The following is a 57,326-nucleotide window of genomic DNA, read 5'->3' as shown; positions in this document are numbered from 1 at the left end:
GTGCTCTCCGTCTTCCTGCGCCCCACCCGCACCGCGCGCACGCCCACGCCCACGTCCACGCCCGCGCCGGCCACCGACTCTCGTCCCGACAACACCGACTCCCGTCCCGACAACACCGAGACCTCCGAGCACTCGGAGCGCTCCGCCCTCCCCGAAAGGTCAACCAAGTGACGCTCTTGCACGGCATCAACGCTCCTACCGCCGCTGTCGCGGCGCTGCTGGCCGGCGTCGCCCTGGCCGGATGCACGGCCAAGGAGACCAAGTCCGCCGACACGGGCAGCAAGGCCCCCACCGAGATCACCGTCGATGCCTCCGACACCGAGTGCAAACTGTCCGGGACGCAGGCCACGACCGGGCCGAGCACCTTCGTGATCAGCAACAACGGCACGAAGGTGACAGAGTTCTACGTCTACGGCGAAGGCGAGCGGGTGATGGGTGAGGTGGAGAACATCTCACCGGGGCTGCAGCGCAAACTCATCGTCCAGCTTGCCGAACCGGGCACCTACCAGACCGCCTGCAAGCCAGGGATGATCGGGGACGGTATCCGCGGCGACTTCACCGTGACCGGCAACTCGGTTCCGGTGGACACCGAGGGCAAGTTCAAAGAAGCCGCTGACAGCTACAAGCGCTACGTAAACAGCCAGACCGATGCGCTGGTCCCGGCAACCGAGGCGTTCGTTGCTGCGATCAAGGCCGGCGACGTCGCCAAGGCCAAGTCGCTGTACCCAACCACGCGGACCTACTACGAGCGCATCGAACCGGTCGCCGAGTCCTTCCCCAACGATCTGGACCCCCGCATCGACCTGCGGGAGGCCGACCTGGAGCCCGGCCAGAAGTGGACCGGCTTCCACCGCCTGGAGAAAGACCTGTGGGTGAGCGGCTTGCAGCCCGACACCAACGCCGTCGCCGACCAGCTGGTGGCCGACGTCAAGGAACTCAACGACGGCGTCAAGGCGCCCGGCTGGACCATCGACTCGACCCAGATCGCCGGTGGCGCGCAGGGCCTGCTCGACGAGGTCGCCGCCAGCAAGATCAGCGGTGAAGAAGACATCTTCAGCCACACCGACCTCTGGGACTTCCAGGCCAACGTCGACGGTTCGCAGACCGCGGTGGCCTCCGTACGGCCGATTCTCGACGAGCGCAACGCCGATCTGGGCAAGCGTGTCGACAAGGGCTTCGCCGATGTCGAAACGCTGCTGGCCAAGTACCGCAACGGCGACGGCTTCGTGCTCTACGACACCGTCACCGAACCGCAGCGCCAAGAGTTGTCCCGCGCCATCGACGCGCTGGGCAAGGAGGTAAGCCAGGTGCAGGGTGTCATCGCTCCCCAGTAGCCCCGATACGGCAGCCGACATTCCAGAGCAGACACCGAAGTCCGGGCTCTCACGGCGCAAGCTGTTCGGCGCCGCCGGCGTCACCGCCGCAGTCGTCGGCGCGGCCGGCGCCGGGGCGCTGGCCGGGCGGGCCTCGGCCGCCGACCTCGCCACCGGCGGGCTGGACAAGCCGGTCCCGTTCCGCGGTGAACACCAGGCCGGCATCGTCACCCCGGCCCAGGACCGGATGCACTTCGCGACCTTCGACGTCACCACCGACTCCCGGGCCGACCTGGTCGCCATGCTCAAGGAATGGACCGGCATGGCCGAGCGGATGACCGCCGGCGAGGAGGCGGTCCACGACGGCGCCATCGGGCTCAATCCCTATGCGCCGCCGTCGGATACCGGTGAGGCGCTGGGGCTGCCGGCCTCGCAGCTGACGCTGACCATCGGTTTCGGCCCGTCGTTCTTCCGCAAGGACGGCAAGGACCGCTTCGGCATCGCGAGCCAGAAGCCGGCCCTGTTGGAGAACCTGCCGAAGTTCCCCAACGAGACGATGGACCCGGCACGCTGTGGCGGCGACATCGTGGTGCAGGCCTGCGCCAACGACCCGCAGGTCGCCGTGCACGCCATCCGCAACCTGGCCCGCGTCGGGTTCGGCACGGTGGCGGTTCGCTATTCCCAACTCGGCTTCGGCCGCACCTCGTCGACCACACGCGATCAGTCGACACCGCGAAACCTGTTCGGGTTCAAGGACGGAACCGCCAACATCAAGGCCGAGGACACCGACACCCTGCGCCAGCAGGTCTGGGTGGCCAAGGGCGACGGACCGGACTGGATGACCGGTGGCAGCTACATGGTCAGCCGCCGCATCCGGATGCGCATCGAAGCCTGGGACCGCACAACGCTTCTCGAGCAGGAGCGGGTGATCGGCAGGCAGAAGGGCAGCGGTGCACCCAACGGGCTCAAGCAGGAGTTCGAGGAGCTCAACTTCGACATCGTCGACGACAAGAACGAGCCGCTGATCGACCGCGACGCCCACGTGCGCCTGGCGTCGGCGCAGCACCTCGGCGGTATCCAGATCCTGCGCCGCGGCTACAACTTCACCGACGGCTCCGACGGCTTCGGGCACCTGGACGCCGGGCTCTTCTTCATCGCGTTCATGCGCAACCCGGCCACCCAGTTCATCCCGATGCAGATGGAGCTGGCGCGCCACGACGCGCTCAACGAGTACATCACCCACACCGGCAGTGCGATCTTCGCCGTGCCGCCGGGGCTGCGCGACGGCGACTACTGGGGTTCGACGCTGCTCGACTGAGCGTCGGGATTCGCGTCCTCGAGGGTGCCGTCCAGCTCGATGTCGAGGTCATCGGCCAGCGCGTCGACGTCGACCAACTCGTCGAGGTGTTCCAGGTCATCGTCGGTCACGACCTCGGGCACGTCCGGGATGTCGAGCAGCTCGTCGAGCGACATCGGCCAGTGCCGGCGCCACTCGTCGGCACTGACGGCACCCGGCGACGTCGCGGTGTCGAGTCCGGTGGGGGCGTCGCCGCGACTCGCCGCGATCGCGCGTTCGACCGCGCGCACGGTATCCATGAACTCCAGAACCGTTGTCCGTAAGTCATTTTCGGCGTCACAGTCGGCCGTCACCGTGACGGCTGTCATCGACGGCGGGATCAGGTCGGCCGGTAGCCCCGCGTTCTGGACACGGGCGATGACCTTCTGCGCCAACAACAGTGCGGGCGCGACCGTGGGGATGTCATCGACGCAGGACGCCCGCGCCGACTTCTCCAGGGCCTTGCGCTGTTCCCACTGGGCCAGCTGATCCTCCAGCGAAATGGACTCACCGGCCAGCACCGCGGGCACCCGGTTGCCCAGCTTGCGTACCAGCGCGTCGGCGACGTCGTCGATGGAAAATGCTTGCTCTGATGCCTCTTCGGCGATGCGCGCGTGGAACAGCACCTGCAACAGAACGTCGCCGAGTTCGTCGCGCAGCTCCTCGAGGTTGCCGCCGCGCACCGCGTCGAAGAGTTCGTAGGTCTCCTCCAACAGATACCGGCGCAGCGAATCGTGGGTCTGTTCGCTCTCCCACGGGCCGGCAGTGCGCAGCGTGTCCATCACGGCCACGGCGTCCACCAGACGTTCACCGCGCTGCGGCTGCGCCACCGCGATCAGTCGCTCCCCCGCGGCTAGCCGAGCGCGCACCTCGGGATGATCGCGATCCGAGGACAGCAGCACAGCGGCTTTCTCGCCGATGCGCGCAGGTCGGGCCGACGGCAGCGACCACGGCACCTTGACCGGCATCTCCTCGGTGTACTCCACGTCGCCGCCGAGTAGTTCGACCGCTTCGACCGGCACCAGGGACGGGCGGCGCGGATCGACCAGGATGACGGTCATCGCTACCCCTTCTGCGTGGCGGCCGGCGTGAAGGTCGTTATATCAAGCTCGCCCTGCGGGCGCCCGTCAAGCGCGAGAAGCAGATCGGCGACCATTTGCACCAACTCCAGGTCGCGGATGCGCGGGGCACCGATACCGCCCGACCGCGGAATGGGAACCTGGACCGTCGAGGTCGTCGCCCGGTAGTTCGCACCGGGATACACCCGCTTGAGGCGCAGCTGCGCCGAGTCGAGCAGCGTCAGAGGTGACAGCCGAAGCGTTGTCGGAGAACCGGTTCCGGTCGCGGCCAGCTCCGTCACGCCGTAGTGGCGGCACAGCTGCCGCAGCCGGGCCACGGCGACCAGGCGCTGGGCCGGCTCGGGCAGCGGCCCGTACCGGTCGGTGAGCTCTTCGATGACCGCGTTGACCGCGTCGTCGTCGGCGGCCGCGGCCAACCTGCGGTAGGCCTCCAGGCGCAGCCGGTCGCTGGCGATGTAGTCGGGCGGCAGGTGCGCGTCGACGGGCAGGTCGATCCGGACGTCCTTCGGTTCCTCGGCGGTCGTGACGGTCTGACCGTCGGCCGCGGCCCGGTAGGCCTCGACGGCCTCGCCCACCAGCCGCACATACAGGTCGAAGCCCACCCCGGCGACGTGACCGGACTGCTCGACCCCGAGCACATTGCCGGCACCGCGAATCTCCAAGTCCTTCAACGCAACTGCCATACCAGCGCCGAGTTCGTTGTTCTGCGCGATGGTGGCCAGCCGGTCGTAGGCGGTCTCGGTGAGCGGCATCTCCTTGGGGTAGAGAAAGTAGGCGTATCCGCGCTCGCGGCTGCGCCCGACCCGCCCACGCAGCTGATGCAGCTGGGACAGGCCGAAGGTGTCGGCCCGCTCCACGATCAGCGTGTTGGCATTCGAGATGTCCAGGCCGGTTTCCACGATCGTGGTGCACACCAGGATGTCGTAGTCGCGGTTCCAGAAGCCTTCGACGGTGCGCTCGAGTTGCTCCTCGGGCATCTGGCCGTGGGCGACCACCACCCGGGCCTCGGGGACCAGCTGGCGGATCCGGGCGGCGGCGGAGTCGATGCTGGCGACCCGGTTGTGGATGTAGAAGCCCTGCCCGTCGCGCAGCAACTCGCGGCGCAGCGCGGCGGCGACCTGCTTGTCGTCGTGCGGGCCGACATAGGTCAGCACCGGGTAGCGCTCCTCCGGCGGGGTCAGGATCGTCGACATCTCGCGGATGCCGGCCAGGCTCATCTCCAGGGTGCGCGGAATCGGGGTGGCGCTCATCGTCAGGACGTCGACGTGGCTACGCAGGGCCTTGATGTGCTCCTTGTGCTCGACGCCGAACCGCTGTTCCTCGTCGACGATCACCAGACCGAGGTCCTTCCAGCGGATCGCGGTCTGCAACAGCCGGTGAGTGCCGATCACGATGTCGACGCTGCCGTCGGCCATCCCCTCGACCACGGCCCGTGACTCGGCGGGGTCGGTGAACCGCGACAGGCCCTTGACGGTCACCGGGAAGCCGGTCATCCGCGCGGTGAAGGTCTGCAGGTGCTGGTCGGCCAGCAGCGTGGTGGGCACCAGCACGGCGACCTGCTTGCCGTCCTGCACCGCCTTGAACGCCGCCCGCACCGCGATCTCGGTCTTGCCGTAGCCGACGTCGCCGCAGATCACCCGGTCCATCGGCACCGGCTTCTCCATGTCGGCCTTGACCTCTTGGATGGCGGTGAGCTGGTCGATGGTCTCGGTGAACCCGAACGCGTCCTCCATCTCGGCCTGCCACGGCGTGTCCGGCCCGAACGCGTGCCCCGGGGCGGCCTGCCGCTTGGCGTAGAGCGCCACGAGCTCGCTGGCGATCTCGCGAACGGCCTTGCGCGCCTTGGTTTTCGTGTTGGTCCAGTCACTGCCGCCGAGGCGGCTCAGGCTGGGTTCCTGACCGCCGACGTAGCGGGACAGCTGGTCAAGAGAGTCCATTGGGACGAACAACTTGTCGGCGCCCTGGCCCCGCTTGCTCGACCCGTACTCCAACACCAGGTACTCGCGGCGCGCGCCACCCACGGTGCGCTCGACCATCTCCACGAACCGCCCGATGCCGTGCTGGTCGTGGACCACCAGATCACCGGCGCTCAGCGCCAGCGGGTCGACGGTGTTGCGGCGTTTGGCGGCCAGCCGCTTGCCCTCGGTGGCCGCGACCCGGTTGCCGGTCAGATCGGTCTCGGTGATGACGACCAGGTTGGCGCCCGGCACCACGATGCCGTCGTGCAGCGGACCCTTGAGCACACCCACCACACCGGTCTTCGGCGCCAGGCCGGGCTCCAGCATGGCCGCCGGGGTATCGCGCTCACCGAGCTGTTCGACGACGCGGTGCGCGGTGCCGGTACCGGGCGCAACCACCGCGGCGTAACCACCGGTCATGACGTGGGCGCGCAGCATCGCGAAGATCTCGTCGACATTGCCCTGCTGCCCCCGCGCGGACGGGGCGGCACGCACCTCGATCTCGACGGCGTTCTCGGCGGCCAGCTGGCTCAGCGTCCACCACGGCCTGTTGGCGGCCCGGGCCGCCTCCCGGACCTCGTCGAGGTCGCGGAATCCGGACCCGCCGAGTTGCTCGACGTCGATCGGGGCGTCACCGCCGATCGCGGCGACCGACCACGACGCCTCAAGGAATTCCCGCCCGGTTTTGATCAGGTCGGCCGCGCGGGTGCGCACCTTCTCGGGATCGCAGATCAGCAGCGGTGTGTCGGCCGGCAGGTGGTCGATCAGCAGCGCGAGCTCGTCGGGGCGCAGCACCGGCTGCAGCGCCTCCATCCCGTCGACCGGGATGCCCTCGGCGATCTTGACCAGCATCTCCCCGACGCTGCCGGTGATGTGGTTCTCGTCGGGGGGTCGCGTGGCGGTCAGCGTGGCGGCGCGGGCGCGGACCTCGTCGGTGAGCAGCAGCTCACGGCACGGCACCGCCACCACGGTGTCGACCTCGATCTCGGGGATCGAGCGCTGGTCGGCGACGGCGAACATCCGGATCTCGGTGATCTCGTCACCCCAGAACTCGACCCGGACGGGGTGCTCGGCGGTCGGCGGGAAGACGTCGAGAATGCCGCCGCGCACCGCGAACTCTCCGCGTTTGCCGACCATGTCGACGCGCGTGTAGGCCAGCTCCACCAGGCGGGCCACCAGCGCGTCGAAGGCGAGCTCCGCGCCGACGTGAAGTGTGACCGGCTCGATATCGGCCAGATCGGGGGCCATCGGCTGCAGCAGCGACCGTGCGGTGGTCACCACCACTCGCAACGGCGGGCCCAGGCGGGCGTCGTCGGGGTGGGCCAGGCGGTGCAGCACCATCAGCCGCGCACCGACGGTGTCCACCCCCGGCGAGAGCCGTTCGTGCGGCAGCGTCTCCCAGGACGGGAACATGGCCGCCGAGTCCCCGAAGACGCCCCGCAGTTCGGCGGTGAGGTCGTCGGCCTCGCGACCGGTCGCGGTCACCACGAGCAGCGGACCGCCACGGGCCAGGGCGCACGCGGCATACAGTTGCGCGCTGGCCGGCCCGACGACGGCGAGATTCGCAGGGCGCTCAGCGGCGCGCTGGGCGAGTTCGACGAAGGTCGGGGCGGTCAGCGCCAGGTCGACCAGCCCCGCGATCGGGGTCTGGACAGAATGGTGCCCCGGTACGGTCATGGTTACTCCATCCTATGCGTCGCCGCCGAAGACGTTGCGGCGGGCCGCGATTCGCCCTCCGCAAACGTCACACCACAGTGACGCGCGACACGCGGCGACACTGTGGTGCGATGCTCGGCGGGCGGTTACTCGCCCCCGAGCTGCGGGTCAGCCTCCAGATGGGTCAGCCCGTTCCACATCAGGTTGACCAGGTGGGCGGCTACCACTTCTTTGCGCGGCTCCCGGGTGTCCAGCCACCACTGCGCGGTCATCGAGACCGAGCCGACCAGCGCCTGGCCGTACAGCGGGGCCAGTTCGGGGTCCAGACCGCGGCGGGCGAAGTCGCCGGCCAGGATCGACGAGACCTGGCCGACGGCATCGTTGAGCAGGCTGGAGTAGGTCCCGGTGCTGATCGCCGCCGGGGAGTCGCGGATCAGGATGCGGAAACCGTCGGTGCGCTCCTCGACGTAGGTCAGCAGCGCCAGCGCGACCCGCTCGACCCGCACGCGGGACCGGTTGTTGGTCAGCGACGACGTGATGCCGTCGAGCAGCGCGGACATCTCGCGGTCGACGACCACCGCGTAGAGGCCCTCCTTGCCGCCGAAGTGCTCGTAGACCACCGGCTTGGAGACATTGGCGCGTTGGGCGATCTCCTCGATCGACGTTCCCTCGTAACCGCGCTCGGCGAACAGGGTGCGGGCGACGTCGATCAGCTGACGGCGGCGCTCGGTACCGGTCATCCGCGCGCGAGGGGCGCGCGGCTCCTTCTCCGGTGCTGCCACGTAGGAGAGCCTAAACCCCGGGTCGCTTCGCTCCCGCCCGCCGAGCCCAAACCCCGGGTCGCTTCGCTCCCGCCCGCCGAGCCCAAACCCCGGGTCGCTTCGCTCCCGCCCGCCGAGCCCAAACCCTTGCACTAGAGTCTCAGGCGGATATTTCGGCCAGTCCGTCGTGGTGTAATCGGCAGCACCTCTGATTTTGGTTCAGATAGTTCAGGTTCGAGTCCTGGCGACGGAGCTCTTGGAGACGCACGTGACCACACCGACCGAGACAGCCGTCCTCGTCATCGCGGCGGGAGCCGGCACCCGGATGCGCTCCGATACCCCCAAGGTCTTGCACACCCTCGGCGGGCGCAGCATGCTCGCACACGCCCTGCACGCCATCGCCACCGTCGCGCCACAACGCATCGTCGTCGTACTGGGTAAAGATCGGGAGCGCATCGAGCCCGTCGTCGGCGACCTCGCGGGGGAGTTGGGCCGGCCTATCGATGTCGCGATCCAGGATCAACAGCTGGGCACCGGCCACGCCGCCCTGTGCGGACTGTCCGGGCTGCCCGACGACTTCACCGGCACCGTCGTCGTGACCGCAGGCGACGTGCCCCTGCTCGATACCGCCACCCTGACCGAACTGATCGACAGCCACCGCGCCACCGGGTCGGCGGCCACCATCCTGACCACCACGGTGTCCCAACCCACCGGCTACGGCCGGATCCTGCGCACCCAGGACGGCCAGGTCATGGCCATCGTCGAAGAGGCCGACGCCACGGCGCAGCAGCGCGCGATCAGCGAGGTCAACGCCGGCGTCTATGCCTTCGACGTCGCCGCGCTGCGCTCGGCATTGGGCCGGCTGTCCAGCGACAACGCCCAGAACGAGCTGTACCTGACCGATGTCGTCGCGATCGTGCGACAAGACGGGCAGACGGTGCACGCCACCCACGTCGACGACGACGTTCTGGTCGCCGGCGTCAACGACCGGGTGCAACTCTCCGAGCTGGCCCGCGAGCTCAACCGCCGGGTGGTGGCTGCCCACCAGCGCAGCGGTGTCACCGTCGTGGACCCGATGACCACGTGGATCGACGTCGACGTCACCATCGGCCGCGACACCGTCGTGCGCCCCGGCACCCAGCTGCTCGGCGGCACCAGCATCGGGGCGCGCTGCGAAATCGGACCCGATACCACGCTGACCGACGTGACCGTCGGCGATGACGCCTGCGTGATCCGGACCCACGGCAGCAGTGCGACGGTCGGTGCCGGCGCGACCGTAGGTCCGTTCACCTACCTGCGACCCGGCACAGACCTGGGCGCACAAGCCAAGCTCGGGGCGTTCGTGGAGACCAAGAACGCCGTCATCGGCACCGGCACCAAGGTGCCGCACCTGACCTACGTCGGCGACGCCGACATCGGCGAATACAGCAACATCGGCGCCTCCAGCGTCTTCGTCAACTACGACGGCGAGAGCAAGAACCGCACCACCGTCGGCTCCCATGTGCGCACGGGGTCGGACACCATGTTCATCGCGCCGGTCACCGTCGGTGACGGCGCCTACACCGGGGCGGGCACCGTACTGCGCGAGGACGTGCCGCCCGGGGCGCTGGCCGTCTCGGCCGGACCCCAGCGCACCATCGAGGACTGGGTGGTGCGCAAGCGGCCGGGAAGCGCATCGGCGCAGGCAGCCATGCGGGCCAAGCAGGCCGCCGACGAGGACGCCGCAACCTGAGCGGACCGTGTTCGCGTCGCCAGTTGTTGCCTTTTTGGTAACCAGGGGACCTAGCACCGTACGATTGGCCCGTATCGATCCCCGACCGGCAAGGGCAGCACACAGTGGGCACGGACTGGACCGACAACCGCAAGAATCTGATGCTCTTCTCGGGGCGCGCGCACCCGGAGCTCGCTGAGCAGGTCGCCAAGGAGCTCGACGTTCAGGTCACGGCGCAGACCGCACGGGACTTCGCCAACGGCGAGATCTTCGTCCGCTTCGACGAATCGGTGCGCGGGTGCGATGCCTTCGTCCTGCAGTCCCATCCCGCCCCACTGAACAAGTGGCTGATGGAACAGCTGATCATGATCGACGCGCTCAAGCGCGGCAGCGCCAAGCGGATCACCGCGATCCTGCCGTTCTACCCCTACGCCCGCCAGGACAAGAAGCACCGCGGCCGCGAGCCGATCTCGGCGCGGTTGGTGGCCGACCTGTTCAAAACCGCAGGTGCAGACCGCATCGTGTCGGTTGATCTGCACACCGACCAGATCCAGGGCTTCTTCGACGGGCCGGTGGACCACATGCGTGCCCAGCCGCTGCTGACCGGCTACATCCGGGACAACTACAACTGCGAGAACGTCGTCGTCGTTTCGCCCGACTCCGGTCGGGTGCGGGTCGCCGAGAAATGGGCCGACGCCCTTGGCGGTACCCCCTTGGCGTTCATCCACAAGACCCGTGATCCGAAGGTGCCCAACCAGGTGGTGTCCAACCGCGTCGTCGGTGACGTGGCCGGCAAGACCTGCGTGCTGACCGACGACATGATCGACACCGGCGGGACGATCGCCGGCGCGGTCAAGCTGCTGCACAACGACGGCGCCAAGGACGTGATCATCGCCGCCACCCACGGGGTGCTGTCCGACCCCGCCCGTGAGCGGCTGGCCGATAGCGGAGCACGTGAGGTGATCGTCACCAACACGCTGCCGATCGACGAGTCCAAGCGGTTCCCGCAGCTGACGGTGTTGTCCATCGCTCCGCTGCTGGCCAGCACCATCCGCGCGGTTTTCGAAAATGGTTCGGTAACAGGCCTTTTCGACGGGGACGCGTAGGAGACTCGTTGTTCACCAACGCTGCCATCTATCACAACCCACGCTGCAGCACGTCCCGTAAGACCTTGGAATTGCTGCGCGACAACGGTTTCGAGCCGAAAGTTGTCGAATACCTCAAGACGCCGCCGTCGCGCGCGGAGATCGCCAAGCTTGTCGCGGACGCCGGTATCGACGTCCGCACAGCCGTGCGGAAGCGGGAATCTCTCTACGCCGACTTGAATCTCGCCGATGCGAGCGATGACGAGCTGCTCGACGCGATGGCGGCCAACCCGATCCTCATCGAGCGTCCCTTTGTGGTGACGGACAAGGGCACCCGGCTGGCCCGGCCGATCGACGCGGTGCACGACATTCTGTGAGAGCGCGGACGCTAGCCTTCGCCGTCGCGTTGACCACGACCGTCACGGGATGCGGGACGACGCCGCCGGATTACTCGTCTGTCTGGTCCACACCGGTGACCACGGCCGCGCCCACCACGTCGAGCACACCACAACCGATAGCCGAATATCTCTACGGCGTCGGCGTCACCGGTGAGCAGATCCCGCTGGACAAACTCACCGACATCACCGTGACCCTGCCGCGGCCGAAGGGCTGGACGAAGTACGCCAACTCGAACTTCTCCCCAGGCACCGAGGTGATCGCGAAGAACAACACCTATCCGACGGCTATGGTCATCGTGTTCAAGCTGAGCGGGAACTTCGACGTCGGCGAGGCACTCAAGCACGCGGCCGTCGACGCCGAGATGTCGCAGAACTTCACCAAGCTCAACGCCTCCGACGATGACTTCGACGGCTTCCCGTCCTCGATGATCGAGGGCAGCTACAACCTCAACGACAAGCGGCTGCACTCCTACAACCGGGTGGTCATCCCCGTCACCCGGGCGCCGGCCTTCCAGCGCTATCTGGTGCAGCTGACCGTCACCACGCTGGCCAACCAGGCCGCGGCCGATGCCGAAGACGTCGAGGCGATCATCGCTGGCTTCCATGTCGCACTGAAGTAGCCGGCCGGTGGCCGACAACCACGCCGGCCCTAGAGTGTTCGCCATGAGTTGGACCGCAGAGCAGCTGCCGTCATTCGCAGGTCGCACCACGATCGTGACCGGCGCCAACAGCGGGCTCGGCTTGGTTACGGCCCGCGAGCTGGCCCGGGTCGGCGCACACGTCATCCTGGCCTGCCGCAACACCGCCAAGGGCAACGAGGCCGCGGCCACCATGAGCGGTGACGTCGACGTCCGCGAACTCGACCTGCAGGACCTCGCCTCGATTCGCGAGTTCGCCGCCGGAATCGACACCGTCGACGTGCTGATCAACAACGCCGGCATCATGGCCGTCCCGTACGCATTGACCAAGGACGGCTTCGAAAGCCAGATCGGCACCAACCACCTGGGGCACTTCGCGCTGACCAACCTGCTGTTGCCCAAGATCACCGACCGCGTTGTGACGGTCGCGTCGTTCATGCACCTGTTGGGCAAGATCAGCCTCAAAGACCTCAACTGGAAGGCCCGGCCGTACTCGGCGTGGCTGGCCTACGGCCAGTCCAAACTGGCCAACCTGTTGTTCACCACCGAGCTGCAGAAGCGCCTCGTCGCCGCGGGTTCCCCCCTGAAGGCACACGCCGCCCACCCGGGGTACTCATCGACCAACCTGCAGGGCCACACCGGTAATCGGATGGGGACCCGGGCCTGGGACCTGGGCAACAGCGTGTTCGCCACCAGCGCCGACTTCGGCGCCCGCCAGACCCTGTATGCCGCATCGCAGGACCTGCCCGGCGACAGCTACATCGGCCCGCGCTTCGCCATGCGCGGCCCGACCGGCCCCACTCCACGCAGCCCGCTGGCCCGCAACAAGACCACCGCGCAGTCGCTGTGGCGGCTCTCCGAGCAGCTCACGGGCATCGAATTTCCGCTCTGAGCCGGTGATCGGCTACCCTGGGACCGCGTCACGGCGAGGGTGGTCTAGCCACCGTTATCGACGAGGCTTCCAGTGTTTGGTGCCTGCCTTCTCCGTGCGGATAACCCACGACAGGCAACTCAGGAGCACCGAATCATGGCCAAAGCCGCCACCACCAACAACCTCACCGCCGACGTGCGGGGCAAGACCGGTAAGGGTGCGTCCCGCCAGGCCCGCCGCGAGGGCAAGATTCCGGTGGTCCTGTACGGCCACGGTGCCGAGCCGCAGCACCTCGAGCTCAACGCGCGCGACTTCTCCGCCGTTCTGCGGCACTCCGGCACCAACGCCGTGCTGACCCTCGACATCGACGGCAAGGAGCAGCTCGCGCTGACCAAGGCGCTGTCGGTGCATCCGATCCGCCGCAGCATCCAGCACGCCGACCTGATCGTGGTGCGCCGCGGCGAGAAGGTGACTGTCGAGGTCAGCGTCACCGTCGAAGGTGAAGCCGCCTCCGGCACCCTGGTCACTCAGGACGCCTCCACCATCGAGATCGAGGCCGAGGCCCTGTCGATCCCCGAGACCCTGACCGTGTCGGTGGAGGGTGTCGAAGAGGGCACCCAGATCACCGCAGGCCAGATCGAGCTGCCCGCCGGCACCACCCTGATCAGCGATCCCGAGCTGCTGGTCGTCAACGTCGTTGCGGCGCCGTCGGCCGAAGAGCTGGAGGCCGAGGGCGGCGGCGAGTCGCTCGAGCAGCAGGCCGCCGAAGCCGCCGAGGCCGGGGGCGAGTCGGCCGGGGCAGAGTAAGCCCCGGCATGGCCGATCCCCTTCTGGTTGTCGGCCTTGGCAACCCCGGACCGCAATACGCCAAGACCCGGCACAATTTGGGCTTCATGGTGGCCGATCTGCTGGCGGGTCGCATGGGCGCACAGTTCAAGGTGCACAAGCGATCCGGCGCCGAAGTCGTGACCGGCCGGCTGGGACACCGCCCCGTCGTGCTGGCCAAGCCGCGCACGTTCATGAACGAGTCGGGCCGACAGGTCGGCCCGTTGGCGAAGTTCTATTCGGTGCCGCCCGCGGACGTCATCGTCATCCACGACGAGCTCGACATCGACTTCGGCCGGATCCGCCTCAAGCTCGGCGGCGGCGAAGGCGGGCACAACGGGTTGCGGTCGGTGGCCAATGCGCTGGGCACCAAGGACTTCCAGCGGGTGCGGATCGGCATCGGGCGCCCGCCCGGGCGCAAGGATCCCGCGGCATACGTGCTGGAGACCTTCAGCGCCGCCGAGCGCACCGAAGTCCCGGCGATCTGCGAGCAGGCCGCCGACGCCACCGAGATGCTGATCGAAGCCGGGCTGGAGACTGCCCAGAACCAGGTGCACGCCTGGTGAGGTCGGCGTAAAGATGAGCCACCCTAGCGTCAGGATTTCGTAGAGATCGCCCGGGTACGCACCCTGTGGGCCAGCACCACCGCGGGCTACCGCGGCGACGATGCCGGTCGACGACGTTCTCGACGGACTGACCGAGAATGCGGCGCCGGCACTCTCAGCTCGAACCAGCCAGAAGGCCAGCGCGATCAGGGCTGCCGCCTCGAACCCGGCGATCCCCGCGAACAGTACTGCCAGCCAACCCATTCCGATCACTGCGAGCCACCTGGCGGCGCGGGCGGTACCGCCGCGGCCACGGGCGATGGCCAGGATCGCCAGCGGCAGGGCGATGAAAGCGATCAGGGTCGCGACGCGGTGGACGGTGCCGGACGCACTGGGTCCAGTGACCCAATTGCGTTTGGGGAACGCCCCTACACCGAGCCGGCCGAACGCGACGGCCGAGTCCGCTGGCCGCCGAGTGTGGCGTCGAGAGCGAGCACCACGACCATCGCGACCGCTGGGCCGAGCACAGCTATCCAGCCGCGCACCCGGGCCATCGGCCCAGCCTACGCGCGGCCGCGGATCCCGGAGTCGACGATCTTGACCGGCTTGTGCGGGTAGCGCCGCTCGGCATGCTCTTTGGCCGCGGAATTCGGCAGCACATAGAGCGTTTCGACCTTGTCCTGCAGCGGGCGCAGCACCAGGTCCATGAAGCCCTTGCGGTCGTCGAGGTAGGGCTCGATGACGTCTTCACCTGCGGGACACACCGCCAGGCAGTAGGCCGCCTTGTAGTTCGCCTTGAACGACAGGCTCTGCCACATCGATGCGTTCTCGGAATCGCTTACCCGCGAGCGGAAGTCGTCGGCATCCTCGCTGTCGGCGATGGCCTGGGCCCAGTCGGTGAAGCCGCCCATGAACTCGCGGTAGTTGTGTACCGAACAGGCGATGAAGTCGAATTCGCCGTCCTTCTTGATCGCCCCCACCGGACAGGCCGCCACACACAGTTTGCATTCCAGGCACGGCGAATAGTCCAGCGGTGCACCGTAACTGCTAACCTCGGCGTCGACCAGGACGGTGGCCAGCAGGATGAAGTTGCCGAACCTGGGGTGGATGACGTTGCGGTGGATGCCCATCACGCCGAGGCCGGCGGCGACGGCCACCGGTTTGTGGGCGACCACCCAGATCCGTCCCGGGTAGCGGTCCATCTCCATCGGGAAGGTGGCCGACGGGTTGAGCGCGCGGTGACCGGCATCCTGCAGTGCGCGGGTGATCCGGTGCGCGGCCTCATTGATGATCTCGCCGGTGCGGTGGAATTCCTGGTTGGCCACACTGCGCGCGACCGAGCGCACGTTGTCGCGGTTCATCCGCACCACCAGGGAGATGAAGCTCTTGGCTCCCGGCAGCGCGGCCTCGACATGCTCACGCTCGGAGGCCAGCGCGGGGTTGCCGACGGTGGTGAACGCCACGTCGTCGGCGCCGGCGGCCAGGCAGATCTCCCGCAGCCAGTCGGCGTCGATCACCCGCGGCGGGGCCGCGCGCCGCCGGTTGTGCACGGCCTGCGCCGTCGGATGCTGGGCCAGACGCGGGGGCAGGGTCATAGCTGAGTATTGTACTCAATACTCAGCTAGCGCGGGTAGCGTCGATGCGATGAACACGCTCTCCACCCCCGCGGTCGCGACCGCCCTCGATCGGATGTACGCCGAGGCGAGCCGGCAGATGGCCGAACTTCAGCAAGGCGTCCCCAGACTGCAGGGGATCGAAACGGCAACCGCCCAGGAACGCGCCGACGCCCTGAGCGACTTCTATCTGCCGGTGACGCCGGAGTCCGGCCGGCTGCTCTACTCGCTGGTGCGCGCCGCACGACCGCAGCTGGTCGTCGAGTTCGGAATGTCGTTGGGCCTGTCGGCCATTCATCTGGCCAGCGCGGTACGCGACAACGGTGCCGGACGTGTCGTGACCACCGAACTGAGCGCCACCAAGGTCGTCGCCGCGAAGAACACCTTCGCCGAGGTCGGACTGGATGACGTGATTACCGTGTTGCAGGGCGACGCCCTGCAGACGCTGAACAGCCTGGACGGACCGGTGGACTTCGTCCTGCTCGACGGCTGGAAAGAGCTCTACATCCCGGTGCTGAAACTCCTCGAACCGAAGCTCAGCAGCGGGGCACTCGTCGTCGCCGACAACACCGGCATGCCCGACACCCAGCCCTACCTCGACTACGTGCGCGACCCGGCCAGCGGCTTCGTCAGCGTGGCGTTCCCCGTGCGTGACGGCAACGACGCGATGGAGATCAGCTGCCGGGCCTAGGCGACCAGCGCGAGTGGCCAGTTATGCCACAGATCTCGGCCATTTGTGTACATCAAGTGGCCACTCGGCGCGAGGGTGAACTAGGTGACCAGCGCGACCGAGTTCGCCCGGCGCAGCTTGCCCGACGGCGTCTTCGGGATGGTGCCCGGCCCCAGGACCACGACGTTGCGCGGGCGCACGTCGACCTCGGCGACCACCTCGTGAGCCACCTCGTGCTCGATGCGGCGCACCTCGGCGGGGTCCTGCCACGCGTTGGACTCGACCGCCACCGCGAAGCTCTCCCGGGAATGCCCGGCGTCCAGGCGCACGGCGACCGCGCAACCGGGACGCACGCCCTCGACGCGGCCGGCCGCGCGTTCGATGTCGGTCGGGTAGATGTTGCGCCCGGCCATGATGATGACGTCCTTGACGCGACCGCACACCACGACGTGGCCGTTGTCGGTCAGGTAGCCCAGGTCGCCGGTGTCATACCAGCCGTTCTCGTCCTGGGCCGGCACGAAGCCGCCCATGGTGATGTAGCCGGGGGTCAGCGATTCGCCCCGCAGTTCGATGATGCCGACGCCACGGGCCGGCAAGACGTTGCCGTCCTCGTCGACGATGCGAGCCTCGAGATCGGTCAGCAGCGGGCCCAGGGTGGCCAGCCGGCGGGTGTTGCCCTTGGTCGACGGTACGGCGCGGCGCAGCGCGGCCAGCAGGTCGGCGTCGACCTCGTCGACCACCAGTCCGGCACCGCACTCGGAGAACGACACCGCAAGGGTGGTCTCGGCCATGCCATAGGCCGGCAGGATCGCCTCGGGTTGCAGCCCGAACGGTCGCCCGGCGTCGAGTAGGTCCTCCACGTCGGCGGGCTCGACGGGCTCGGCGCCCGAGAGCGCGAACCGCAGCGAGGAAAGGTCGAACTCGCCCGGCTTGGCCTGCCGGCGCAACCGCTTGGCGAACAGCGCGTAGGCGAAGTTCGGCGCGGCGGTCATGGTGCCCTTGTACTTGTCGATGAGCTTGGCCCACAGCAAGGTGTCGCGCAGGAAGTCCATCGGGGTGACCTTGACCAGCTCGGCACCGAAGTACATCGGGATGGTCAGGAAGCCGACCATGCCCATGTCGTGGAAGCAGGGCAGCCAGCTGACCATGACGTCGGTGTCGATGTCGTACTTGGCGCCGATGAACATCGCCTCGGCGTTGGAGTGGATGTTGCGGTGGGTGATGACGACGGCCTTCGGCGAGCCCGTCGAACCGGACGTCAGCTGCATCAGCGCGACATCGTCTTCGGAGGTCTCGACCGGGTCGGTCGGCTCGGCGGCCAGCAGCGCCTCCACCGTGAGCACCTTTACGCCGCGCTCCTCGAGCACCGGAACGGCGACCAGGAACGGATCGGAGACGATGACGGCCTTGGCCTCGATCATGTCGATGACGTTGGCGGTGTCCTTGGCCCACTGCTCGAGGTCGGTGCGCGGCGTCGGCTGGTGCAGCATCGTGAGGCTGGCACCGCGCATCCACAGCGCCTGGGCGGTCGGGGCGATCTCCACCGGAGCACCGGCCAGCACGCCGACCGCGTCACCGAGACCGATACCGGCCTCGGCCAGGCCGCCGGCGATGCGGCGGGCACGTTCATGCACCTCGCGCCAGGTGTGCCGAACCGGCTCGTGCGGTTCACCGGTGACCATGCCCTTGCTGCTAGTCATGGCACTGTGGAACATCTTGTCCGTGAAACGGCTCACGACGACCTCCTCGGCATCCGGAGCTGGCTGGTCCGCGGCGTCGGGCACCAAAGCTGGCTGCTCAGCGACATCGGACTGGGCGTAACGGCCCGGAATTTCATGCTCCGCCTGCCGTAAGGCGCCGTACAGGAGGCACGCCAGAACGACTGGGGAGCGGTTCGGTCTCGAAATGGTGATGCTGTGGTGATACAGCTGGCGACAGCGACGGCGACCTCGACGTTGCAGCCGGGCCACCGCCCACCCCGAAACAGGGTGGGCGATTCGCACGTAGGCAGTGCCGGGCCGCTAGTCATCACCGTCGATCATCTTAAACTTCCCTTAAGTTACCGCCAAGTTTTCGCAGCGATTGAGAACCGCGTCACACCTGGCGGGTGGATGCCAGCGCCGATCAGCAGGGCACGATGCGGGCCCCGTGCACCGGGCCCGAGGCCACCCGCACCGTGCGACAGACATCCGCACCGGCCAGTTCGGTGCCCACGTCCACCGCCGCGGCCGCCGACTCGCACAGGAACGCGCACGTCGGCCCGGACCCCGACACGATCCCCGCCAGGGCACCCGCGTCGGTGCCCGCCCGCAGGGTGCGGCGCAACTCGGGACTGAGACTCAAGGCGGCGGGCTGCAGGTCGTTGCCGAGCAGCGGGGCGAGGTCGCGCGGGTTGCCGCCGGCCAGCGCGCTCAACAGTGGTTCGGGGTCGGCCAGCCGCGGCGGCGCCCCGTTCTCGCGCAGCCGGTCGATCTCGCGGTAGACCGCCGGCGTTGACAAACCCCCCTTGCCGAACGCCAGCACCCAATGAAATGTGCTGCGCGCCAACACTGTTGCCAGCTCCTCGCCGCGCCCGGTACCCAGCGCGGTGCCGCCATGCAAGGCGAACGGGACATCGCTGCCCAGCTGGGCGGCCAGCACATGCAGGTCGCGGCGGGGCACACCCAGTTCCCAGAGGTTGTTGATGGCGACCAGCACCGCCGCCGCATCGGCGCTGCCGCCGGCCATGCCCCCAGCCACCGGGATCGACTTCTCGATGGTGATGTCCACGTCCGGCGCCCGGCCGACATGCTCGGCCATCAGCTCGGCAGCCTGCCAGGCGATGTTGCGCTCGTCGGCGGGCAGTTCCTCGGCGCCCTCCCCAACCAGCCGCAGCGAGAGGACGTCGGCGTTGCGCACGGTGACCTCGTCGACCAGCGACACAGCGTGGAAGACGGTGGTGAGCTCGTGATAGCCGTCGTCGCGGCGGTCACCGACCTCCAGGTAGAGGTTTACCTTGCCGGGCACGCGCACCGTCACCGACCCGGTCGCGACCCATTCGGGGGCGGTGGAGCCGTTGGTCGGAGACACCGCACGAGGGTATCGCGCCCCGGGCGATTCTCTTCTCCGTCGTCGGCGGCCGAATCTAGGGTGCAGTGGTGGCGCAACCCGGGCAGGCAATCGCCGGCTACCTCGTCGAGGTACTCCTTGGGCGCGGCGGTGAGGCGGCGGTGTACCGCGCCCGCGCCGCAGACGGATCGGTCGTGGCGCTCAAGGTGCTCGACGAGGACCACCGCGGGCCCGTCGACGTCACGCACCTGGCCCGGGAGTACCGCATCACCGCACGCCTGCAGCACCGGCGCATCGTGCGGGTGTACGACCACGGGCGGGACTGGATCGCGATGCAGTATGTCGACGGTGGCGACGTGACCGGCCTGAGGTCAGTGGATGCCAAGCTCACAGCACTGGAACAGATCGCCGCCGCGCTCGATCACGCCCACCGCGGCGGGATCGTGCACTCCGACGTCAAGCCCGCGAACATCCTTGTCCACCAGAACTTTTCGCGCGACGGCGCGATCCTCATCGACTTCGGGGTGGCGCATGTCCTGGCCGAGGACGTCTGGCACCGGCACACCCAGGTGGTGGCATCGCTGCCCTACGCGGCACCCGAACTGCTACAGGGCCGCCTGCCCCAGGCAGCGACCGACGAATACGCCCTGGCCTGTACCGCGCTGGAAGTACTCACCGGTGCGCCGCCGTTCCCGGCAGACAATCCGACGGCGCTCATCGACGCACACCTGCACCTACCGCCACCGGAGCCGTCCCGTGACGAGGCGTGGTTGTCCCGGTCTTTCGACCTTGTCCTGGCCCGAGCAATCGCCAAGGATCCAGACCGGCGCTATTCGTCGTGCACCGAGATGATGCACCACTTCGCCGAGACGCTGCGGCGAGGCGCTCAGAACACCTGAGCGGTGCGCGAGGGCCCGTCCGCGGAATCCGGCGCCGGGAGGAAGTCAGCGGAGCGCTGCAGCAGGCGGACGAAGTCGGCCACCGTCAGCGTCTCGCCGCGACGGGCGGGATCGATGCTGGCGGCCAGCAGCCGCTCGGCCGACTCGTTACCCGAGCCAGCCCATTCCAGGAACGCGTTGCGGGCGGTCTTGCGCCGCTGCGCGAAGGCGATGTCGACGAGGCCGAAGACCTGCTGACGGAAGTCCTCGTCGGCGGGCCACGGGGTGGTCTCGTAGCGATCGATGCGCACCAGGCCGGAGTACACGCGCGGAATGGGCCAGAACACCGTCGGCGAGACCATGCCGTAGCGGCGAACCTTGCCGAAGAAGCGCACCTTCACGCTGGGCACGCCGTAGTCCTTGCCACCTGGCTCGGCGGCCAGCCGCTCGGCGACCTCGGCCTGAACCATCACCATGACGGTCCGGATCGAGGGGAACTCGGCCAGCAGGTGCAGCAGGGCGGGCACGGCGATGTTGTACGGCAGGTTGGCGACGACGGCGGTCGGCGGCTCGGCGAGTTCGGAGCGCTCCAGGGCCAGGATGTCCTGGTTGAGGACGGTCAGCCGGTGGATCTCGCTGTGGGAGTGCTCGGCGACGGTCTTCGGCAGCCGCTGCGCCAGGACCGGGTCGATCTCGATCGCGCTGACCGTGGCACCACGGTCGAGCAGCGCCAGAGTCAAAGAGCCCAGTCCGGGCCCGACCTCGAGCACGTGGTCGTGCTTGTTGATGCCAGATGCCGAGACGATCCGACGCACGGTGTTGGCGTCGTGGACGAAGTTCTGCCCCAGAGACTTACGCGGCTTGAAGTCAAGTTCCTTGGCCAGGTTCCTGATCTCGGTCCGCCCAAGAAGGCGAATTGTCATGATGCACCCCTCCCGCACACGGGCCAGGCCCCCCAGCCTTGTCGTGAACGCGTTACTTCAGCAATTGCTATCTGTTCTTCTCTGGTTGCCAAGTCGGCACGGCTAGCGTACCTCAGACCACCGTTTCTTTCCCAGGTGTTCTGATCGAATTGGACGCCGCCGTAATAGCCGTTGCCGGTGTTGATCGCCCAGTTGCCGCCGGCTTCACACCTGGCAATGGCGTCCCAAATCGGCCCGTTGAGCACCGCTGGCACCTCGGTGCCAGGTTTTGCGCCCACCCGCAGAACTGAGTCTCGCGCCGGGACGATGACGGTGTTGGCAACGGGCAGCCGTCCGGTTTCCACCCCGTTGACCTTCGCGACAGCAAAAGTCACGTCCTGTACGCCCGGCGTTCCGGGGTCCTCGACGACCTGACGGCTCATGTTCATCGTCGGATCCTCGATCCGCTGCGCCACCGGCGCAAGCGGCACCCGCTGGGTGACCTTCTCGATGCGCATCCTAGTCACCTGGATCTGCATTCCGGCGATCACCGGCGACGACGCCGCGGGGACGACGGTGTCGGCCTGCTCCAGCGGCGCGCCGGCGGCGGCGAGCAGGTCGGCCACGGTGGGGGCGGCCAGGTGCACCGTGCTCACCACGCCGCCGTCGTTGATCTGGACGGTCTTGGCACTGACCACCGGCAAGGCCATACCTTCCAGGGGCAGGCGGCTGCCGCGCGAGGCCGCGGCCGGGGCCGTGTCGGTCATGCGCAACTGGGCCAGGGCTTCGTCGACGGTCGACGCGGTGGTCCACACCTGCTTGGACCCCTGGCCGTCCAAAGAGATCTGCAGCGGCCGGCTGCGGCGCAGCACGATCGTCTCGGAATCGTGCACGGTCTGATCGGGCGCCGGGAACAGGTCGTCACGGTCGCCGACGGCGTAGCCGCTCTCCTGGACCACGTCGATCACCCGCGACTTCATCGTGGTGACCTTCAGCTGAGTGCCGTCGATGTTGAGCGTGACGGTCTTCTGCGAGGCCACCGCGAACGCCCCGGCGAAGGCCAGTGTCAACAGCAGGGCCGCGACGACCAGACGAAGGATCGGGGACGGCGACTGGTGGAGCTTGCTCAACGCGTTCAAGAGTGTTCGGATCCCGCCTCGGCACTAAAACAAGAACAGGGCCGCTGAATCCAGCGCCCCCTTTGATCACAAGACGGTAACGAACCCTAGTGCGGAGGGGCAAGCCGGGGCCGCCGCTCTCAACAGACCCTTAGAGAAGACCCTCAGAGGCGGTAGACGCGCCGCGCCGTCGCCGCCGACTGCTCGGCGACCAGCTGGGCCGGCCGGTCCACGACGTCGGCCAACGCCCGCACGGTGTAGGGCAGGCAGTACGGCTCGTTGGGCGCCCCCCGGTAGGGATGCGGCGTCAGGAACGGGGCGTCGGTCTCCACCAGCAGCTGATCGGGCGGAATCAGAGTCGCTGCCTCCCGCAGTTCACGGGCATTCTTGAAGCTGACGGTCCCGGACAGGCTCAGGATCCAGCCGGCCGCGACGCAGGTGCGCGCCATCTCCGGCCCGGAGGAGAAGCAGTGGAAGATGACCGTCTCCGGGGCGCCCTCGGCCGCCAAAACGTCGAGCACCTCGGCGTCGCCGTCGCGGTTGTGGATCATCAGCGGCTTGCCGGTGCGCTTGGCGAGGTCGATATGCCAGGCGAACGCTTCGCGCTGGACCGCCGGCTCGGCACACCCTTCCAGCTTGCCCGGCCAGTACAGGTCCATTCCGGTCTCGCCGATCGCCACCACCCGCGGTTGGGCGGCCAGCCGCTCCAGTTCGTCGCGGACCGCCCCGGTCAGGGCAGCGGCCCGGGTGGGGTGCAACGCCACCGCGGCGTACACCCTCGGATCCCAGGTGGCGGCCTGGGCCGCCCAGCGCGCGGCGTCGAGGTCGTCTGCGATGGTGACGGCGGCGACGACACCGACCGACGCGGCCCGGTCCAGGATCGCCCGAACGTCGGCGGCGTCCCGAGCGCCGCAGGCGTCGAGGTGGGTGTGGGCGTCGACGAGCGGGCTCAGGGGTGCCGGCATGGGCGGCGGCTCAGCACTCTTTTTCTGAGAGCTCACGGCACACACCTTAGGGTGAACCTCAAATGAGCGAGTCTTTCTACATCACCACTGCGATCGACTACCCCAACGGCGCTCCCCACATCGGTCATGCCTACGAGAAGATCGCGACCGACGCCATCGCACGCTTCAAGCGCCTGGACGGTTTCGACGTCCGGTTCCTCACCGGCACAGACGTGCACGGCCTGAAGATGGCCGAGACGGCCGCGGCGCAGGGCGTACCCACCGCGGAGCTGGCCCGGCGCAACTCCGATGTGTTCCAGCAGATGCAGGAGCGCCTCGACATCTCGTTCGACCGGTTCATCCGGACCAGCGACGCCGACCACTACGAGTCGTCCAAGGCCATCTGGCAGCGAATGAACGACGCCGGCGACATCTATCTCGGCAGCTACCAGGGCTGGTACTCGGTGCGCGACGAGCGCTTCTTCACCGAGGACGAGACCGAGGTCCGCGACGACGGCGTGCGCTATGCCGTCGAAACCGGCACACCGGTCACCTGGACCGAGGAGCAGACGTACTTCTTCCGGCTGTCGGCCTACGCCGAACGGCTGCTGGCCCATTACGAGGCCAAGCCGGACTTCATCGGACCCGACGTCCGGCGCAACGAGGTGGTCAGCTTCGTCTCCGGGGGCCTGCGGGACCTGTCGATCTCGCGCACCACCTTCGACTGGGGCGTGCCGGTGCCCGAACATCCCGAGCACGTGATGTACGTGTGGGTCGACGCCCTGACCAACTACCTGACCGGCGTCGGCTTCCCCGACACCGACTGCGATGCGTTCCGCCGCTACTGGCCGGCGAACGTGCACGTGATCGGCAAGGACATCGTCCGGTTCCACACGGTGTACTGGCCGGCGTTCCTCATGTCGGCCGGTATCGAGCTGCCGCGGCGGGTGTTCGCCCACGGGTTCATCAACGTCAAGGGCGAGAAGATGAGCAAGTCGGTCGGCAACGTGATCGACCCGATCGCGCTGGTCGACGAGTTCGGCGTCGACCAGGTGCGCTATTTCTTCCTGCGGGAGGTGCCGTTCGGACAGGACGGCAGCTACAGCGAGGACGCCATCATCGGCCGTATCAACGCCGACTTGGCCAACGAGTTCGGCAACCTGGCACAGCGCTCGCTGTCGATGGTCAACAAGAACCTCGGCGCGGCGGTGCCGACACCGGGTGGGTTCAGCGCCCAGGACGCCGAGCTGCTGGCGCTGGCCGACGGGCTGCTGGACCGGGTGCGGGCGGCGTTCGACGAGCAGCAGATGCACCTCGCGCTGGAGGCCATCTGGCTGATGCTCGGCGCGGCCAACCGGTACTTCTCCGCGCAGGAGCCATGGGTGTTGCGCAAGTCGGAGACCTCCGCCGACCAGGACCGCTTCCGCACCGTGCTGTACGTGACGCTGGAGGTCGTACGGATCGCGGCGCTGCTGGTGCAACCGGTCATGCCGACCTCGGCAGCCAAGCTGCTCGACCTGCTTGGCCAGCCGGAGTCGCAGCGGGACTTCTCCGCGATCGGGGTGCGGATCGCCCCCGGGACGGCCCTGCCCGCCCCGAGCGGAGTGTTCCCGCGCTACCAAGCGCAGTGATCTACATCACGTAAAGTCACAGTCAGGACAGCAGGGGTGTCTTGAGGTCATGACTGAACACAACGCTGAACACGATGCACACCACACCACCCGCGTCGTCGTTGTCGGCGGCGGATACGCCGGCGTCATCGCGGCCAATCATCTGCGGCTTCGCCCCGACGTCGACATCGCACTGGTCAACCCTCGCCCGGAGTTCGTCGAACGGATCCGCCTGCACCAGTTGGTAGCCGGATCCGACGACGCCGTGGTCGATTTCGCCGACATCCTCGGGGCCGGCATCGAGCTGGTCGTCGACGCCGCCACCCGGATCGACGCCGGCGCTCGTCGGGTGGAGTTGTTTAACGGCGAGCCGCTGCCCTACGACTACCTGATCTACGCGGTCGGCAGCGGGTCGGGCGGTCCGAACGTGCCCGGCGCCGACGAGTTCGCTTATCAAATCGGCGATCTCGAGGAGGCCAAGCGATTGGCCGACGCGCTCGGCAAGGTCCACCACGACGCGCCGGTGTGTGTCGTCGGGGCCGGCCCGACCGGCCTGGAGACCGCCGCCGAGCTCGCCGAGCAGGGCCGCCGGGTGACCCTGGTGTGCGGGCCGGTGCTCGGCCCCTACCTGTCCACCCCGGGCCGCCGGTCGGTGACCAAGCGGCTGCGCACGTTGGGCGTTCAGATCGTCGACGGCCCTGCTGCCATGGTGACCGCGGTGAGCGCCGACGCGGTGGTCCTCGACGACGGGCGCCGCCTACCCAGCGCCGTGACGATCTGGACGGCCGGATTCGGGGTGCCCGACCTGGCGTCCCGGTCGGGGTTGCGGACCGACACCCTCGGCCGGGTACTCACCGACGAGACGCTGACCAGCCTCGACGACGATCGGATCATCGCTGCCGGGGACGCCGCGGCGCCTTCGGGCCAGCCACTGCGGATGAGCTGCCAGGCCGCGATCCCGCTGGGCGCCCAAGCGGCCAACACCGTGCTGGCCCGCATCGCGGGCACCCGACCGGCCGCGATCAGCCAGGCGTTCACCGGACAGTGCATCAGCTTGGGCCGGGGTGCAGGCGCCATCCAGCTCGCCCGCACCGACGACACTGCGCTGCCGCTGTACATCGGCGGGCGCGGTGCGGCGGCCATCAAGGAGGCCGTCTGCAGGGGCACCGTCAGCTTCCTGCGCCGCGAGGCCCGCAAGCCTGGCTCCTACTTCTGGCTCAAGGGCGGCAAGCGGCCGGCGGCCACGGCGGTGCCGGCATCGTGACCGGGGCCGATGATCACGCCGAGCGGTTCACCGCCCTGCGGCCGCTGCTGTTCACCATCGCCTACGAGATCCTCGGTTCGGCGACCGAGGCCGACGACGTGCTGCAAGACAGCTACCTGCGCTGGGCGGGCGTGGATCTGGCACAGGTGCGCGACACCAAGGCCTACCTGGCCCAGCTCGTCACCCGGCAGGCACTGAACACCCTGCGCAGCCAGGCCCGCAGGCGGGAGGACTATGTGGGTCCGTGGCTGCCGGAGCCGCTGCTGCTCGACGACACCGACGCGTCCTCGGATGTGGTGCTCGCCGAATCGGTGTCGATGGCCATGCTCGTGGTCCTCGAGACGTTGACGCCCGACGAGCGCGCGGTGTTCGTGCTGCGCGAGGTCTTCGGCTTCAGCCACGACGAAATCGCTTCTGCAGTAGGTAAATCCACGGCCGCTGTCCGGCAGATGGCACACCGGGCCCGCGAACATGTGCACTCCCGGCGCCGCCGATTCGAACCGGTGGATCCGCAGCAGTCCCAGCAGATCACCACGCAGTTCCTCACCGCCGCGGCCACCGGCGACCTGGCCGGGCTGATGGCGATGCTGGCCCCCGATGTGGTGTTCACCTCCGACAGCGACGGCAAGGTCAGCGCGGCGCGCCGGCCGGTGCTGGGCGCCGAGAAGGTCGCCAGGCTCCTGATCGGCCTGATGAGCCGGGCCGGTTCGGAGTACCGGGTGCAGATCGCGTCCTACAACAACGCGCCGGCGGCGATCGTGTTCCGTGACGAACGCCCGGACGGCGTGTTCCTGATCGAGGTGGCCGACGGCCAGATCACCAACTTCTACGCGATGCGCAATCCGGAGAAGCTGGCCGCGGTCACCGTCCCTAGGGAGATCAGCCGCTAGCGAGTGCGTCTGTCAGGCTAGGGCGATGCGCGTCGAGCGGCTCGGGGATATCGGTGCACCCACCGATGTGCTGCGCGCGCTTGCCGCCGGGACCGAACGTGGCGCGCTGGCACCCCCGGCGGCCCTGGTCGGTGACTGGTTCGACTCGGCCGCGGTGATCGCCCCCAGTGTTCGGCTGGCACCGTGCGACCCCGCCGAGGCGTTCGCCGTCCCGGCCGGTGCTCACCGCGATGCCGTCGGCGGTGGATGGATCGGCTACCTGTCCTATCCCGACGCCGCCGCCGACGCCAGGCCGCCCCGCGTTCCGGTGGCCGCCGGCGGGTGGACCGACAGCGTGCTGCGCCTCGACCGCGCTGGCTGTTGGTGGCACGAGAGCCTGTCGGGCACGCCCGTGGCGGCCTGGGTGACCGAGGCGCTGTCCGATAAGCCTGCACCCCTGCACTACGAGATCGCTTGGGAGGAAGCTGATTTCGACACTCACCAGGCCGGTGTGACGGCCTGCCTGGAAGCGATTCGGGCCGGCGAGATCTACCAGGCCTGCATCTGCACCCAGTTCACCGGCAGGCTGCGCGGTTCGACGGTGGAGTTCTTCGCCGACGCGGTGGCCCGGACCACCCCGGCGCGCGCGGCGTACCTGGCCGGGGACTGGGGAGCAGTGGCGTCGCTATCACCGGAGCTGTTCCTGCGCCGCACCGGCGACCAGGTCACCTCCAGCCCGATCAAGGGAACACTGCCGCTGCGGTGCGCGCCGGCCGAGCTGTTGGCCTCGGTCAAGGACGTCGCCGAGAACATCATGATCGTCGACCTGGTGCGCAACGACCTGGGTCGGGTTGCCGACGTCGGCACCGTGACGGTGCCCGAACTGCTGGCTGTACGGCCCGCCCCGGGCGTGTGGCATCTGGTGTCGACGGTGAGCGCGCAGGTCTCGCCCGAGCTCTCCCCCGCGGGACTCCTGGCGGCGGCGTTCCCGCCGGCATCGGTGACCGGAACTCCGAAAGGCCGTGCCCGGCAATTTCTTTCGCGGTGGGAACCGCACCGCCGCGGGGTGTACTGCGGAACGGCCGGGATGGCCTCCCCGATCGCGGGCACCGAACTCAACGTGGCGATCCGCACCGTCGAGTTCGACGCGGTCGGCGGCGCTGTGCTCGGCGTGGGTGGCGGGATCACCGCCGACTCCGACCCGGCCGCGGAGTGGCAGGAATGCCTGCACAAGGCCCGCCCCATCCTCGGACCGGCCGGTGCCTACGAATCGCCGGCGCGCGAGCGCAGCACCGCGTCGTAGAGTTCGCGCCTCGACGGCGCCCCGGCGTGGGCGTCGACCGCGCGGGCGCAGGCATCCTTGACCCGCATGCCCTCGGCGACCAATTCCTCGACCTCGGCCACCAGGGTCGCCACGTCGGCGACCGGGGTGGCGCCGGCGAGCACCACGGTGATCTCGCCGAGCACCTTGTCGTCGGCCCACTGCGCGAGTTCGGCCAGCGTTCCGCGCCGGATCTCCTCGTGGACCTTCGTCAGCTCGCGACACACCACCGCGCGACGGTCGGGGCCGAGTTCGTCGACGGCGTCACCGAGGCACTCGGCCAGCCGGCGCGGCGACTCGAAGAACACCGTCGTGCGTGCCTCGGCGGCAAGACCGGCCAGCCAGGACCGTCGTGCCGACTGCTTGCGCGGCGCGAACCCCTCGAAGCAGAACCGGTCCGACGGCAAACCCGAGACGGCCAGCGCGGTCGTGACCGCCGACGGTCCGGGTAAACAGGACACCGCCACCCCTGCTTCTATGCAGGCCGTGACCAGCCGGTAGCCGGGATCGTTGATCAGCGGCATGCCCGCGTCGCTGACAACGAGCACGACCGCCCCGGCGTTGATGTCGTCGACCAGCGCCGGAACCCGGGCCGCCTCGTTCTGGTCGAACAGGCTGACCACCCGCCCGGCGATCCGCACCCCGAGCGCCTGAGCCAGCGTGCGCACCCGCCGGGTGTCCTCGGCGGCCACCACGTCGACGCCGGCCAGCGCCTCGACCAGTCGGGCCGAGGCATCCGACGGCTGCCCCAGCGGGGTGGCGCCCAGCAGCAATCGGCCAGTCGTCATAACCGGCGGGCCGGAGCGTAGCGACTCGGGGATCTCACGGGGAGAGCTTACGATCGACACCGATGACTGCCACCGCCGATGACCTGGCCGCGCACCCGCGCACCGTTCCCGTCATCAGCCCGGGCCCGCTTGTGCCGGTCGCCGACTTCGGTCCGCTGGACCGTATCGAGGGCTGGGTGGCGACGGCCATCGTCACCGCGCTGGCCGCGCTGACGAGGCTGATGAATCTCGGCTCGCCGACCGACGCCGGCACCCCGATCTTCGACGAGAAGCACTACGCGCCGCAGGCCTGGCAGATGCTGCACAACTTCGGCGTCGAGGACAACCCGGGTTTCGGGCTGGTCGTCCACCCGCCGGTCGGCAAGCAGCTGATCGCGATCGGCGAAGCGCTGTTCGGCTACAACGGCGTGGGCTGGCGCTTCACCAGTGCGGTGCTGGGTGTCGTCCTGGTGGCGCTGGTGGTGCGCATCGTGCGGCGGATCACCCGGTCCACGATGGTCGGCGCGATCGCCGGGCTGCTGCTGATCGCCGATGGCGTGAGCTTCGTGGCGGCGCGCACCGCCCTGCTCGACGGCATCCAGACGTTCCTGGTGGTGGCCGCGTTCGGCGCGCTGATCGTCGACCGCGACCAGGTCCGCGAGCGGATGCACAATGCGCTGCTGGAAGGCAGGATCGCCGAGACGCCGTGGGGACCGCGTCTCGGGGTGCGGTGGTGGCGGTTCGGCGCGGGTGTGCTGCTCGGGCTGGCAGTGGCCACCAAGTGGTCGGGCCTCTACTACATCGTGTTCTTCGGGGCGATGTCGCTGGCGTTCGACATCGCCGCGCGACGCGCGTACCGGGTGCCGCGGCCGTGGTTCGGGGCGATTCGCCGCGACGCCGGGCCGAGCGCGTATGTGTTCCTGCTGATCCCGTTCGCCATCTACCTAGGTTCCTACGCGTTCTGGTTCTCCTCGGAGACCGCGGTGAACCGCTACGAGGTCGGCCAGTCGATCGGCGAACGGCAGTGGTTCCAGCCACCGGACGCGATCCGGTCGCTGTGGCACTACACCTACAAGGCGTATCACTTCCATTCGACGCTGACGAACTCCAACGGCAATCACCACCCGTGGGAGTCCAAGCCGTGGACATGGCCGATGTCCCTGCGGCCGGTGCTCTATGCGATCGACAACCAGAACGTTCCCGGGTGCGGGGCGGCCTCGTGTGTGAAGGCCGTGATGCTGGTCGGCACACCGGCGATGTGGTGGGTCGCCGTGCCGGTCCTGGTGTATGCGGCGTGGCGGGCGTTCGTGCGCCGCGACTGGCGCTACGCGGTCGTGCTCACCGGGTACAGCGCGGGTTTCCTGCCGTGGTTCGCCGACATCGACCGGCAGATGTACTTCTTCTACGCGGTGCCGATGGCGCCCTTCCTGGTGATGGCGATCGCGTTGATCCTCGGCGACATCCTGCACGCCCCCAACCAGAATGCTGAGCGGCGAACGCTCGGACTCATCGTGGTCAGCTGCTACGTGGCGGTCGTGATCACCAACTTCGCCTGGCTTTATCCAGTGCTGACCGGTATTCCGATCTCGCCGGGAACGTGGAACATGGAAATTTGGCTGCCCAGCTGGCGATGAGCCCACCGGGGCAGCCGGACCGCCTCAGAGTCCCAGGGCCGGCTTCAGCGTCTGCAGCTGGTGGACGAGGCGGTCATCGGGGGCTGGCCGCAGGGGGTGTCACGGCTGTGCCGAACACCCAGTCGTCGCGCCGGAGCCGGCAGGTTCGCCGCGCGTAGTCGATCTCGGTGTACGGCCATTGCGTAACGATGCGCCCGCTCGGTGACCGGAAGTAACTGTCGCACTGCGTCCATACGGTGCGCTCGAGTTCCGCGTCGATCTCGTCGTTGAACCGCCGTTCGGCGCTGCGACGCACCTCCAGCGTCCCGCCGTGGCGCGCGAGCCGCCCGACCGCAGTGGCGACCAGCCGCGCGCCCGCCTCCAGGATGTCGACGATCGAATTGCCGCCCTGGTTGGTGTTGGGACCGTAAAGCATGAAGAAGTTGGGAAAGCCGCTGACCGCGACACCGAGGTAAGCGCCCGGGTCTTGCCACCAGCGTTCGTGCAGCGATTGCCCGCCAACCCCGCTGACCTCGATGCCCGACAGGTAGCGACTGGCCTGAAAGCCGGTAGCCAGCACGATGGTGTCGACCTCGACTGCCACCGACGACGTGCACACCGAGGTAGGGGTGATCTTGTTGATCGGCTCCGCAACCAGCGTGACGTTGTCGCGCTGCAACGCGGCGTAGTAGTCCCCGCCGAGCAGCACACGCTTGCACCGGAACGGATAGTCCGGTGTCAGTGCCGCCCGCAGCTCGTCGTCGACGACGCTACGGCGTAAGAAATCCTCGGCGATGCGCTGCCCCCCGGCGATCATCGGGTCGTCGAGCCGAAGCACGGTGTTGTCGTGCTGCTCCTTGAGTAGTCGCCACCTCTCCCGGTGTGCGGCCCACCGGCTGCGCCGGAAGCGGGCGAGTTCCACGCTGTCGAACGGCCGGTCGTCCTTGGGCACCATCCACGGCGGGGTCCGCTGGAAGACAGTCACTTCGGCGGCCACCGCGGTCAGTTCCGGGACCACCTGGACCGCACTGGCCCCGGTGCCGATCACGGCCACTCGGCAACCGCTGACGTCGGCGCGGGGTTCCCAGCGGGCCGTGTGCATGACAGGTCCGTCGAAATCCGTCAAACCGTCGATGTCGGGCAGCCTGGGCTCGCCGAACAGTCCGACAGCACTGACCACCACGTCCGCGGCGAAGGCGAATGTGGAACCGCTGGAGACGGATTCGAGTTCCAGGCTCCACTGCTGGATCGATTCGTTCCACCGCGCGCTGCGTACCCGCGTGTCAGTCAGCAGGTGGCGCCGCAGATCGAAGGTATCGGCCACCGACTCCAGGTAGGCCAGGATCTCCGGCTGCCGGGCGTAGGTGCGGCTCCAGTCGGGCTTGGGAGCGAAGGAAAACGAATACAGATGGCTCGGCACATCGCACGCCGCACCCGGATAGGTATTGACTCGCCAGGTCCCGCCGACACCATCGTGGCGTTCGATGATCACCAGATCGTCCACGCCGACGCGGCGCAGCGCGACCGCCGCGGCCAAACCACCGAATCCGGCCCCGATGATGGCCACCCGCGGTGAGGGACGGCGCCGCAGCGCAGCCCGCAGCCGGCCCAGCCGATACGGGTTCCGCCGCGTCCTCACCACGACCGCACCGTCCGCCCCGGATCGTCGCTGAGCAGTTCTGTCACAACGAGTCCCGGGCGACCGGGCACGACATGCAGCGTGGCCCGCCTCGTCCGGTGCCGAGCTCCGACGCGGAGATGGCCAACACCTCGATACCCGAATCTTGCAGGCGCGCATTGGTTTCGGTGTTGCGTTCGTAGCCGACCACGACACCGGGAGCCAGCGCCAGGGTGTTGTTGCCGTCATCCCACTGTTCACGCTCGGCGGTCACCGGGTCCAGTCCAGTGTCGATGACCCGCAGGCGGTCGATCCCCATCGCCTCGGCGGCGGCCCTGACGAACGGGGCCTCGTCGAAGATCTTCACACCGTCGGGTGTGCTCTTGATGGTGAACGCCGACAACGAGTCCTGGATCGCCGGATACATCACTACGGCGTCGACGTCGACCATCGTGCAGACGGTGTCGAGATGCATCTGCGCACGCTCCTGGGCGATCGGCACCGCCAGCACGGTGTGCGCGAGGCCGTCGTCGAACAGGCTGCGCGCCAGCGCTTCCGCCCCCGCGGGGGTGGTCCGCTCCCCGACCCCGACCGCGACCACCCCGTTGCCGAGCAAGAGCACGTCGCCGCCTTCGACCGGGGCGGTGTGCGACTCATAGGCGCGCCGAACGCCGAGGAACCGGGGATGGTGGGCGTAGATGAGGTCGGTCAGCGAGGTCTCGCGGATGCGGGCGGGCAACGCCAACGAGGTGATCGCCACCCGCGGACCGATCCAGAACGACGAGTCCCGGGTGAACAGCAGGTTCGGCAGCGGTTCGATGACGAAGTCACCGCCGTGATGCATGCGACGCACCAGCGAGGTGTCGGCCTTGGCACTGGACGGCAATTCGGTGAACGTCATGCCCGCGGTCAGCACGTGCGCCAGCGGTGCCGGCTCCAGACTCCGCAGATAGGCCGAAAGTTCTTGCGCCAGCGGCAGTCCGAGCCGCCGGGCGTCGACCGCTGCGGAGATGCCCTGCATGCGGGCCGCACCGCTGGACAGCGCCTCGGTGAGCAGGTCGGCCAACAACAGCACTTCCACCCCTCGGGAGCGCAGCAGGCCTGCGAACGCGTCGTGCTCCTCCTGGGCGCGCGATACCCAGGGCAGGCCGTCGAAGAGAAGCTTGTCGTTGTTGCGCGGAGTCAGCCGCTGCAATTCGGCGCCGGGCCGGTGCAGGATGACGACCCGCAGCGTCCCGACCTCGGAGTTGGAGCCCAGCACAGTGGCAGTCACAGATAGCACCGTAACAACCGACAGCCACCTCAACTATCGTTGAGGTGTGACCGAGCACGAACTGGCACCCGGTGAGCTTGCCCACCGAGCCGGGGTGGCGATCTCGGCACTGCACTTCTACGAGCGCGAGGGGCTGATCAACAGCCGCCGCACGACGGGCAACCAGCGCCGCTATCCACGCGAGACACTGCGCCGGGTGGCATTCATCAGAATGTCGCAGCGGCTTGGCATTCCGCTGGCCCGGGTGCGCGAGGCGTTGAACTCGTTGCCCACCGATCGAGTGCCCACCAGTCGGGATTGGGCGCGACTGTCGGCGGGCTGGCGTGAGGATCTCGACGAGCGGATCGGACACCTGCAGCGGTTGCGCGACAACCTCGCCGACTGCATCGGCTGCGGCTGCCTCAGTTTGCGCAACTGCGCGTTGTCCAACCCAGACGATGTTCTCGCCGACCAAGGGCCCGGAGCGACCCGACTGTAGCGACCATCCACGCCATCGAACAGATGTGCGATATCCTGACCGGGTGTCTGTGGTGGTTCAGGGCGCGCTGTTCGAGCACAGCGAGCGCCGCGAACTCGGAGCCGGGGCGTGGGTCGACATCCGTTCGGCCTGGGTCGAGGAGGCCGACGCACTGTTCGACGGCCTGCTCGCCGCAGTCGCCTGGCGGGCCGAACGGCGCCAGATGTACGACCGGGTGCTCGATGTCCCGCGCCTGGTCAGCTTCCATGACCTGACCGCCGAACCCGCGCCGCATCCGCTCCTCACGAAACTGCGTCGCCGACTCAACGACATCTACGCCGGGGAACTAGGCGAGCCGTTCACCACCGCGGGCCTGTGCCTGTACCGCGATGGCTCGGACAGCGTCGCCTGGCATGGCGACACCGTGGGCCGCAGCAGCACCGAGGACACCATGGTGGCGATCGTCAGCCTCGGCGCGACGCGGGTGTTCGCATTGCGGCCGCGCGGCGGCGGCCCGTCGTTGCGGCTGCCCCAGCACCACGGCGACCTGCTGGTAATGGGCGGGTCATGCCAGCGCACCTGGGAGCATGCGGTTCCCAAGACGGCGCTGCCGAAGGGCCCGCGGATCAGCATCCAGTTCCGGCCGCGCGATGTCCGCTGAACGTCAGCCGCGGACGGCCTTCACGGCGGCGACCAGCAGATCGCGCGCCCGCTGGGTGTCCACCGGGGCCAGCGGCTGGTTCGGCAGCACCAGCGGATTGGCGGTGACGATGACCTGGTAGTCGCCGAAGTGAGCGGAGTAGTTGTAGATCTCGCCGGTGCGGGGCGTGCTGTCGATCACGGTTTGCAGCACCCGGTGCACGCCCAGGGTTTGGGTGCCGTCGATCGTGGGGGTGTCAACGGTTTCGGCCAGGCCGCGCACCGCACCCCCGCTGAACGCGACCTTGCGGCAGTCCGGCCCGGGTTCGGCTACGGGCACGGGCGAGTTCGTCTCGACGGCGATGATGATGAATCGGTTGCCGGCCCCCTCGGCCGACACCGCCGCCATGTTGCCCTCGGTGCCGGGCGGCACCAGCTGCCCGGTGGCGAACTTCGCGCAGCCGGCCGGATCGAACCGCACCCCGTCGGGCAGCTTCTGACCGGTGAGCAGTTTGGGATCGATCCCGGTCGGCGCGACCTCGGTGACCTTGAACTCGGGGCCGAAGTCGGCCTTGAGCGTGGTGACCTTCCCGATATCGGCTTTCGACTCGCTCGGGCTGCCCGTCGAACATGCGGCGAGCAGGGCGGCGCACAGAACCGCGGCGACCGTGCTGAGCTTGCGCATCGTGGCGAATCTACCGGGTGCGCCGCTCAGTCGCGCAGGGCCGACACGGTCTTCACCAGCAGCTCACCAACAAATTGCGAGCTCAGCGGGGCGTGGACCGAACCCGGGTCGGTGACCAGGGTGACGTAGACGACGCGGCCGTCGAGCCAGGCCAACGCGGTGACGGCCTGGCCGTCTGTCTCGGTGCCCGACTCGACGACGGTGCGGGTGTCGACCGCCATCGCGATTGTCTCGGCGCCGTTGATCTGGGGGGCGTCGATGAGTCGCACCGCCCCGCTGGTGTGCGCGAAGGTCATGCTCCACTGCGCGCAGTCGCCGCCCAGATCGGCGACGGGCACGGCGGCCGGGGGCGTCGCGACTACGACGTAGACGATGCCGCCGGGGCCGGAGGCGGAGTAGCCGCGGGCGGCAGGATCGGCGGGGGCCGGGTCGGCCAACGTGGCGCACTGCGGAGGTTGCGCGCTCCAGCCGGCGCCGAAGCCCCACAGGCCAGCGGCGCTCACCGGGCCGGCCACGTCGGCGATCTCGTAGCCGGCAGGCAGGGCCGGCCGGATGCGTTTGATGTGGGCGGGATCGACCGGCGCGATGCTCGGCGGCGCCATGGTGGTCGACGCCGCCGAAGGCGGGCCGGCCGGTGGGCTCGCGCACGACACCAGCAAGAGCGCTGAGATCAGCCAGAGCGCGAGCCGCCGCACGGTTCTTGATATCACCGATCGCGCGGCGAGGGCACGCGCACCGCGGGCTCCCGGCGACGGGTCAGCGGTTGAGCCGCCAGATGTCGGCGGACATCACCGTGGCGAAGGAGCACCACAGCGGATAGGGCGTCAGGGCCGCACCCAGCTTGGGATCGGCGTCGGCGGACCGTCGCGCCAGATCCGCGCTGCTCAGCGCCAGCGCACCGGCCACGGCCACCGACGGGCCCAGCTTGTGCAACTTGAAGAACAGCCAGCTCCAGCTGGCGTTGAGCACCAAGTTAGTGCCCAGAGCCGCAAGATAAGCGCGTGCCTTGGCGTCCTGCCCGTCGGCGCGGAAGCGGTCGACGGTGGCCGCGGAAGTGACGGCGATATCGGCGTATAGCGTGGTCCACGCGATGGGGAAGACAGCGTTGGGCGGGACGTAGCGGGGTTTGCGCAGCCTGGGGTACCAAGTCTCGACGCCCTGGCGGCTGGCGACGCTTCCGGCGACCGCCGCCGCCGCGGTGGCCAGTGCTGTTCCCACAATCGTCTTCCGCATGCGTCCGAACTTACCCGCGCGGTCCGCGCCGTAATCCCCAGGCGCACCGGCCGTCACACCCATGTCAGAAGGCCGTCGGCAACGACTTGGTGCGCCTCCCATCGGAGGCACAGCAGTTGCCCAGGAATCGGCGCCTTTCGACCCCCACGCCGATTAAGCTGCTCAGTGGACCGGTCACCGGCAGCAGTCGGCCACGAACACCTGAGGAGAATCCGTCGGATGAACAAGATGACGGCGGTAGCCGCGGCGAGCCTGGCCGCAGTGTCGTTGAGCGTTGGAGTCGCCGGCTGCGGCTCGAACGACAAGGCCGACACCAAGACCTCCACGTCCACCTCGACCTCCACCAGCACCTCGACGAGCACCAAGACCTCGACGAGCCCCACCCCGGCGGCCGCTAAGAAACAGACCATTCAGGACTACCTCAAGGAGAACCAGATCACCGAGACGCCGGTCAAGCGTGGTGATCCCGGTTCGCCGAACATCGATCTGGCGATGCCGCCGGGATGGTCGGACGCGGGTGCCCAGACTCCTGATTGGGCCTATGCCGCGATCGTCTTCGACACCCCCGAGGTGCCCAACGACCCACCGAGTGTCATCGCGATCGTCTCCAAGCTGACCGGCAACGTCGACCCGAAGAAGATCCTGGAGCTGGCACCCGGGGAGTTGGAAAACCTGCCGGGCTGGGAGTCCCTCGGTGATCCCAGCCAGAGCACGCTGAGCGGATTCGAGGCTGCCCAGCTCGGGGGCAACTACACCAAGGACGGCAACAAGCGGATCATCGCCCAGAAGACGGTGGTGATCCCGGGCAAGGACGGCCTCTACGTGCTGCAGATGAACGCCGACGCGCTCGACGGCCAGGAGGGCCCGCTGATGGACGCGACCAGCGTGATCGACGAGAAGACGACGATCACTCCCTGAGTCACCCGCCTGGGCCGCCGGGCTGGGCCCCGGATCACGCCCGGGAGTACTCGGAGGCCTCGGCGACCTGGTCGGGAGTCAGGCGCACCCCGGTGTAGCGCTCGAACTGCTCGGCGGCCTGCAGGGCGATCACCTCCGCGCCGGTGATGGTGTGCCTTCCGGCGGCGCGGGCGGCAACGATCAGCGGGGTTTCCGACGGCACGGCGACGACGTCGAAGACCGTGTCGGCCGCGGCGACCACGTCGTCGCCGTAGGCGGGTTCGCGTTCCTCGGGTCCGCCGGCCATGCCGATCGGTGTCACGTTGACGATCACCTGGGCACGCACCTCGCCCACCTCCTCGCGCCAGCGATAGCCGAGCCGGTCGGCCAGCGCGGCACCGGTCTCGGCATTGCGGGCGACGATGGTGCCCGCACCGAAGCCGCTGTCACGAAACGCGGTTGCCACCGCGCTCGCCATACCACCGCTGCCCCGGATCAGCACGCTGGCCGACGGGTCGAGGCCGTGCTCGGCGATGAGCCGCTGCACGGCCAGGTAGTCGGTGTTGGACGCGGTCAGCACGCCGTCGTCGTTGACGATGGTGTTGACCGCGGTGATGGCGCGTGCGGACTCCTCGACGTGGTCCACCAGCGCCAGTACATCCTGCTTGAACGGCATCGACACCGAGCAGCCCCGGATGCCGAGCGCCCGCACGCCGCCGATCGCGGCGGCGATATCGGTGGTCGTGCAGGCCTTGTAGACGAAATCCAGCCCGAGCCGGTCGTAGAGGTAGTTGTGGAATCGGGTGCCGATGTTGCTGGGCCGGCCGGCCAGCGAGATGCACAGCCGGGTGTCCTTGTTGAGGGTGGGTTTGGCCATCTCAGCCGACCGCCCGGATCACCTGGCGGGCGGAGTCGCGGATCGCGGTGGCCAGTGCCGAATCGATTTGGAGCGCATCGATTTTCGGGACGCTGAAGACCGTGGTAACCACCCCGGGCTCGTCGCGCTCCCAGTGTGCACCGAACCGGTCGAGGATCGTGCGCATCGGTATATTGTCGATCAGCACTCGGGCGGTGAAGCTCTCCACTCCCCCGACGTTGGCCGCGATGGCCACGGCATCCATCAGGAAGTTGCCGATGCCGCGGCCCTGATAGGCGTCGCCGACGATGAAGGCGATCTCGGCGATCGAGGGGTCCGCCTCGTCGCGCACGAATCGCACGTCGGCGACGACGGGGCCGTCCGGGCCGTCGACGAGCACCCACACGAAGTGGTCGACGTAGTCCACCTGGAACAGGTAGTTCATCAGCGCCATGCTCGGTGCCCGCATCGACATGAAGCGGCGGTAGAGCGTCTCGGTGGAGAACTCGACCGGCCCGTTGGAGGTGCGCGCGCTGTCGCCCGGCAGCACCGGCCGCAACATCAACACGGTTCCGTCCTTGAGGGTCACCGGGATCGGGGTGACGAAGGCGGCCATCCGCTGGCGGGCGGTACGCAGCAGGCGTTCGGTGATGCCCGGGAGCTCGGCCATGATCCCGAAGGCCACGCAGTCGCCGATGTACCCGGTGAGCGGCTCTGCCGTGGTCACCGTCGCCGACCGCGGCTTGTCGCGCAGCAATGCGATCTCGCCGACGATCATCCCGGCGCTCACCTCGTCGCGAATCACCTCACCGTCCTCACCGGCGTGGCGCACCTCGGCCCGCCCGGACTGGATCAGCAGAAAGGAAACCGCTTGCTCGCCCTGGCGCATCAGCACCTGGCCGGCCGGCGCCTGCAACGGCCGCAACCGCGCCGCCAGGGGTCGCAGCACGGCGGGCGAGCAGTTACCGAACACGTCCATCTTGGCCAGCCCGTCGGCCCGCGCCGCGACCAACTCCGGCGTCGCACCCAAGGCCGACGCCAGGCCGCGTTCGCCGCCCTCCGCCGTCATGCGACCTCCATAGTCATCCCCATCGAGGTTACCGACGAGCCAGACAGTGCCGGAGCGATTCGGCGCAACGCGTCGTGATCTCTGCCACTGCAAGGGCGGCCGACGGCGGTGACCCGCCACGTTTCAGCGAAAGAGATTGCCTGTCAGGATGTTTCACACGGCCGGCTTTCGTTCCACCGCCGACCGGGATGTTGTACCCGGTGACGAACGCAGACTGCTCGGAGGCCGGCAACAGCGCGACCCGGGCCTGGTCCGGCGTCCATAGCGGCGCAGCCTAGTCCGTCAGTAGGCCAGGAGGTTGACAATCCCGTTGAACGCCAGGGGCAGTGCGGCGGCGGCGGGCACAATCCGCCTCCGCAACAACGGTGACTCGACAGCGTGCAGCAGCCCAGCGGTCAGCAGTCGGTAGCGGCGCGACATCCGGCGCCAGTGCCGGTCGTAGTCGCCCGGCCGGTCGGCCAGCACGCACCCCACCACCAGCTCGGCGCCGCCGAACGCGATGCCCAGACCCTCACCGGTCAGCGCGTCGACGTAGCCGGCGGCGTCTCCGACGAGCATCACCCGGCCCGCGGTGCGGTTCGAAACCCGCTGCCGCAGTGGCCCGGCGGCCCGCTGCGGACCGAGCGGTCGCCCCTGCAGACGTGCGCTCAATTCGGGGAATTCGGTCAGCCGGCTCTCGAACGATCCCTGCTTCGAGGTCAGGATCGCCACGCCCACGCAGTCGTCGGCCACCGGTGTCACATAGGCTTCGGCACCGTCGCCCCAGTAGACCTCGACGCAGTCACTCCACGGTGCGGTGTGAACGTGCCGGCGTATCCCCCAACGGCGGGTTCCGCGGCTGGGCAGGCTCAGCCCGAGCGATCGCCGGATCGGTGAGTGCAATCCGTCGGCGGCGGCCAGGTACCGCGCCTGTAGGCCTGCGCACCGCACCGAGGTCGCGTCCTGGTCGACCGGCCCGATGTCGGTGTGGACCACGTCGACGCCCGCCGCCTGCGCCGCCTCGGACAACGCCGCGTGCAGTGTGGTGCGACGTACCCCCAGCCCGGAGCCGGCCCGAAACGGCGCTTCGACGCGATGGCCGGAGTCCAGATAGGTGATCCCGCGAAACGGTTTGCCGTACGGCGCGATTCCGAGATCGCGCAGGTGTGCCACAGTGTGCGGCATCAGCCCCTCACCGCAGGCCTTGTCGACGGGCACCGCGCGGCGCTCGAGCACCGTCACGCTCATCCCGGCCCGCGCGGCGTGTAGCGCGGTCACCAGACCGGCCGGCCCACCGCCCGCGACCAGGAGATCGATCACGTGAGGCTGGCCAGGGCGGCGTCTTCGGTGCGGATACGGGTTCGCAGCAGCGCCGCGTTGAGCACCGTGAACACCGCGGCGGTGATCCAGGCGCTGTGGACCAGCGGCAGCGCGACGCCTTCGGCGACGACAGCGACATAGTTGGGGTGGGGCAAGAACCGGTACGGGCCGCCGGTGACGCGCGGCGCGCCGGGAACGACGACCACCCGGGTGTTCCACTGCCGCCCCAGGGTGGTGATGCACCACCACCGCAAGCCTTGGGCGGCAACCACAATCGCCAACATGGGCCAGCCGAGGGCGGGCAGGAACGGGCGGTGCAATCCGATCGCCTCGGCCAGGCACCCGGCCAGCAGGCCGGTGTGCAGGACCACCATCACCGGATAGTGCCGCGCCCCGAACTCCACCCCACCCTGGGATCGGCTCCAGGCGAGATTGCGCTGCGCGACGACCAACTCACCGAGACGCTCGACACCGACCGCCGCGATCAGCAGTACGTACCAGCTCATCAATGCCAGCGCAGCAGAACGAGTTCCGAGCAGAAGCCGGGTCCCATCGCCATCAGCAGGCCTGGGCCGGCCGGCGGGGATTTGGCGATGGTGTCGCGCAGCACGTGCAGCACCGACGACGAGGAGATGTTGCCGATGTCGGCCAGCGACCGCCAGGTCAGCTCCAGGGCATCGTCGGGCAGGTCGAGGCTGGCCACGATGGCTTCGATGATCTTCGGGCCGCCCGGGTGGCTGACCCAGGTGGCGATGTCGTCGAGGTCGAGTCCGTGGTCGCCGAGGAAGCCGGTGACGTCGGCGCGCAGGTACCGCTCGATGACTTCGGGCAGGTCCGCGGACAACACCAGGCGCAGGCCGGAGGAACCCACGTCCCAGCCCATGGTGCGCAACGAGTCCGGATACAGATGGCTGCGGGAGTCCAGGACATCGGGTCCGGTGGCGTTGATCTTCTCGGCCCGCCGCTCACCGACCGCGACCACGGCCGCCGCCCCGTCGGCGAACAGGGCGCTGCCGACCAGGCTGGCCATGTCGGGTTTGGCGCCCGGATAGGTCAGCGAGCACAGTTCCACCGACACCAGCACCGCTACCCCGTCGGGGGCGCCGCGCAGGTAGTCGTGCAGGCGGGCCACCCCCGCCGCGCCGGCGACGCAACCCAGCCCGAACAGCGGAACCCGCCGAACGTCGGGCCGCATACCCAGCCGACCGGCGATCCGGGCGTCCAGCGAGGGCACCGCGATACCGGTGACCGTCGTCGACACGATGAGGTCGACGTCTTCGGGCCGCAGCCCGGCTTCCTCGAGCGCTCCGGACACCGCCGCGGAGCCGAGTTCCACCGCGTGCTCCAGGAACAGGTCGTTGGCCTGCCCGAAGTCGGTCAGGCCTGCGTATCGCTCGAGCGGCAGGATGAAGTGCCGGCTGTCAACCTTGGCGCTGCGGTGAAGGGCCCGGACGACCTGCTCGTGTTCCTCGTAGCCCGCAATGTTGATGAAGGCTTCGGTGATCTCTGCCTGGCTGAAGCGCAACGGGGGAAGTTCACCCCGGACACCGGCGATGACGCTGATCGGACGCATGTCATGGACACGAGGACCGGTCGGGGCCGGTTCACCGTCGTTGCCATTGAGCCGTTTTCTTGACACGTCACTGAGTATGCCGGGCCGGGCCCGCTTCGGATATTCCTAGCTTCTGGTGGACCTTGACCAGCGGTTTCGGCGCCCACCAGTTCCACTTGCCCATAACGTGCATGAACGCGGGCACCAACACCATGCGCACCAGAGTGGCGTCGGCGAGCACAGCAAGGGCCAGACCGAGCCCGAACATCCGCATGAACGACACGTGGGCGGCGATCAGCGCGGCGAACGAAATGGCCATGATCAAGGCGGCGGCGGTGATCACCCGGCCGGTGTGGCCCACCCCCAGCGCGACGCTCTCGTCGTTGTCCACGTCGCCCTGTGGGGAGGCGAGCCAGAACTCGCGGATCCGCGAGACGAGGAAGACCTCGTAGTCCATCGACAGACCGAATGCGATGCAAAACAGCAGCACCGGCATGTTCGCCACCAGCGTCCCGGTCGAGGTGGTGCCCAGTGCGCCCAGGTTGCCGTCCTGGAAGATCCACACCATCGCCCCGAAGGCTGCTGTCAGCGACAAGACGTTGAGCGCCAGCGCCTTGATGGGCAGCACGACGCTGCCGGTCAGCAGGAACAGCAGCACCAGCATGATCACCGCGATGAGTCCGAGCACGACGGGCAATCGCGAGGCGATCGCGTGCACGCTGTCCCGGTTGGTCTGGGCGGTGCCGGCGAATTCGACGCCGCGGCCGTCGGGGGTGGCGACGGCGTGCAGCCGGTCGAGCTGATCCTCGGAGGCGTCGGAGAATAACGGCGCGATGCTCTCCACGGTGAGCAGCGCGCTGCCGGAGGCCAGTCCGGTGGCCGCGACGGGCGGTCCGGCCAATTTGCCGCCGACGAACGCCCCCATCGGCGCCGACACCACGGAGACGTCGGGGACGCGGGACAAGTCGGCGGCGTAGCGGGCGATCTGGCCGTCGGACAGTCCGGTCGCGTCCGGGATGAGGACCGGCACGGCCGTCTCGGAGTTGTTGGTGAAGTCGCTGCGCAGCTGATCGCCCACCTGATGCGCCGACGCCGAGGCCGGCAGCACTCGGTCGTCGGGGAAGCCGGGGCGCACACCCAGGAACGGGGCACCGAGAACCAGGAGCACCACCACGCCGGCCAATCCGATCGGCACCGCCCTTTTCATCACGAATTTCGTTGAGCGATACCAGAACTGCTGTTCAACAGGACGCTGTTCGGGTTCCCTGCGGCGCAGGATCCGGCGGGCCAGGCGACGGACGTCGAGGCTGTCGAGACGCTCGCCAAGCAGGGTGATCGCCGCTGGGGTGATCACGATCGCGGCCAGGGCCGCGAACGCGACGGTGGCCACCCCGGCGTAGGCGAACGACTTCAGGAAGTGCATGGGGAACAGCACCATCGCACCCATCGACAGGGCGACGGTGGTGGCCGAGAACAGCACGGTGCGGCCCGCCGTCTGCATGGTGCGCATCAGCGCGTCCGCGCGATCCGAGCCGTCGGCCAGTTCGTCGCGATAACGGCTGATCATCAGCAGGGTGTAGTCGATGGCCAGCGCCAGGCCCATCGCGGTGGTCAGGTTCAGCGCGAAGATCGACACGTCGGTGAAGAAGGTGGTGACTCGCAGGACGGCAAGGGCCCCCAGGATGGCGGTCAGCCCGACCGCGACCGGCAGGGCGGCGGCGAACAGTCCGCCGAAGACCCACACCAGAACGAGGAAGCTCAGCGGCACCGCGATGGACTCCATCAGCAGCAGGTCGTGCTGGGACTGCTCAGTCACCTGGAGGTTGACCATCGCCGTACCGCCGGTGCGCACGACGACACCGTCACGATCGCGGGTGATCTGGTCGGAGAGGTCCTTGGCATAGGCCTGCTGTTTGTCTTCGGCCCCGGTGATCCCGGCGACGATGAGTCCCGACTTGCGGTCCCGGCTGACCAGGGCGGCTGCGGCCGGCGGGGGCGAGGTCCACGCCGAAGTGATCCCGGCGACGTGACCCGAGCGCTTCAGCGCAGCGATGACATCGTCGGCGGCGGCGCGTCCCGCCGAGCTGTCGAAGCGGTCCGGCGCGGTGACGATCACCAGCAGCTGGACGTCACCCTGCCCGAACTTGTCGGTGAGCAGTTGCGCGGCCCGCGACGACTGCGAGCCGGGATCGTTGAAGCCGCTGGGTGACAGGCTCTTGGCGACCGGCACCCCGAAGATGCCGATAGCCACCATGGCCAGCACCACAACCGCGATCACCCGCCGCGGCGCGGCGATGGCTAGGCGGGCTATCCCTCGCAGCAATGATTCGTCCTTCGGTCAGCCCTGCTTCCTGGTGATACGTACACCACGGGCAGCGGGTTCACAAGGCTTTTCCGACACTGTCCGCCGGTGCAGACACGGTAACCAGTACGGCACCCGGCGGGCGTAGGCGTCGAAGGACGCACCGTACACCCGGCGGAAGCGGGCTTCCTTGAACGACGGCGCGACCAGGCAGTACGCCGTGAGCGTCAGGGCGACGCCCAGCTGGTCGGGCGTCCAGGTCGGAACTGTCCACAGAGTCAGCGTGAATGCCAGGTAGATCGGTTGGCGGGTGAGCCGAAACAAGCCCATTGTGGGCATCGGCGGAAACACCGGAGCCCGCCCGCGTAGCAGCGCGACCCAACCCAGGCTGCCGGTCTGCAGCGACAGCCCGGCGTCGACCATTGCCTTGAACAGCAGCAGCCAAGAGCCGCCGTAGGCGACCAGCAGGATCGCCGCCGCGACGCCGTCGGCACGCCACCAGATCATCCCGGAAGGCGTCCACAGCGCGAAGAGCGTGAACACCTGCAGCGCAGCGACCGTCACGAACGTGGTGGGCGCCAGCGTGGCGCCGGTGCCGGGCGGTGCCAACCGGGTCAGCGCCAGCCGGCCTGGACGGGTGAGCAGAAGCGAGTGGGCGATCGGGAACTGCAGCAGCAGAACGACATTGGCGATCCAGCTCCACGGCGCCGGCAGGACGCCCAGTGACCGGCTCATCCCGAAGTACATCGCGACCATCATCGCGGCGACGCCGAGGACGAACGACGTATGGCAGGCAACGCCGTAGAGCACCGCCACGACGGCGCGGCCGCCGGGCTTCGGGCCGGGCCGGGTGGCTGACGACGATGATGACGATCCCCGCACGCAACCTCCGGTGACTCCCCTACCGACAACGTAACGTGGCGCCATGAGTCTTCGCCGGCATTTGCCGCTGTTGCGATGGTCGTTGGTACGCACCGGCATCGGCATCCGCAACTTCAACCGCACCGGCCAGGTCGGGGACGGCCGGGAGGCCGCGGCAGCCGACTACGTCGAGGCCAATGCCCGCCGCGGCGACATCGACGACGTGCTGGCAGCGTTGGATACCTACGCCTACGCGAAGTCATTCCTGGTCAACATCGGCGACGAGAAGGGCAGGCTGCTCGACGCCGCGGTGCGCCGCGCGAATCCGCGGCTGGCGGTGGAACTGGGTACCTACTGTGGATACGGCGCGCTGCGCATCGCCGGGGCCGCGCCCACGACCCGGGTGTTCTCGATCGAACTGGCGCAGGCCAATGCCGAAGTGGCAAGGCGGATTTGGGCCTATGCCGGGGTCGGCGACCGGGTCACGTGCGTCGTCGGCACGATCGGCGACGGGGGCCACACCCTCGATGTGATGCGCGACGAGTATGGAATCACCTCGGGCACAGTCGATCTGTTGTTCATCGACCACGACAAGAATGCCTACCTGGCCGACCTGCTCAGCATCCTCGACCGCGGCTGGCTGCATCCGGGCTCGGTGGTCGTGGCCGACAACGTCGGCTTCCCCGGCTCGCCGAAGTACCGGGCGTACATGCGCGTACAGCAGGGGAAGTCCTGGCAGACGGTGGAGCACCGCGCCCACATGGAATACCAGACGCTGGTTCCCGACTTGGTGCTCGAATCGCAGTACCTGGGCTGAGGTCTGCGGGTCAGGCGGCATCCTGGTGGGGCCGGGCGCTGGACCCGGTGCCCTTCCCGGCTCCGTCGCTGCCGCTTCCGGTGCTCGTCGCACCCGCGGCGCCGGACCGGTCGGACACCGCCCGCAGCGCTCCGCCGCGGCGGCTGGCGGCCGCGGCCTTGGCCGGCCCGGTCTTGTTGCCGTCGGAGAGATCGGTGGCGCCGTTGGCCGCAGTGGCCGGGGCGTCGTCCGTCTGCGCCGCATCGATCTCGGTCCGGGTCTGCACCGCGACAGTGCCTCCACCGGCGGCATCTGTACCGGCGGCCGGGACGGACTTCTCGGTCCGGCCCTTGACCGCGGCGCCCGGCGGGGCGGGCAGCGCAGCGCCGATCGCCTGCGCGATGTCGGTGACGGTGTCCCGCGCGAAGGTGACGGTCGCGGTGGCAATGTCGACCACCCCGGCGCGGATCGAGTCCACCACGGCCTTCAGGTCACCACTGCGCAGAGCCTGGGTGACGTCGAAGAAGCTGTCCTGCGGGGCCACCACGAGATTGCGAAAGTTCACGAACAGCTCGGTCACCAGCGACGGGTTCGGATCGATCGCGATGCCGTCCCAGCTCACCAAGGTCCAGCCGTCCTCGGGGTTGCCCGTGACGACCACGACGGCGGTGTTGCCCAGCGGGTGGGTGAGCACCAGCAGCGGATCCGGGTTGTCGACGTTCATCATCGTCCAGGCCATGATCGTGGCAGCGTGCGAGAAGATCACCGGCTTGACGTCGCCATTGGCGATGACGTCGTCGATGGCGCCGTCGACCCGGGCGTCGAACGAGGTGCCGACCTCCCCCAACGGGATGGGCAGGCTGCGCAGGCCGAATGTCCAGGCCGCGGGGATCAGGAAGTAGCCCAGACGCCCCAGACCGCTGTCGATGGGCGATCCCTCGAAGATGCCTGCGCTGATCTCGCGGAAGCCGCCCTCCTGGATCGGGGTCAACCCAGTCAGCGTGGCCAACGGCGCGGCGGTTTCGTGGGTCCGGATCATGTCGGAGACGTAGATGCTGTCGTAGCCACCGTCTTTGAGCTGCTGGGCGACGGCGAGGGCCTGCTCCTCGCCGAGGGCGGTCAGGTGGGGTCCGGGCACCGTGGTGTCGATACCGGCGCCGGCGACGTTGCCGGTGGACTCACCATGGCGCACCCAGGTGAGCGTGATGACATCGGCGGCCCAAGCCGGCAGCGCCGCCCCGAGCAGCAGTCCGACGGCGGCGACGACCGTGGCCAGAACTTTCATGACGTGGCGCGGCATCGACGCGCCACCCCGGCAACCCTGCATCCCGACTCCCCTTTCGATGTGCGCGTGGTCACAGTACATAAAGCGAAATCTGTCTACAGAGCTTTCGTCCCGGTGTCGGGTCACTAACGATCTCGTTGAGAGTGCGCCCGTATGGTCGCACCGAGCCCGGTCTCGTGGTGTTGTGGATGAGATGTCCCCTCTTGCGATCCGCGCCGTCGGCGTTGCGGCGGCCGCGGCATCTTCGGCTCTGTTGTTCACCGCGCTGCCACACGCCGGCGCCGCACCCGCGTCGGACTCCCAGGGCTACGTCGACTCGACGGCGCGGTGCACCACCCCGGATACGGCCGTGTTGTTCGGCAGCACGGACACCTCACGGGTGGCGATCTGCAAGACCTCCGCCGGCGGCTATCAGTACCGCGGGGTGCGGGTCCGCGACGGCGCCAAGCTGGTGCTGACCGCCACCAGCAACGGCAGCGGTTCCTACCAGGCGGTCAACGACGGCATCACCTACGCGGTGAGCTCGGCGTCGCTGGTGATCAGCTCCGGCGGCAGCACGGTCCGCACGGAGGCATGGGTGGATTTCCACGGCCAGCAGGCGTCTTCGGCCTCCACCACGACGAGCGGGACCCCGACATCCACACCCACCTCGACGACACCGACCTCCACCACACCGCTGCCGCCACCGCTGCCCGCCGAAGTGGGCGGCAGCACCCGATAAGTGCGCGCAGCGGCGCCGCTCACCCGGCCGGTTGCCGCAGGACTGCGACGACCTCGCGCAGCGGATCCGACGTGGTCGCGATCCCGCCCAGGTAGGGGTGGGACAGTTCGAGGATAAGGAACAGGTTGGCGGCCACTATCAGTCCCACGATCGCAACCATCGGGTAGTGCATAGCGGGCTTCTCGACGCCGTAGATGACGACGGTGCCCACCACCATCGCACTCGTCAGGAAGATGACGGCCCACAACGGCCACGGCGGCCCGGCGTCCTCGCGAGCGGTCAACAGCCGCACGGTGCGCGCCTGGCTGATCTTGTCGAGGTTGGAGTACGACGCGCTCAGCACCGACTTCTGAATGTCGGTGGTGGCGTCGGCCTGGTCGTAGGCCACCGACAGCCGGTCCAGCGCCGCGTCGACCCCCGGCAAGCGCGCTCCGTCACCGACCCACTCGGCGATGGCGCCCAGCTCGTAGTCGAGCAGGGCCTGACGGATACGGTCGGCGTCACCCTTGCCGAAAGCAGTTGCAGTCCTGGCTATTTCAACTGCCGCAGCACCCTCGGCGCGGGCGTTCGCGTCGGCGGTGTTGATCTGACTCCACATCGAGGAGACGACGAATCCGATGAAGAAGGCGTAGATGAATCCGATGAACCCGTAGGTGAACTTGGTGACGTCATTGTGCTCGTCGCGAGTGAGCGCGGAAAAGCGGCGCCGAACGTGCCGCACGACCAGCATCGCCCCGCCCGAGACCAGCACGATCAGGCCCACCAGAAGAAGACCCGGAGGAATGTGGGCTACCAGCCACCCGCTCATCGCGATCCCCAACCCAACTCGACTGTAGGCGGCGTCGGGATCGACCCGCGCGGGTTCAGCGTAACCGCGCCGTGTTCGTCGATCGGCGGACACCGGCGGGGCGTCGGCCACAGTTGACGCATCGACCCGGCAGCGCCCAAACGGCCCGGGAACCGAGGGAGAAGACCATGCCCGGGAACAACACCACCGAGACCGCCGGACGCCTCACGGTGACCAGCCCCACCGGCCGATCCGCCACCGCGCTCTGTTTCCGAGTTCGGTAAGAGACCATGGCGCTCGACGGCCGACTTGCCGAGGCGTTGACCTTCGACGCGGCGATGTCCTCGACCGACTCGTCAAGGATCGGGTTGCCGACAGCGCCGTCCAGGCCGAGCAGCTGTTCACCGAAGCCAGGCGGTACCTCGTCCTGCGCGAGGCGAGCCCGAGCTTCGCGTTCGGAGATGCACTCGTCGATGGCGGACCAGGCCTGGCACGCTTTCATTCTGTTCACCGGCCTACGGCCAACCGCTAGATCGACGGCTACCTCCATCACGTCCCGGTGGATGCCCAGGGAGAAAGCCCTGCGCCATCCCGAAAATCCTTCTCGTTCAGCGACTTTCAGCAGCGGTATGAGCAGTTGTTCGGCGAGTCGCTGCCCGATGTCTGGTACGACGAGACCAGCGCGATCCCGGCTCGCCGGGTGGTCAATGAGACAGCGGCGTTGAGCCTCACCACCGACGGTGACACCGGCGAGGCGGTGTTGTCGATCAGCGAGTTAGGCTGCGCGGCAAGGGAATTCATCGTCGACACGTCTGACTTCTACGTGCGCGAGCTGCCCGTCGGGCTCACCGACGAGGAGAAGGTCGACGTCGAGTCGAGGCACTTGCGGACGTCACGAGCAAGTCCTGATCGGGATGTCAACTAGGCTGACGGTACGGTACCGGACCGGACTGCACAACATCTCGCTCATGGCAACCCCCCGTGACGCTAGGGATAGGCGTTGACGGCACACGAGGGCGTTGAGTGCCCGAGGCCAGGGATCAGGCCGCCCGGCTCGAATCGCCCCGTCACACGATCGTCCGTGGCAATTACCCTGCGCAACAGGTTGATTGCGTCGATCAGCTGCTGGCGAGCCGAAGTCACCTGGTCCGCCGGCCAGCAACAGCGGCTATACAGCGTTTTCCCAAGATAGCTGGTCTTCGGTCACCGGGTCGTCGCACCCCGGGGAGGTGTAGCGTCGGCCATGGTTGAGAACCTCAGCCGGTCTGGGATGGGGTTGACTGCCGGCCACTGTGCTGTGGTCGGCGGCCGCTCACACCAGACCCTACGGTGAACCGAACCACTGGGGATGCACCATGAACAGACTGCCGTTCGGTCCACCGGTGCAGCGAACCCTCCGGTGCGGCCGCGGATGCGAACTGACGCGATGACACCCGATACGCCCCGCCCTACTCAGCATCGCCAGGCCGGCGATGCGGGGTCAGCCACCGATCTGAAGTCGGCGCCGCTCGCCGATGTCAAAGAACAGCTCGATTACTCCCCCGACGGGCTGAGCGCGGCCGACGCCGCGAAGCGGCTGCACCAGTACGGGCCCAACGAGATAGCCGAACACAAGACGAACCCGCTGCTGAAGTTCCTGAGCTACTTCTGGGGTCCGATCCCGTGGATGATCGAGATCGCCGTGATCTTGTCCGGCGCGGTCGGACATTGGCCGGATTTCTTCATCATCCTGGTGCTGCTCGTGGCCAACGGCGCGGTTGGATACACCGAGGAACGCCAGGCCGGCAACGCTATTGACGCACTCAAGGCCAAGCTGGCGATCAACGCCCGCGTCATCCGCGACGGCGCGTGGACGACCTCCCCGTCGCGCGAGCTGGTACCCGGCGATGTCATCCGGTTGCGGCTCGGCGACATCGTCCCCGCCGACGCCCGGCTGCTGGACGGCGACGAGATCGAGGTCGACCAGTCCGCTCTGACCGGGGAATCGCTGCCCGCCACCTGCACGACCGGCGACGCGGTGTTTTCCGGATCGATCGTCCGACAGGGTGAGATCGACGCCCTGGTCTACGCCACCGGATCCGGCACCTACTTCGGTAAGACCGCCGAACTGGTCCAGGACGCACACACCGTGAGCCACTTCCAACGGGCCGTGCTCAAGATCGGCAACTCCCTGATCATCTTGGCCGTCGTGCTCGTCGCGGTGATCTTCGTGGCTTCGCTCGTGCGCGGCAACGCGATCCTGACCACCCTGCAGTTCGCATTGGTACTGACCGTGGCCGCAATCCCGGTGGCGATGCCGACCGTGCTTTCGGTGACGATGGCCGTCGGCGCGCGCCTGCTGGCCAAGAAACAGGCCATCGTCAGCCGGCTGGTGGCCATCGAGGAACTCGCCGGCGTCGACGTGCTGTGCGCGGACAAAACCGGGACCCTGACCCAGAACTCCTTGACGTTGGGCACTCCGTTCGCCGTCGAGGGCGTCACGCCCGCGACGGTGGTGCTCGACGGCGCGTTGGCCTCCCGCACCGACAATGACGACCCGATCGACCGGGCGGTACTCGGTGGCCTCGACGACGCATCAGTTCTGAAGGCTTACACGGTCACGCATTTCGCACCGTTCGACCCGGTCCACAAACGGACCGAGGCCACCGTCACCACCGCGAATGGGACCACCTTCCGGGTCACCAAAGGTGCCCCACAAGTCATTCTGGCGCTGGCCGCCAACGCTGCGCAGGTCATGCCGACGGTCGAGGCCGCCGTCGACGACTTCGCCGCCCACGGCTTCCGGTCCCTGGGAGTGGCCCGCGCTGAAGGTGACGGCGACTGGCGATTCGTCGGCGTGCTGCCGTTGTTCGACCCGCCACGCGAAGACGCCGCAGCCACCATTGCGACCGCCGGGGAGATGGGCGTCGCCGTCAAGATGGTGACCGGTGATGCGCTGGCCATCGCCAGGGAGACCGCCGCCAAGGTCGGTTTGGGCACCGACATCCTCGACGCCAAAGGCCTGGGCGAGGTCAACAAGGACGAATCGGCGGCGGTGGCCACCTCCATTGAGCGGGCCGATGGATTCGCCCAAGTCTTTCCCGAGCACAAGTACCACATCGTCGATGTCCTGCAGAAGCTCGGCCATATCGTCGGGATGACCGGCGACGGCGTCAACGATGCCCCCGCACTGAAGAAAGCCGACTGCGGCATCGCGGTCTCCGGGGCCACCGACGCCGCCCGCGCGGCCGCCGACATCGTGCTGCTGACCCCGGGGCTGTCGGTGATCATCGACGCGGTCAAGGAGAGCCGCAAGATCTTCCAACGGATGACCAGCTACGCGATCTATCGCATCGCCGAAACCCTGCGTGTACTGCTGTTCATGACGCTGGCCATCCTCGTCTTCAACTTCTATCCGCTGACCGCGATCATGATCGTGATGCTCGCGCTGCTCAACGACGGCGCCATCCTGTCGATCGCCTACGACAAGGTCCACTACCGCAACGCACCCGAAGCCTGGAACATGCGCCTGGTGCTGGGGATCGCGACCGTGCTGGGTGTGCTTGGACCGATCGCCTCGTTCGGCCTTTTCTATCTGGGTGACCGCGTCTTGGACCTCGGCCACCCGCGCGTGCAGACCCTGATGTACCTCATGCTGTCCGTAGCCGGACACCTGACGATCTTCCTGACCCGGACCCGTGGGCCGTTCTGGTCGATCCGCCCGTCCCGCATCCTGCTGATCGCGGTCCTCGGCACTCAGGCCGTCGCCACCCTGATCGCCGTCTACGGGGTGTTCATGACGCCGCTCGGCTGGAAGTGGGCGGCGGTGGTGTGGGGGTATGCACTGGTGTGGTTCCTCATCAGCGACCGTGCGAAACTCCTCGCCTACCGGATCCTCGACCCGGTGAAACCCAGGCGGGTGGAGGCCGACGGACGCACGGCGGTCGGTCGAGTGTGATCGACACAGGAAGGCCCGTCCGAACACCGAGTGGACCAGGAGGCGATGGTGTCGGTGCAGTGGAAGACGTTGGCCGAGGCCACCCGGGTCGCGCCCGGATCGAAAGTGGACCTGGCAAGAGACTTCGATCCCGGCCGACACGACGAGCAGCTGGGGAAGGACGCCGGCACTGCGGCCCTCGCCGAGGCCGAGGCGGCGCTCCTGGATCTGCAGGACCGCTTCTTGGCGCAGGCCGACCGGTCGCTGCTGATCGTTCTTCAAGGCATCGACGCGGCGGGCAAAGACGGCACCATCAAGCACGTCATGCGGGGTCTCAATCCCGAGGGGGTCGATGTGCACAGCTTCAAGGCGCCCTCGGCGGCCGAGCGGGCCCATGACTACCTGTGGCGCCACCAGACCGCGCTGCCCGAACTGGGGCGTATCGCGGTGTTCAACCGGTCCCACTACGAGAACGTGCTCGTCACCCGCGTGCACCCGGAGTTGTTGTGGCCGCGTACCGCCGTCCTCGACTCAGGCGACATCTGGCAGCGGCGCTACCGCGACATCAACGACTGGGAGCGCTACCTCGCCGACAACGGGACGATCATCGTCAAGGTGTTCCTCAACCTGTCCAAGGATGAGCAAAAGCGCAGATTCCTGGCGCGCATCGACGAGCCCGAGAAGAACTGGAAGTTCTCCGCCGACGACCTGCGGGAGCGCCGCTTCTGGGCCGACTATCAGCGGGCCTTCGCCGACATGCTCAGCCACACCAGCACCGACTGGGCACCCTGGCATGTGATTCCCGCAGACCACAAATGGTTCAGTCACTTGTCGACGTCGGCAGTGCTGCTGAATACGCTTCGGGGGCTCGATCCGCACTACCCACAGGTCGACGCCGCCACCAAAGCCGAACTGGCGCAGGCGAAAACGGAACTACTCGCAACCGAGGCCGCGCCGGCGACACAGCCCACGGCCCTCGGCTAGTCCGCTGAGCGGAAATACGGCTCCACGGTGCCGGTGAGCTTGATGACCATGGGATTTCCGCGGCGGTCCTTGGCGGTGGGAACCTCCACACGCACCCAGCCTTCGGCCACGTTGTATTCATGGACGTTGATTTTCTCGGCGCCGTTGAAGCGGATACCCACATCGCGGGTGAGCGCCTCTTCGTTGTAGAAGGGGCTGCGCGGATCGATGGACAGGTGATTCGGAGGAACGTCGGAGGTCTGATTCTCGGTCATGATGGCTTTCGTTCGTTCACTGCTGGGTGAGGTCCTTGGGTCTGATCCTCCCGAACCTACGCGACGCTGCTCCTCCCGAGGACGGTGGCACCACGAGCAGGTACGTGGCTGCTCCAGGCCCCCGCCGACCCATTAGCAGGACTCGCGGTGTCGGTCACGACTGGCCGGTCCGGTAAACCACTGGCGCCGCCGAAGACCCGGCGACTAACGTGCTCCACCGTGACACCGGACGCCGTCGCCTTCAGTGAGCTATGGGTTGCGGCATGGAATGCGCACGACATCGAGTCGGTCCTTCTCCATTTTCACGACGACGTGGTGTTCACCTCACCCGTGGCCGCCAAGCTCCTGCCGCACACGAGGGGAATCATCAGCGGCAAGGCCGCGCTGCGCGACTACTGGACCAGGGCCCTGCAGCAGATCGCGGATCTTCACTTCGAGATCGAAGGCGTCTACCGCGGAATCGACACCATCGTCATCGCCTATCGCAACCAAGCCGGTGGCCAGGTCAACGAAGTGCTGCGATTCGCCGAGGGCCTGGTGGTCGAAGGGCACGGAACATATCTCGTTCTGCCCTGAAGTAGTCGAACTTGAGTGGAGCTACCGGCTAAGTACGCCAGACATGCTGTTGTAGATCGCATTCCGACCTACTGCCCCATTCTCAAACAGCCGTGCGACCGGTCTGCGCAGTCGGCGCGAACGCTACCGAGAACTTGCGAGAAAACAGAACCAAATGACTGCCGGCGCAAGCGGTACCGATAGCAGACCGATGAGCATTCCGCGGCCGGCTTGTGCCGCCAGGCCGGAACGCCTGGCAAGGAACACCGCAAGAATCAGGTCGACGACGATGAGCGGTACGAAGTAGACGTACAGCAAGAAATACGGGAACGACGTCCACGCCGCGAGTGTGCCGACCAGGACATTGACGGTCGCTGCAGCGAAGCCGATCGCGCCGTGACGCGGCACCGACTGATCCGTCGTGATCTGAACCACCTCCCGGGTTACGAGTACAGCACGAAGGCGACGACGATCCCCGCAACCGAAAGAACCGCCGCGGAGCCGGCCAAGCTGAGACCGACACCGCGAATCCGTGGCGACGACCAGCTACAGAGCAGCCCAGAGAGCAACATCGATATCAATGCGGTGATCAGCACCCCGGCCAAGAACCAGGTGCGGGATGATCCAGCAGCATGATCTGTTCGTCGCAACACCCACAAGACTAGGGCGAGGGCTCCCGTCACGAATTCCATCGTGAACGGTGCGGCCCACGTTGCCGCGCCCCAAACACGCCCGCCGCCGACCTGAAGCCGTGAATTCACCCTCATGTTCTGGAGCGCCTTTCGGAGATCAGGACCGCACCACAGTCGTCGTCGGCAGGGGCGGAACCGACGGCGGGCTGGTCGGCAGACCGAAGTCAGTTGACGGCAACGGAACCCGCACGTCGTATTTTGGATTCCATCCGCCGGTGTCGAACGGCTCAAATGCTCGTCCGCCGCTACCGACATCATGGTGGAAGGGCAGATTCGCAAGTGGACCCCAAGACCTGCCGGAGTCCGCCGGGTCTATCAGCACGGTGTGCGTCCTGCCGTCGGGCAAATCCTGATAGACCTCCAGCGACGGATAATCCCCGCGAGTGCCGTCGATATGTACTCCATCGATGCCGGGAGTGAATACGAGGTCGCCGTTGACGGTCCATGAGTGATCCGTCAATGGCCCGGGCGGTGCTTGCGCGACCGGCGGCGCGAACGGGTTGGCAGCGCTGTACTGGATACGCAGTGCGCCATCGGGGGTTTGTGTCACCGAGCCACTCGGGGCTTGAACCTTAACCGGGGCTGATGAACGGATCTGTGACATCTGAAATCGCTTGACGAGCTGTCAGGCTGGAAGGATGTCGTTGTGCCTAAGCCCTACCCCGAGGAGTTCCGCCGTGACGTGGTGCGGGTGGCGCGCGAGCGTGGCCCTGGGGTGTCTGTGGAGCAGGTCGCTCGCGATTTCGGGATTCACCAGACCACGCTGAATTCGTGGCTTCGTATGGCTGATGCCGATGAAGGCCCGAAGTCGGTCGCAGCCCCGGATGTGCTGCGAGAGAACCGAGAGCTCAAGCGGCGCAATCGCCTGCTAGAGCAAGAGAACGAGGTCTTGCGCAAGGCGGCGGCCTATCTGGCGCGAGGATCGCTACCGGGAAAAGGCTCTACCCGCTCGTGAAGGAGCTGGCCGCAGCCGGTGCCCCGATCCGGGTGCCGGTGGCGGTCTCGTGTCGGGTCTTGAAGCTTCACCGCCAGCACTATTACGCCTGGCTGTCGTGTCCAGTCACCGACGCCGAGTACGACGAGGCGCATTTGGCGAATGCGATCTTCGACGCCCACCGCGAGGATCCTGAGTTCGGTTACCGGCTGTTGTTCGATCAGGTCCGCGCCGCCGGCCACAACGTCAGTGAACGTACGGTGTGGAAGATCTGCTCGATCAACCAATGGTGGTGTGCGTTCGGCAAGAGACGTCGCGGCCGCAAGGGCTTACCTGGCGCCCCGGCGCACGAGGATCTGGTGCGTCGCAAGTTCACTGCGCTGGGACCAAATCGGTTGTGGCTCAGTGATATCACCGAGCACCCGACCGCTGAGGGCAAGGTCTACATGTGTGCGGTCAAGGACGTGTGGTCCAACCGAATTGTCGGATACTCCATCGCTGAGCGGATGACCTCACAATTGGCCGTTGACGCGATCGAGTCCGCCGTAGCCCGCCGCGGCGGCACAGTCGCTGGTTGCACGTTGCACACCGACAGGGGCGGCCAATTTCGTTCCCGAAAACTCCAGCGGTCGCTACGGCGCCATCAGATGCTCGGCTCCATGGGACAGGTCGGCTCCGCCGGGGACAACGCCGCCATGGAAAGCTTCTTCTCTCTGCTGCAACGCAACGTCCTCGACCGCCAACGCTGGCCCACCCGCGATGACCTCCGCATCGCGATCGTCACGTGGATAGAACGCACCTACCACCGCCGTCGAAGGCAAGCCCGCTTGGGCCGATTGACCCCCATCGAATTCGAAGCCATCATGAC

General features: G+C 68.0%; 56 protein-coding genes and 1 tRNA gene (1 of these 57 running past the window's edge). 28 read left to right on the top strand and 29 right to left on the bottom strand.

All coding sequences use genetic code 11. From position 1 onward, the window contains the following. The 3 genes in view from efeU to efeB are tightly spaced (each overlapping or abutting the next) and all read left to right on the top strand, a layout consistent with a single transcriptional unit that may run on beyond the window. On the top strand, positions 1-171 hold the 3' end of the coding sequence (gene efeU / locus ACXDF8_RS23265; RefSeq protein WP_457225669.1) for an iron uptake transporter permease EfeU. 834 nt of this gene lie to the left of the window's left edge; 171 of the gene's 1,005 nt are visible here — the last part of the coding sequence; its start codon lies beyond the left edge, outside the window; its stop codon occupies positions 169-171. Then, complete coding sequence (efeO, locus tag ACXDF8_RS23260) at positions 168-1,334, top strand: iron uptake system protein EfeO (RefSeq protein ID WP_457225634.1); 1,167 nt, start codon at positions 168-170, stop codon at positions 1,332-1,334. Before efeU ends, efeO begins: the two co-directional genes overlap by 4 nt. Next, positions 1,315-2,631, top strand: coding sequence for an iron uptake transporter deferrochelatase/peroxidase subunit (gene efeB / locus ACXDF8_RS23255; protein WP_457225633.1), 1,317 nt, complete (start codon positions 1,315-1,317; stop codon positions 2,629-2,631). Before efeO ends, efeB begins: the two co-directional genes overlap by 20 nt. Here efeB and ACXDF8_RS23250 read toward each other — a convergent pair. The 3 genes from ACXDF8_RS23250 to ACXDF8_RS23240 all read right to left on the bottom strand — a co-directional run bounded on the left by ACXDF8_RS23250 (position 2,604) and on the right by ACXDF8_RS23240 (position 8,082). Continuing rightward, on the bottom strand, positions 2,604-3,710 hold the full coding sequence (locus tag ACXDF8_RS23250; RefSeq protein ID WP_457225632.1) for a nucleoside triphosphate pyrophosphohydrolase: 1,107 nt from the start codon (positions 3,708-3,710) through the stop codon (positions 2,604-2,606). The two genes, efeB and ACXDF8_RS23250, sit on opposite strands and share 28 nt — an antisense overlap. Before the next feature lie 2 nt (positions 3,711-3,712). Continuing rightward, positions 3,713-7,363, bottom strand: coding sequence for a transcription-repair coupling factor (gene mfd / locus ACXDF8_RS23245; RefSeq protein ID WP_457225631.1), 3,651 nt, complete (start codon positions 7,361-7,363; stop codon positions 3,713-3,715). A 125-nt stretch (positions 7,364-7,488) separates the two neighbouring features. After that, on the bottom strand, positions 7,489-8,082 hold the full coding sequence (locus ACXDF8_RS23240) for a TetR/AcrR family transcriptional regulator (RefSeq protein ID WP_457225668.1): 594 nt from the start codon (positions 8,080-8,082) through the stop codon (positions 7,489-7,491). A 202-nt stretch (positions 8,083-8,284) separates the two neighbouring features. Between ACXDF8_RS23240 and ACXDF8_RS23235 the strand changes: the two genes are divergently transcribed. From ACXDF8_RS23235 to pth, 8 genes are all read left to right on the top strand, one after another. Beyond that, positions 8,285-8,356, top strand: a tRNA-Gln gene (locus tag ACXDF8_RS23235). Positions 8,357-8,371: 15 nt separating this feature from the next. After that, entirely contained in the window at positions 8,372-9,835 is a 1,464-nt protein-coding gene (glmU, locus tag ACXDF8_RS23230) for a bifunctional UDP-N-acetylglucosamine diphosphorylase/glucosamine-1-phosphate N-acetyltransferase GlmU (RefSeq protein ID WP_457225630.1), read from the top strand. 104 nt (positions 9,836-9,939) lie between these two features. Continuing rightward, on the top strand, positions 9,940-10,920 hold the full coding sequence (locus tag ACXDF8_RS23225) for a ribose-phosphate diphosphokinase (RefSeq protein ID WP_457225629.1): 981 nt from the start codon (positions 9,940-9,942) through the stop codon (positions 10,918-10,920). A gap of 8 nt (positions 10,921-10,928) precedes the next feature. Further along, a complete protein-coding gene (gene arsC / locus ACXDF8_RS23220; protein ID WP_457225628.1) occupies positions 10,929-11,276 on the top strand; it encodes an arsenate reductase (glutaredoxin) in 348 nt (115 codons plus the stop codon). Positions 11,277-11,371: 95 nt separating this feature from the next. Next, complete coding sequence (locus ACXDF8_RS23215) at positions 11,372-11,917, top strand: LpqN/LpqT family lipoprotein (RefSeq protein WP_457225627.1); 546 nt, start codon at positions 11,372-11,374, stop codon at positions 11,915-11,917. A gap of 43 nt (positions 11,918-11,960) precedes the next feature. Further along, positions 11,961-12,827, top strand: coding sequence for an oxidoreductase (locus ACXDF8_RS23210; protein WP_457225626.1), 867 nt, complete (start codon positions 11,961-11,963; stop codon positions 12,825-12,827). Between the two features lie 135 nt (positions 12,828-12,962). Then, the gene (locus ACXDF8_RS23205; RefSeq protein WP_457225625.1) at positions 12,963-13,613 is read left to right on the top strand and encodes a 50S ribosomal protein L25/general stress protein Ctc; all 651 of its coding nucleotides are present in this window, start codon (positions 12,963-12,965) and stop codon (positions 13,611-13,613) included. Positions 13,614-13,621: 8 nt separating this feature from the next. After that, the gene (gene pth, locus ACXDF8_RS23200) at positions 13,622-14,197 is read left to right on the top strand and encodes an aminoacyl-tRNA hydrolase (protein ID WP_457225624.1); all 576 of its coding nucleotides are present in this window, start codon (positions 13,622-13,624) and stop codon (positions 14,195-14,197) included. A gap of 407 nt (positions 14,198-14,604) precedes the next feature. Here pth and ACXDF8_RS23195 read toward each other — a convergent pair whose 3' ends face one another. Both ACXDF8_RS23195 and ACXDF8_RS23190 read right to left on the bottom strand, forming a co-directional pair. Then, positions 14,605-14,730 (bottom strand): hypothetical protein, encoded by a 126-nt coding sequence (locus ACXDF8_RS23195; RefSeq protein ID WP_457225623.1) that lies wholly within the window; start codon positions 14,728-14,730, stop codon positions 14,605-14,607. Positions 14,731-14,739: 9 nt separating this feature from the next. Next, complete coding sequence (locus ACXDF8_RS23190; protein WP_457225622.1) at positions 14,740-15,771, bottom strand: epoxyqueuosine reductase; 1,032 nt, start codon at positions 15,769-15,771, stop codon at positions 14,740-14,742. 49 nt (positions 15,772-15,820) lie between these two features. Between ACXDF8_RS23190 and ACXDF8_RS23185 the strand changes: the two genes are divergently transcribed. Further along, positions 15,821-16,480 (top strand): O-methyltransferase, encoded by a 660-nt coding sequence (locus ACXDF8_RS23185; RefSeq protein ID WP_457225621.1) that lies wholly within the window; start codon positions 15,821-15,823, stop codon positions 16,478-16,480. Positions 16,481-16,560: 80 nt separating this feature from the next. On the opposite strand, the gene ACXDF8_RS23180 is transcribed toward ACXDF8_RS23185, so the two are convergent. Both ACXDF8_RS23180 and ACXDF8_RS23175 read right to left on the bottom strand, forming a co-directional pair. Further along, the gene (locus ACXDF8_RS23180) at positions 16,561-18,195 is read right to left on the bottom strand and encodes a fatty acyl-AMP ligase (RefSeq protein WP_457225620.1); all 1,635 of its coding nucleotides are present in this window, start codon (positions 18,193-18,195) and stop codon (positions 16,561-16,563) included. Between the two features lie 388 nt (positions 18,196-18,583). Beyond that, positions 18,584-19,528, bottom strand: coding sequence for a 4-(cytidine 5'-diphospho)-2-C-methyl-D-erythritol kinase (locus tag ACXDF8_RS23175; protein WP_457225619.1), 945 nt, complete (start codon positions 19,526-19,528; stop codon positions 18,584-18,586). Positions 19,529-19,596: 68 nt separating this feature from the next. Between ACXDF8_RS23175 and ACXDF8_RS23170 the strand changes: the two genes are divergently transcribed. Next, positions 19,597-20,406, top strand: a complete 810-nt coding sequence (locus ACXDF8_RS23170; RefSeq protein ID WP_457225618.1) for a serine/threonine-protein kinase — start codon at positions 19,597-19,599, stop codon at positions 20,404-20,406. Here the strand turns inward: ACXDF8_RS23170 and rsmA are convergent. The 3 genes from rsmA to ACXDF8_RS23155 form a co-directional block, all read right to left on the bottom strand. Next, complete coding sequence (gene rsmA, locus ACXDF8_RS23165; RefSeq protein WP_457225617.1) at positions 20,394-21,308, bottom strand: 16S rRNA (adenine(1518)-N(6)/adenine(1519)-N(6))-dimethyltransferase RsmA; 915 nt, start codon at positions 21,306-21,308, stop codon at positions 20,394-20,396. The two genes, ACXDF8_RS23170 and rsmA, sit on opposite strands and share 13 nt — an antisense overlap. Next, the gene (locus ACXDF8_RS23160; protein WP_457225616.1) at positions 21,305-22,426 is read right to left on the bottom strand and encodes a resuscitation-promoting factor; all 1,122 of its coding nucleotides are present in this window, start codon (positions 22,424-22,426) and stop codon (positions 21,305-21,307) included. The genes rsmA and ACXDF8_RS23160 overlap by 4 nt, the downstream gene beginning before the upstream one ends. Positions 22,427-22,569: 143 nt before the next feature. Further along, positions 22,570-23,370 (bottom strand): TatD family hydrolase, encoded by an 801-nt coding sequence (locus ACXDF8_RS23155; protein WP_457225667.1) that lies wholly within the window; start codon positions 23,368-23,370, stop codon positions 22,570-22,572. 62 nt (positions 23,371-23,432) lie between these two features. On the opposite strand from ACXDF8_RS23155, the gene metG reads away from it, so the two are divergent. From metG to ACXDF8_RS23135, 4 genes are read left to right on the top strand one after another with little or no spacing between them, the layout of a single operon-like run. Next, positions 23,433-24,980, top strand: coding sequence for a methionine--tRNA ligase (gene metG / locus ACXDF8_RS23150; RefSeq protein ID WP_457225615.1), 1,548 nt, complete (start codon positions 23,433-23,435; stop codon positions 24,978-24,980). A 49-nt stretch (positions 24,981-25,029) separates the two neighbouring features. Beyond that, on the top strand, positions 25,030-26,223 hold the full coding sequence (locus tag ACXDF8_RS23145) for an NAD(P)/FAD-dependent oxidoreductase (protein WP_457225614.1): 1,194 nt from the start codon (positions 25,030-25,032) through the stop codon (positions 26,221-26,223). Then, positions 26,220-27,113, top strand: coding sequence for an RNA polymerase sigma-70 factor (locus ACXDF8_RS23140; RefSeq protein WP_457225613.1), 894 nt, complete (start codon positions 26,220-26,222; stop codon positions 27,111-27,113). The genes ACXDF8_RS23145 and ACXDF8_RS23140 overlap by 4 nt, the downstream gene beginning before the upstream one ends. Before the next feature lie 25 nt (positions 27,114-27,138). Further along, entirely contained in the window at positions 27,139-28,395 is a 1,257-nt protein-coding gene (locus ACXDF8_RS23135) for an aminodeoxychorismate synthase component I (RefSeq protein ID WP_457225612.1), read from the top strand. Here ACXDF8_RS23135 and rsmI read toward each other — a convergent pair. Further along, complete coding sequence (rsmI, locus tag ACXDF8_RS23130) at positions 28,356-29,201, bottom strand: 16S rRNA (cytidine(1402)-2'-O)-methyltransferase (RefSeq protein WP_457225611.1); 846 nt, start codon at positions 29,199-29,201, stop codon at positions 28,356-28,358. The two genes, ACXDF8_RS23135 and rsmI, sit on opposite strands and share 40 nt — an antisense overlap. Before the next feature lie 62 nt (positions 29,202-29,263). On the opposite strand from rsmI, the gene ACXDF8_RS23125 reads away from it, so the two are divergent. Beyond that, complete coding sequence (locus ACXDF8_RS23125) at positions 29,264-30,814, top strand: dolichyl-phosphate-mannose--protein mannosyltransferase (RefSeq protein WP_457225610.1); 1,551 nt, start codon at positions 29,264-29,266, stop codon at positions 30,812-30,814. A 73-nt stretch (positions 30,815-30,887) separates the two neighbouring features. Here the strand turns inward: ACXDF8_RS23125 and ACXDF8_RS23120 are convergent, their stop codons facing one another. Both ACXDF8_RS23120 and arcA read right to left on the bottom strand, forming a co-directional pair. Then, positions 30,888-32,432, bottom strand: a complete 1,545-nt coding sequence (locus ACXDF8_RS23120) for a flavin-containing monooxygenase (protein WP_457225609.1) — start codon at positions 32,430-32,432, stop codon at positions 30,888-30,890. 43 nt (positions 32,433-32,475) lie between these two features. Continuing rightward, on the bottom strand, positions 32,476-33,684 hold the full coding sequence (arcA, locus tag ACXDF8_RS23115; RefSeq protein ID WP_457225608.1) for an arginine deiminase: 1,209 nt from the start codon (positions 33,682-33,684) through the stop codon (positions 32,476-32,478). Between the two features lie 46 nt (positions 33,685-33,730). On the opposite strand from arcA, the gene soxR reads away from it, so the two are divergent. Next, positions 33,731-34,162: a redox-sensitive transcriptional activator SoxR gene (soxR, locus tag ACXDF8_RS23110; protein ID WP_457225607.1), complete on the top strand. Its 432-nt coding sequence runs from the start codon at positions 33,731-33,733 to the stop codon at positions 34,160-34,162. Positions 34,163-34,205: 43 nt separating this feature from the next. Next, a complete protein-coding gene (locus tag ACXDF8_RS23105; protein ID WP_457225606.1) occupies positions 34,206-34,802 on the top strand; it encodes an alpha-ketoglutarate-dependent dioxygenase AlkB in 597 nt (198 codons plus the stop codon). 3 nt (positions 34,803-34,805) lie between these two features. Here the strand turns inward: ACXDF8_RS23105 and ACXDF8_RS23100 are convergent, their stop codons facing one another. The 3 genes from ACXDF8_RS23100 to ACXDF8_RS23090 form a co-directional block, all read right to left on the bottom strand. Next, entirely contained in the window at positions 34,806-35,465 is a 660-nt protein-coding gene (locus ACXDF8_RS23100) for a DUF5642 family protein (protein ID WP_457225605.1), read from the bottom strand. A gap of 26 nt (positions 35,466-35,491) precedes the next feature. Next, on the bottom strand, positions 35,492-36,160 hold the full coding sequence (locus ACXDF8_RS23095) for a DUF5642 family protein (protein ID WP_457225604.1): 669 nt from the start codon (positions 36,158-36,160) through the stop codon (positions 35,492-35,494). A 61-nt stretch (positions 36,161-36,221) separates the two neighbouring features. Continuing rightward, positions 36,222-36,698, bottom strand: a complete 477-nt coding sequence (locus ACXDF8_RS23090; protein WP_457225603.1) for a TspO/MBR family protein — start codon at positions 36,696-36,698, stop codon at positions 36,222-36,224. Positions 36,699-36,917: 219 nt separating this feature from the next. Here ACXDF8_RS23090 and lpqN point away from each other — a divergent pair, with 219 nt between their 5' ends. Beyond that, positions 36,918-37,616, top strand: a complete 699-nt coding sequence (gene lpqN, locus ACXDF8_RS23085) for an envelope biogenesis lipoprotein LpqN (protein ID WP_457225602.1) — start codon at positions 36,918-36,920, stop codon at positions 37,614-37,616. Positions 37,617-37,650: 34 nt separating this feature from the next. Here the strand turns inward: lpqN and ACXDF8_RS23080 are convergent, their stop codons facing one another. The 7 genes from ACXDF8_RS23080 to ACXDF8_RS23050 all read right to left on the bottom strand — a co-directional run bounded on the left by ACXDF8_RS23080 (position 37,651) and on the right by ACXDF8_RS23050 (position 45,555). Beyond that, positions 37,651-38,472 (bottom strand): shikimate 5-dehydrogenase, encoded by an 822-nt coding sequence (locus ACXDF8_RS23080; protein WP_457225601.1) that lies wholly within the window; start codon positions 38,470-38,472, stop codon positions 37,651-37,653. A 1-nt stretch (position 38,473) separates the two neighbouring features. Then, complete coding sequence (locus ACXDF8_RS23075) at positions 38,474-39,520, bottom strand: acetyltransferase Pat (protein ID WP_457225600.1); 1,047 nt, start codon at positions 39,518-39,520, stop codon at positions 38,474-38,476. 282 nt (positions 39,521-39,802) lie between these two features. Next, positions 39,803-40,819 carry an NAD(P)/FAD-dependent oxidoreductase gene (locus ACXDF8_RS23070; RefSeq protein WP_457225599.1) on the bottom strand — a complete coding sequence of 339 codons (1,017 nt, stop codon included), beginning with the start codon at positions 40,817-40,819 and terminating at the stop codon, positions 39,803-39,805. Continuing rightward, entirely contained in the window at positions 40,816-41,325 is a 510-nt protein-coding gene (locus ACXDF8_RS23065) for an isoprenylcysteine carboxyl methyltransferase family protein (RefSeq protein ID WP_457225598.1), read from the bottom strand. Before ACXDF8_RS23065 ends, ACXDF8_RS23070 begins: the two co-directional genes overlap by 4 nt. Beyond that, positions 41,325-42,383, bottom strand: coding sequence for a type III polyketide synthase (locus ACXDF8_RS23060; RefSeq protein WP_457225666.1), 1,059 nt, complete (start codon positions 42,381-42,383; stop codon positions 41,325-41,327). Before ACXDF8_RS23060 ends, ACXDF8_RS23065 begins: the two co-directional genes overlap by 1 nt. Positions 42,384-42,459: 76 nt before the next feature. Next, complete coding sequence (locus ACXDF8_RS23055) at positions 42,460-44,694, bottom strand: MMPL family transporter (RefSeq protein WP_457225597.1); 2,235 nt, start codon at positions 44,692-44,694, stop codon at positions 42,460-42,462. Positions 44,695-44,709: 15 nt separating this feature from the next. After that, positions 44,710-45,555 (bottom strand): methyltransferase family protein, encoded by an 846-nt coding sequence (locus tag ACXDF8_RS23050; RefSeq protein WP_457225596.1) that lies wholly within the window; start codon positions 45,553-45,555, stop codon positions 44,710-44,712. 43 nt (positions 45,556-45,598) lie between these two features. On the opposite strand from ACXDF8_RS23050, the gene ACXDF8_RS23045 reads away from it, so the two are divergent. Next, positions 45,599-46,351, top strand: a complete 753-nt coding sequence (locus tag ACXDF8_RS23045; RefSeq protein WP_457225595.1) for an O-methyltransferase — start codon at positions 45,599-45,601, stop codon at positions 46,349-46,351. A gap of 10 nt (positions 46,352-46,361) precedes the next feature. On the opposite strand, the gene ACXDF8_RS23040 is transcribed toward ACXDF8_RS23045, so the two are convergent. Next, positions 46,362-47,630: a histidine phosphatase family protein gene (locus ACXDF8_RS23040; protein ID WP_457225594.1), complete on the bottom strand. Its 1,269-nt coding sequence runs from the start codon at positions 47,628-47,630 to the stop codon at positions 46,362-46,364. A 178-nt stretch (positions 47,631-47,808) separates the two neighbouring features. On the opposite strand from ACXDF8_RS23040, the gene ACXDF8_RS23035 reads away from it, so the two are divergent. Beyond that, on the top strand, positions 47,809-48,336 hold the full coding sequence (locus ACXDF8_RS23035; protein WP_457225593.1) for a hypothetical protein: 528 nt from the start codon (positions 47,809-47,811) through the stop codon (positions 48,334-48,336). 19 nt (positions 48,337-48,355) lie between these two features. On the opposite strand, the gene ACXDF8_RS23030 is transcribed toward ACXDF8_RS23035, so the two are convergent. Beyond that, positions 48,356-49,144, bottom strand: coding sequence for a bestrophin-like domain (locus ACXDF8_RS23030; protein ID WP_457225592.1), 789 nt, complete (start codon positions 49,142-49,144; stop codon positions 48,356-48,358). Between the two features lie 55 nt (positions 49,145-49,199). Further along, positions 49,200-49,625 (bottom strand): hypothetical protein, encoded by a 426-nt coding sequence (locus tag ACXDF8_RS23025; RefSeq protein ID WP_457225591.1) that lies wholly within the window; start codon positions 49,623-49,625, stop codon positions 49,200-49,202. 57 nt (positions 49,626-49,682) lie between these two features. On the opposite strand from ACXDF8_RS23025, the gene ACXDF8_RS23020 reads away from it, so the two are divergent. The 3 genes from ACXDF8_RS23020 (at position 49,683) to ACXDF8_RS23010 (ending at position 54,023) form a co-directional block, all read left to right on the top strand. Continuing rightward, the gene (locus ACXDF8_RS23020) at positions 49,683-50,048 is read left to right on the top strand and encodes a hypothetical protein (protein ID WP_457225590.1); all 366 of its coding nucleotides are present in this window, start codon (positions 49,683-49,685) and stop codon (positions 50,046-50,048) included. Between the two features lie 501 nt (positions 50,049-50,549). Further along, positions 50,550-53,060, top strand: a complete 2,511-nt coding sequence (locus ACXDF8_RS23015; RefSeq protein WP_457225589.1) for a plasma-membrane proton-efflux P-type ATPase — start codon at positions 50,550-50,552, stop codon at positions 53,058-53,060. Positions 53,061-53,090: 30 nt separating this feature from the next. Further along, on the top strand, positions 53,091-54,023 hold the full coding sequence (locus tag ACXDF8_RS23010; RefSeq protein ID WP_457225588.1) for a polyphosphate kinase 2 family protein: 933 nt from the start codon (positions 53,091-53,093) through the stop codon (positions 54,021-54,023). Here ACXDF8_RS23010 and ACXDF8_RS23005 read toward each other — a convergent pair. Continuing rightward, on the bottom strand, positions 54,020-54,277 hold the full coding sequence (locus ACXDF8_RS23005; protein WP_457225587.1) for a DUF3297 family protein: 258 nt from the start codon (positions 54,275-54,277) through the stop codon (positions 54,020-54,022). The two genes, ACXDF8_RS23010 and ACXDF8_RS23005, sit on opposite strands and share 4 nt — an antisense overlap. Before the next feature lie 219 nt (positions 54,278-54,496). Here ACXDF8_RS23005 and ACXDF8_RS23000 point away from each other — a divergent pair, with 219 nt between their 5' ends. Continuing rightward, positions 54,497-54,853, top strand: a complete 357-nt coding sequence (locus tag ACXDF8_RS23000; RefSeq protein ID WP_457225586.1) for a nuclear transport factor 2 family protein — start codon at positions 54,497-54,499, stop codon at positions 54,851-54,853. A gap of 123 nt (positions 54,854-54,976) precedes the next feature. Here ACXDF8_RS23000 and ACXDF8_RS22995 read toward each other — a convergent pair whose 3' ends face one another. Next, complete coding sequence (locus tag ACXDF8_RS22995) at positions 54,977-55,240, bottom strand: hypothetical protein (protein WP_457225585.1); 264 nt, start codon at positions 55,238-55,240, stop codon at positions 54,977-54,979. A 381-nt stretch (positions 55,241-55,621) separates the two neighbouring features. After that, complete coding sequence (locus ACXDF8_RS22990) at positions 55,622-56,074, bottom strand: hypothetical protein (protein WP_457225584.1); 453 nt, start codon at positions 56,072-56,074, stop codon at positions 55,622-55,624. A gap of 96 nt (positions 56,075-56,170) precedes the next feature. On the opposite strand from ACXDF8_RS22990, the gene ACXDF8_RS22985 reads away from it, so the two are divergent. Beyond that, a protein-coding gene (locus ACXDF8_RS22985; protein WP_457223387.1) for an IS3 family transposase occupies positions 56,171-57,326 on the top strand; the annotation gives its coding sequence in 2 pieces (ribosomal slippage) (positions 56,171-56,455 and positions 56,458-57,326; 1,154 coding nt annotated over the 2 pieces). This gene is flagged as partial in the annotation.

This window comes from Mycolicibacterium sp. CBM1 (assembly GCF_054073305.1).
The sequence above is the reverse complement of the archived record's forward strand: the minus strand, read 5'-3'. Positions and strand labels throughout refer to the sequence as shown.

Coding starts and splice junctions, on each gene's coding strand:
- ACXDF8_RS23195 (WP_457225623.1), bottom strand. CDS start 14,730: ATGGCCCGGGTGCGCGGCTGGATAGCTGTGCTCGGCCCAGCGGTCGCG.
- ACXDF8_RS23155 (WP_457225667.1), bottom strand. CDS start 23,370: ATGCCGGCACCCCTGAGCCCGCTCGTCGACGCCCACACCCACCTCGAC.
- ACXDF8_RS23005 (WP_457225587.1), bottom strand. CDS start 54,277: ATGACCGAGAATCAGACCTCCGACGTTCCTCCGAATCACCTGTCCATC.
- rsmI (WP_457225611.1), bottom strand. CDS start 29,201: ATGACGACTGGCCGATTGCTGCTGGGCGCCACCCCGCTGGGGCAGCCG.
- ACXDF8_RS23100 (WP_457225605.1), bottom strand. CDS start 35,465: ATGCGCAAGCTCAGCACGGTCGCCGCGGTTCTGTGCGCCGCCCTGCTC.
- ACXDF8_RS23205 (WP_457225625.1), top strand. CDS start 12,963: ATGGCCAAAGCCGCCACCACCAACAACCTCACCGCCGACGTGCGGGGC.
- mfd (WP_457225631.1), bottom strand. CDS start 7,363: ATGACCGTACCGGGGCACCATTCTGTCCAGACCCCGATCGCGGGGCTG.
- ACXDF8_RS23040 (WP_457225594.1), bottom strand. CDS start 47,630: ATGCCGCGCCACGTCATGAAAGTTCTGGCCACGGTCGTCGCCGCCGTC.
- ACXDF8_RS23210 (WP_457225626.1), top strand. CDS start 11,961: ATGAGTTGGACCGCAGAGCAGCTGCCGTCATTCGCAGGTCGCACCACG.
- ACXDF8_RS23025 (WP_457225591.1), bottom strand. CDS start 49,625: ATGAAAGCGTGCCAGGCCTGGTCCGCCATCGACGAGTGCATCTCCGAA.
- ACXDF8_RS23125 (WP_457225610.1), top strand. CDS start 29,264: ATGACTGCCACCGCCGATGACCTGGCCGCGCACCCGCGCACCGTTCCC.
- ACXDF8_RS23045 (WP_457225595.1), top strand. CDS start 45,599: ATGAGTCTTCGCCGGCATTTGCCGCTGTTGCGATGGTCGTTGGTACGC.
- ACXDF8_RS23075 (WP_457225600.1), bottom strand. CDS start 39,520: ATGACGGCGGAGGGCGGCGAACGCGGCCTGGCGTCGGCCTTGGGTGCG.
- ACXDF8_RS23065 (WP_457225598.1), bottom strand. CDS start 41,325: ATGAGCTGGTACGTACTGCTGATCGCGGCGGTCGGTGTCGAGCGTCTC.
- lpqN (WP_457225602.1), top strand. CDS start 36,918: ATGAACAAGATGACGGCGGTAGCCGCGGCGAGCCTGGCCGCAGTGTCG.
- ACXDF8_RS23015 (WP_457225589.1), top strand. CDS start 50,550: ATGACACCCGATACGCCCCGCCCTACTCAGCATCGCCAGGCCGGCGAT.
- ACXDF8_RS23185 (WP_457225621.1), top strand. CDS start 15,821: ATGAACACGCTCTCCACCCCCGCGGTCGCGACCGCCCTCGATCGGATG.
- metG (WP_457225615.1), top strand. CDS start 23,433: ATGAGCGAGTCTTTCTACATCACCACTGCGATCGACTACCCCAACGGC.
- ACXDF8_RS23080 (WP_457225601.1), bottom strand. CDS start 38,472: ATGGCCAAACCCACCCTCAACAAGGACACCCGGCTGTGCATCTCGCTG.
- rsmA (WP_457225617.1), bottom strand. CDS start 21,308: ATGACAATTCGCCTTCTTGGGCGGACCGAGATCAGGAACCTGGCCAAG.
- ACXDF8_RS23135 (WP_457225612.1), top strand. CDS start 27,139: ATGCGCGTCGAGCGGCTCGGGGATATCGGTGCACCCACCGATGTGCTG.
- ACXDF8_RS23240 (WP_457225668.1), bottom strand. CDS start 8,082: ATGACCGGTACCGAGCGCCGCCGTCAGCTGATCGACGTCGCCCGCACC.
- ACXDF8_RS23145 (WP_457225614.1), top strand. CDS start 25,030: ATGACTGAACACAACGCTGAACACGATGCACACCACACCACCCGCGTC.
- ACXDF8_RS23035 (WP_457225593.1), top strand. CDS start 47,809: ATGTCCCCTCTTGCGATCCGCGCCGTCGGCGTTGCGGCGGCCGCGGCA.
- pth (WP_457225624.1), top strand. CDS start 13,622: ATGGCCGATCCCCTTCTGGTTGTCGGCCTTGGCAACCCCGGACCGCAA.
- ACXDF8_RS23030 (WP_457225592.1), bottom strand. CDS start 49,144: ATGAGCGGGTGGCTGGTAGCCCACATTCCTCCGGGTCTTCTTCTGGTG.
- ACXDF8_RS23250 (WP_457225632.1), bottom strand. CDS start 3,710: ATGACCGTCATCCTGGTCGATCCGCGCCGCCCGTCCCTGGTGCCGGTC.
- ACXDF8_RS23090 (WP_457225603.1), bottom strand. CDS start 36,698: ATGCGGAAGACGATTGTGGGAACAGCACTGGCCACCGCGGCGGCGGCG.
- ACXDF8_RS23190 (WP_457225622.1), bottom strand. CDS start 15,771: ATGACCCTGCCCCCGCGTCTGGCCCAGCATCCGACGGCGCAGGCCGTG.